This window comes from Herbidospora yilanensis, from assembly GCF_001570565.1.
Taxonomy (GTDB): Bacteria; Actinomycetota; Actinomycetes; order Streptosporangiales; family Streptosporangiaceae; genus Herbidospora; species Herbidospora yilanensis.
The window spans coordinates 6,653-63,868 of sequence record NZ_BBXE01000024.1 but is presented as its reverse complement, the minus strand read 5'-3'; the positions used below and the strand labels follow the sequence as shown (position 1 = coordinate 63,868).

Sequence of the window (57,216 nt, the reverse complement as noted above, 5' to 3'; positions counted from 1 at the left end):
GGCGGCGGTGCCGTCGCCCTCCTCGGCGAGTTGCCCGGAAAGCGCACCGACCAGGACGAAACGCGCCCCCTTCCTGGCCGCGGCGACGGCCGCCCGCAGTTCCTCGCCGCCGACGTTGTCGAAGAACACGTCGACGCCGTCCGGCGCGGCCTTGGCCAGTTGGTCGGCGATGGGGTCCGTCCCGCGGATCAGGACCTCGTCGTAGCCGAGTTCGGCGCGCATCCGCCCGGCCTTCTCCGGCGACCCGGTGCTGCCGATCACTCGGCCGGCGCCGAGCAGCCGGGCGATCTGACCGGCCATCGAACCCACCGAGCCCGCGCCGCCGGAGACGTAGACGGTGTCTCCCGGGCGCACCTCGGCGCCACGTGTCAGCGCTCCGTAGGCGGTCCGGCCCTGGGCTAGGTGCGCGACGGGGTCGGGGAGCACTTGGCCCAGCCGGGAGCACTGGGTGACGGGGACCACGGCGTGCTCACGCCAGCCCAGCCAGTGTGAGACGAGCTCGCCGGGGCGTGGCCCGGTGTCTCCGTCGGCGGTGACGACCTCGCCTATCGCGGCGCCGAACAGGGTGTCGCCTGGGTTGAGGCCGGGGAAGGGCGCTCCCGCGACGCTTCCGCCTATCAGCGTGCGCATGGCGGCGAAGACGTGGAAGAAGCGGTTTCTGACGAGGATCTGGCCGGGGGCTGGGATCGGTACGGGGGTTTCTACTACGGCGAAGTTGTGTGGCTGGGGCAATCCGGAGGGGAGTGTGGCCAAACGGATTTCACGGGATATATCGGGCATGGCAGCTTCCTCGCGTGGGTCGATCGGGGGGATGGCTGCGCGAGGGTAACCCCTGACCTATACGTCAAGGGCAAGAACGATGACGACGCCGCAGAGGCGGTGGGGTACGTGGGCCTGACTGGCATGGAAAGCAATTCAGGCCATGTCGGCTGACCTCCTGATCGGCAGCAGGTGATCGTGGCCGGAACGCCGGAAGGGGTCTACACGATGACGCTGAGGGCCACCAAGAATTCGAGCGGCTCGCGAACAGGGGCCAGGAGATCCAAGGCCGGTTGTGCCCGTCTTTGGCGTGCTGGTCGAGATACTCATGGAGGGTCAGATAAAACATGTCTGCCGCCACTGGCCCGAATAGCTCGATGCCCGCGAATGAGCACACGTCCACTCTTATGGTGACTTGTCGCTGACCAATAAACGGGAGTCTCGCGGCGGTCGCGTTTTGTCGGTGGCAGAGTCCAGACTCACCCTCAAGGGCATCGGTCTGAAGGGGGTTCCGTGGCGAGGCGGAGAAACGGGCGGAAGAAGAAAGGCCGCGGCGAGGAGCTCTGGATTCTGGGCGCGGTGGTCGTCGCGAGCGTCGTGGCCGTGCTCTGGTGGTTCGTCACGACTTATCCGCAGTGGGCCATCGCCATCGGAGTCGCACTGCTGGCGGTGACGGCCGGCGGGCTCTACCTGCGGCATCGCATGATCGAGGCCGACCGGCGGCGATTTCTGGCCGCGAACACGGAACTGGAGCGGGTCGACCGGCTCACCGGTCCGCAGTTCGAGCGCCTGATCGCCGAGCGGCTGCGCACCGACGGGTTCCGTCAGGTCACCCAGCGCGGCGGCACCGGCGACGGCGGAGTGGACATCACCGCGAACGCGTTCGGACATGGCCGGTACGCCGTCCAGTGCAAGCGGTATCGGGGCACTGTGGGTGCACCGGAGGTGCGTAATCTCCTTGGAGCGCTGGCCAACGCTTTCTCCGGGCATACCGGCATCCTGGTCACCTCGGGCACGCTGACCCGCCAGGCGAAGGCGGAGGCGGCGTCGGCCCGGCAGCCGCTGATCATCGTGGAGCGAGACGAACTGGCTGACTGGTTACTGGGTGGCAGGTCGTTGCTTCCCGCTCCGCCACGTCGGCCGTTCAGCGAGGGGGAATTCGCATAGAACGCCGGTCACGAAACCGACATTGAGTGACTGTACGTTTGTCGGCCCAGCGTCCTCGGCTCTTCGCCAGCGGGAAGAGCTCAGGCCCACCCTGTTCGTGTGGACGGCTCCCGCCCGGCCGAGTCCCCGACCCACGACAGGGGAGAACGGCGCAGGCCCACCCTGTTCACGGAGACCGCCACCGCCAGTCGGAAGCTCTCCACTCTCCACACGCGGAAGCGGCTCAAGCGCACCCTGCTCACGTGCGCGACTCTCACCGGGCGGAAGCGGCGGCGAGTCTTCCTGTTCGAGCGGGTAACCCTCCGCGACCCAATGCCTAAAAGCCGACATATTTGGTAGGTTTTACCTAAATAGCCGTTCCGAGGGGATTCCATGACCACGTACTCGCCCGCCTACGCCGGTCCCGTCGACATCGCCACCTTCGGTCCCTACGGTCCGGGCCGGCTCGACCGCGTCACCGACCGGCCCATCTATCCCTTCCAGAACCGGATCACGGCCGATGGGTCCAGCGGTTACCTCGCCGAGCCCGGCCGCTACCACCTCTATCTCGCCTACATCTGCCCGTGGGCTCAGCGGGTCGCGATCATCCGGGACCTGTCCGGGTTGCGGGACGTGGTGTCGCTGTCCTACGTCGACGACGCCCGCGACTCCCGGGGCTGGGCGTTCCGGGAGAACCGCGGGCCCGATCCCGTCAACGGGTTCAGCTTCCTGGCGGAGGCCTACGAGGCGACCGAGGCCGGTTACCCCGGCCACATCTCGGTCCCGACGCTGTGGGACCGGCAGACCGGCACGGTCGTCAGCAACGACTACCCGGAGATCCCCATCGATCTCGGCACCCAGTTCGCCGCGCACGCCGAGGCCGGGCTCGACCTCTACCCCGAGGCGTCGCGGGCCGAGATCATCGCCTTCGACGAGGAGATCGCGCGCGACTTCAGCCTCGCCGCCCACGGGGTGGGGCGGGCCGCGACCCAGGAGGAGTACGAGGAGCGGCGGGCCGGTGTGATCGCGGCGCTCGACCGGTTCGACGCCCGCCTGGCCGATCGGCGTTACCTGTTCGGCGACGACGTCACCGCCTCCGACGTGCAGCTCTTCGTGGCGCTGGTCCGCTTCGACCTGCTGACCAATCCCCGCAACGGCGTCAGCGAGCGCCGTCTGCCCGACTATCCGAACCTGTGGCGTTACGCCCGTGACCTCTACCGGATCCCGGCCTTCCGCGAGACGACCGACTTCGCCGCGTTCCAGCCGGCCGGCCCGATCGAGCACCCGGACGACGGCGTGAACCGCATCGTCGTCGAGCCTCACCTGGCCGACTGGGAGCTCGGCCCGACTCCGGCGGCCGTCGAGTAGACACCGTCACCCTGCGGGCCGCCGCCACGGCGGCTCGCAGGGGCGTCACGACAGAGGTACCCCCCTGACCTGGGCTCTGGCACACAATGGTAGGTTTTCCTGTAATTCCTACATGAAATACCAGTTTGGCCAGGGAGACCCCCGATGAACCCGCTCCGCGCCCTCGCGACGCTCACCACCGCAACCCTCCTCGTCGCCGGGCTGGTCTCCTGCGGGGGTGAGTCCGGCGAGCCGACCGCCTCCTCCTCCGGTTCCTCCGCCGCGCCGCTCCGCAAGATCCAGGTGTCCCTCGACTGGACGCCCAACACCAACCACACCGGCCTCTACGTGGCCAAAGCCAAGGGGTTCTACGCCAGGCACGGGCTCGACGTCGAGATCATCCAGCCGGGCGACGCCGATCCCGCCGCGCTGGTGGCGGCGGACAAGATCCCGTTCGCGATCGGATACCAGGAGGCGCTGACGCAGGCGCGGTCCCAGGGTGCTCCGCTGATCTCGATCGCCGCGATCATCCAGCACAACACCTCCGGGTTCGCCTCGCCCAAGGACCGGCCGCTGAGCCGGCCGGCCGACTACGCGGGGAAGACCTACGGCTCCTTCGGCGGGCCGATCGAGGAGCCGCTGCTCAAGACGATCGTCAAGGCCGACGGAGGCGACCCCGACTCGATCAAGACGGTCAACGTGGGGGACGCCGACTTCTTCGCCGCCACCAAGAAGGGCATCGACCTCGTCTGGATCTTCTACGCCTGGACCGGCATCCAGGCCGAACTGCGCGGCGAGCCGGTCAGCATCCAGTACGTCAAGGACTACGACAAGGCCCTGGACTTCTACACGCCCATTCTGATCAGCAACGAGACCCGGATCGCCAAGGACCCCCAGCTCGTCAGGGACTTCCTGGCCGCCACCTCCGAGGGCTACGACTTCGCCGCCGCCAACGCCGCCGAGTCGGCCGACATCCTGCTGGAGGCCGCCCCCGACCTGGACGCCGAACTGGTGAAGAAGAGCCAGGAATGGCTCAGCCCCCGCTACAAGGACGAGGCGCCCCGGTGGGGCCGGCAGAACCCGCGGATCTGGGCGGACTTCTCGAAGTGGCTGTTCGACCAGAAGGTGCTGACCGTCGAGGTGGACCCGGCGAAGGCGTTCACGAACGACTTCCTGCCCAATGGCTGACCGGGCCCGCCGCTGGGTCCCGCCTCTCGTCGCGGTCGTCCTGGTTCTGGCCGCCTGGCAGGTCTTCACGGTGCTGTCGGGCGTGGACAGGTGGTTGCTGCCCAGCCCGGCCGACATCGTGGCGGCGGGCGTGGCCGACCACGCCTCGCTGGCCCGGCACACCGTGGCGACCGTGCGGCTCACGCTGATCGGGTTCACGGCGGGCGTGGGCACCGGGCTGCTGGTGGCGGTGGTGCTGCACGTCGTGCCGGTGCTGCGGGCGGCGGTCTATCCGCTGCTCGTGGTCAGCCAGAACATCCCGACGATCGCACTGGCGCCGCTGCTGGTGGTCTGGCTCGGCTTCGGGATTCTGCCGAAGATCATCGTCATCGTGCTGGTGTGTTTCTTCCCCGTCGCGGTGGCCACTCTGGACGGGCTGTCCAGGACCGATCCGGTGACCACGAACTACCTGCGGATGAGCGGGGCGGACCGGCGGCAGCTCTTCACCAAACTGGAGTTCCCCAACGCCCTTCCCTCGGTGTTCTCCGGGCTCAAGATCGCGGCGACGTACAGCGTGTTCGGCGCGATCATCTCCGAGTGGCTCGGCAGCGACCAGGGGATCGGCCGCTACATGATCATCCAGAAGTCGGCCTTCCGGGCCGACCGGATGTTCGTCTCGATCGCGATCGTCGTGCTGATCAGCCTGCTGGTCTTCGGCGCGGTGGCGCTGCTGGAAAGGATCCTGGTCCGTGGCCGACCCAAGCGCACTTGAGATCGGCGGGGTGGCCAAGTCGTTCGGGTCGCTGCACGTCGTCGAGGACGTCTCCCTCCGGGTGGGGAAGGGGGAGTTCGTGTCGATCGTCGGCCCGTCCGGCGGCGGCAAGAGCACCCTGTTCCACATCGTCGGCGGCCTGCTGACGCCCGACCGGGGCACCGTCACCATCGACGGCCACGACGCCGTCGGGCGGCGCGGCCTGATCGGCTACATGCCGCAGCAGCCCGCGCTGCTGCCCTGGCGGACCGTCGAGGACAACATCGTGCTGGCCCGGGAGATCGCCGGGGAACCCCGCCGGGCCTCGCGCGAACTGGCCAGGCGCTGGCTGGCCAGGGCCGGGCTCGACGGCTTCGCCGACGCCTACCCGCACACCCTCTCCGGCGGCATGCAGCAACGAGCCTCGTTCCTGCGCGCGCTGCTCAGCGACCACGAGGTGCTGCTGCTGGACGAGCCGTTCAGCGCGCTGGACGCGATCCTGCGCACCGACATGCACCGCTGGCTGCTGGACATCTGGGAGGAGAACCGGCGCTCCATCCTGTTCATCACGCACAACGTCGAGGAGGCGCTGCTGTTGTCCTCGACCGTGTACGTGCTCACCGCCCGCCCCGCCCGGGTGCTGGAGCGGGTCGAGGTGCCCTTCCCCCGGCCCCGTCCCGACGAGCTGGTCGACGAACCCGAGTTCGTCAGGCTCCGGCGACGGCTGACCCATCTGCTCAAAAACGACGCAAGGCATGCGATATGACCCATCTACGGGTGATGCTGGAGTACTTCCACCCCTGGACCAACGCCGCCGGTTTCTACGTCGCCAGCCACGCCGGCTGGTACCGCGAGGCCGGGTTCGACGTCGAGATCGCCGTACACGACCCGCTGCGCGGCGACACCCTCGCCCACCTGCGGCGTGGCGAGGCGCAGTTCGGCGTCTTCCCCACCAACCGCCTCCTGGTCCGGCACGCCGCCGGAGAGGAGCTCCAGGCCGTCGCCGCGATCAACCACCGCGCCATGGAGACCATCCAGACCGTCACCGGCCTGGGCATCGAGCGCCCCCGCGACCTGGCGGGCCGGCGGCTGGCGCTCAACCCGACCCCGCGCGGCGTGGCCATGGTGCGCCATCTCGTGGCCGCCGACGGCGGCGACCCCGACACGCTGGTCCTCGTGGACAGCGGCTCCCGCGAGCTGAGCGTCGACGACATCGCCGCCGGGCAGGCCGACGCGACCTTCGGCGGCTACTGGGCGTGGGACGCGCTGATGGGCGACCTGCCCCCGGAGCGCCGGGTGATGTGGCCGGTGGACGAGATCGGCGCCCCGCCCTACCACAGCTACCTCCTGGGTGTGGAGCCGACGTTGCGCGACGAACCCGACCTGATCATGGACTTCCTGGACGTGACCGAGCGCGGCTACCGCGCCGCCGCCGACGACCCGGCCGCCACGCTGGCGGTGCTGGACCGGGTGATCCCCTACTTCCCGACGCGGCTGCTGGCCCGGTCGCTGGAGCTCATCGCCCCCACCTGGACGCATCAGGGCCGGTGGGGCGAGATCCGCACCGACCTCATGGCGCCCTACGCGGCCTGGCTGGCGGACAACGGCATCCTCGCCTCGGCCGACGGCTGGACGGGGGCCGTACGGACGGATCTCCTCGGAGTCGCGCCGTGAGCGGGCCGCTCGTCGACGCGGCCTGGCTGGCCGCACGGCCGGAGGCGGTCGTGCTCGACGCCACCGTGGTGCTGCCCGCGCCCCGGCACGACGGGGACCACCGCTCCTCCTCCGGCCGGTACGGCTGGGCGCGCGAGCACATCCCCGGCTCGGTGCACGCCGACCTGCTGGACGACCTCAGCGATCCGGCGCCACCCCAGCACTTCACCCGCCCGGAGCCCGGCGTGCTGGCCGGGCGGCTCGGGCGGCTCGGCGTCGTCGACGGCGCCACCGTCGTGGTCTACGACCGGGCGGGCGGCCTGTGGGCGGCACGGTTGTGGTGGCTGCTGCGCTGGATCGGCGTCGAGGCGTACGTCCTGGACGGCGGGCTCGCGGCCTGGGCCGCGGCCGGGCTGCCCACCGAGTCGGGCCCGGTGACCACCGTCCCCGGCACGCTGACCCCCCGCCCCCGGGACGGCCTCTGGGTCGGCAGGGACGACCTGGTCTCCTGGTTGGACGGTGCGGCGGAAGCCACGGTGGTGTGCGCGCTGGCCCCGGAGGTGTTCCGGGGCGAGACCCCGACCCGGTATGCCCGGCGTGGCCACATCCCCGGCAGCGTCAACGTGCCCGCCCGCGCCCTGACCGACCACGACGGCCGCTACCTCGACGTGGGCGAGCTGCGTGCCGCGACCTCGGGGCTGGCCGACGGCCCGGTGTGGATCTACTGCGGCGGGGGCGTCTCCGCCGCCGCGCTCGCGCTCGTCCTGATCCGCCAGGGCCGTGACGACGTCGCGATCTACGACGGCTCCCTGGAGGAGTGGGCCGCCGATCCGGCGCTGCCCCTGGCGATCGGAGCCGCCCGATGACCACGCTGCCCGACGAGGTGCGCGCCCTCCTCGACACCCCCGAGTTCGCCGTGCTGGCCACCGCCGAGCCGGACGGCCGGGCCCAGCTGTCGGTCATGTGGGTCGGCCGCGACGGCGACGACCTGGTGATGGCGACCAAGCGGGGCCGCCGCAAGGTCCGCAACCTGGAGCGCGACCCGAACGCCACCGTCCTGGTGTACGACCGGGCCAGGCCGACCAGGTATGTGGAGATCCGCGGCACCGCGAAGATCACCGATGAGGACGCCCGCGCCCTCATCGACCGCCTGGCCAGGAGTTACACCGGCCGCGACCATTCTGTCGGCGACCCGGCCGAGGAACGCGACCGCGTCGTCGTCCGCATCACCCCCGACCGGGTTCGTTTCCAGGCATGACGAATCCCGCCGAGATCACCACCTGGCTGCGGGGGCGTCCCGCCCGAGCCGGGCGCACCCGCGTGCTGGCCGTGGAGGGACGCTCCGGCTCCGGCAAGTCCACCCTCGCCGCCGCGCTGGGCCCGCCGGTGATCCGGATGGACGACCTCTACCCCGGCTGGGACGGTCTGACGGCCGGCATCGAGGCGCTGGTCACGTGGGTGCTGCGCCCGCTGGCCGAGGGCTCGGCCGCCCGCTGGCGGCGCTGGGACTGGCACCGGGGCGAGTACGCCGAATGGCGCGACGTGCCCGGAACCGGCGAACTCGTGGTCGAGGGCGTCGGCGCGGGGGCCCGGGCGGCGCAGCCGTACCTGAGCGGCTTGGTCTGGATGGAGGCACCCGACGAAACCCGCAGGTCACGCGCCTTGGCCAGGGACGGCGACACCTACATCCCCCACTGGGAACGCTGGGCCGACCAGGAGGAGCGCTACTACGCGCTCGACGACGTCCGCGCCCGCGCGGACCTGACGATCAGCACGGATTGAGGACCCATGGCGAAGCGGATCAGACTTCACGGCCTGCGTCAGTCGACGGTCGGCCACACGGCGATGGGCCTCTGGCGGCACCCCGACAGCCAGGCCCACCGCTACCGCGACCTGGACCACTGGCTGGAGACCGCGCGCATCCTGGAGCGCGGCACCTTCGACGCCCTGTTCGTCGCCGACGCCCTCGGCCCGCTCGACGTCTATCAGGGCAGTGTCGACGCGGCGCTCCGGGACGGCATCCAGACCCCGACGAACGACCCGCTGCTGAGCATCAGCGCGATGGCCGCCGTCACGCGCCACCTCGGCTTCGCGGTGACGGTGTCCACGACGTACGAGCAGCCATATCAGTTCGCCAGGAAGATGGCCACGCTCGACCACCTGACCGGCGGGCGCGTCGGCTGGAACATCGTGACCTCCGCCCTCGACAGCCCCGCCCGCAACCTCGGCCGCGACTCCCAGCTCCCCCACGACGAGCGGTACGCCGTCGCCGAGGAGTTCATGGAGGTCGTCTACAAGCTGTGGGAGGGGAGCTGGGAGGACGGCGCGGTGATCCGCGACGCCGGGGCCGGCGTGTTCGCCGACCCGTCGAAGGTCCATCCGGTACGCCACCGCGGAAAGCACTACCAGGTGCCCGACATCGCCCTGTTCGAGCCGTCGATCCAGCGGACCCCGGTGCTCTACCAGGCCGGCACCTCCCCGGCCGGCCGGGCCTTCGCCGCCCGGCACGCCGAGGGCGTCTTCCTCAGCACCTACCGCCCCGACATGGCGCGCACGCTCGTGGACGACATCCGCGCCCGCGCCGCGGAGAACGGGCGCGACCCCGAGTCGGTGAAGTTCTTCGCCATCGCCACCGTGATCGTCGCGGACACCGACGAGGAGGCGGCGGCGAAGCTGCGCGACTACCAGAGCTACACGAGCGTCGAGGGCAGCCTGGCCCGCTGGAGTGCTCTCATGCACATCGACCTGTCCGGACTGGACCCCGACACCCCGCTGGAGTACGTCGACACCGACGGCATCCGGGGCATGGTCGAGTTGTTCACCACGCTCGACCCCACCACCCGCTGGACCCCGCGCGCCATCGCCGAGTTCGTCGGCGTGGGCGGCGGCGGCCCGGTGATCGCGGGTTCGCCCGCGACGGTCGCCGACGAACTGGAACGCTGGATCGAAGAGGGCGACCTGGACGGCTTCAACATCGCCGACCCGGTGCCGCCGGTGACCTTCCGCGACTTCGTCGACCTGGCCGTGCCGGAGCTGCGCCGGCGGGGGCGCGTCTGGGACTCCTATCCCGGGACGACCCTGCGCGAGACCTTCTACGGGCCGGGTGTGACCCGGGTCAGCGCGGACCATCCCGCCTCGGGGTACCGGGCCGGGTGAGCCGGGCCCCTCACTGACCTGCGGTGATGAAAAACCCTTGAAACCTACCAAACTAGTATGGAAGTATGGTTTCCGTGATCGTACGAGACCATGTGGACAACGCGTCATGGCCCTTGTCGTAGCGATGATCGGGGGCCCGGTGCCGGGCCCCACCGCCTCGGTGGTGGAGTACGTCGCCGAGCGGCTGGAACTCAAGGGGCACACCACGGTGCGGATCAGTCCGGCCGAGTTGCCGCCCGCCGCGCTGCTCGCCGGTGACTCCGGCGAGCCGCACATCCGTGGTTCGATCGACATCCTGGACCAGGCCGACGGGGTCGTGGTGGCCACCCCGATCTTCCAGTCGTCCTTCTCGGGGCTGCTGAAGGCCTTTCTCGACGTGCTGCCTCCGGGCGCGCTGGCCGGGAAGGTCGCGCTGCCGCTGGCCAACGGCGGGAGCCGGGGGCACCTGCTCGCCGTCGACTACGCGCTGCGGCCGGTGCTGACCGCGCTCGGCTGCGGTCAGGTCGGGCAGGGCGCGTTCGTCCTCGACTCCGAGATCGTCCCCCACCCCTGCGGGGTGGGCCTGAAAGGCGAGAGCGAAGCCCGGGTGACGCAGGTCTGCCGCCGGTTCGCCGACACGCTCGCCGACGCCGAGCGGCGCGACGCCCTCTCCCGCTGACCTCCCCCACAAAAGCTAGAAGGTACGAGATGTCCCCTCGCCATGCCCTTTTGCCGATCCTCGGAGTGACCACCGCGCTACTGACCGCCTGCGCGGGAGCGCGTGAGCCGTCCGCCCCCGCCGCGGGCGGCGGTTCCGGCGGCCTCACCATCGCCGTGTCCAGCTTCCAGGCCTGCCTGGACGTCGCCCTCTCCGGCGGCCGCAACAGCACGGTCACCCACCAGATCCTCGACACGCTGACCGACCAGGACCCGAAGACCGGCGAGATCGTGCCCCGGCTGGCCGAGAAGTGGGAGGTCAACGACGAGTTCACCGAGTTCACCTTCCACCTGCGCAAGGGCGTCACCTTCAGCGACGGCACCCCTCTCGACGCCCAGGTGGTGGCCGACAACTTCACCAAGCTGGCCGAGCTGATCACGCTGGCGAAGTCGGACACCCTCGTGCTGAACGCCCTCAACAGCTTCCAGTCGGCCGAGGCGGTCGACCCGTCGACCGTCCGGCTGACGTTCAAACTCCCCGAGCTGGGGTTCCTGCGCAACGCCAGCGACCCCTACCTGGCGATCCTGTCCCAAGCGACGCTCGCCAAGACGCCCGAGCAGCGGTGCGCGGGCGAGCTGGTCGGGACCGGGCCGTTCGTGTTCGACAAGATCGTCAAGGACAAGTCGATCGTCCTGAAGCGGCGCGACGACTACAACTGGAGCGCCGCCGGGGTGGCCGGGCACCAGGGGGCCGCCTACCTGCCGTCCGTCACCTTCGAGGCGGTGCCCGAGTCGAGCGTCCGGGTGGGCGGGCTGACCAGCGGCCAGTTCGACATCAGCGACGACATCCCGGTCACCGACCTGGCGCAGCTACGCGACGCCGGGCAGACCATCGTGTCCAAGGTGGTGCCGAACCTGGTGCCGGGGATGCGGCCCAATCCGTACAGCCCGCTCGGTTCCGACGACGCCGTGCGGCGGGCGGTGCAGAAGGGCATCGACCGGGCCGAGATCACCGGCACCCTCTACCCGGAGATCTACCAGACCCCCAGCAGCATCGTGTCGTCGACGACGGCGGGCTGGAAGGACTTCGGCACCGACCTGGCCTACGACCCCGAGGGCGCCAAGAAGCTGCTCGACGAGGCGGGCTGGGTGGCCGGCGCCGACGGAGTCCGGGCGAAGGACGGGGTGCGGCTCGCCCCGAAGATCACCTACATCGTGGGCAACTTCTTCGGCGCCACCCAGCAGGAGCTGGAGCTGGTCCAGCAGCAGCTCGGCCGCATCGGGATCGCGGTGGAGATCAAGGCCAACACCCCGGCCGACAACGCGGCCATGCTGAAGGACATCTCCAAGGCCGACTACGACTTCCTCACCGGCTCGGGCGCGAGCAAGGACATCGACTTCCTGGCCGGGCTGTTCAAGAAGTCGAACGCGGCCCTGCTCAACGCCGAGCAGCCCGAGCTGGAGGCGAAGGCGGACGCGCTGAACGAGGCCGCCACCCCGGAGGCCCGCACCGCCGCCGCGCAGGAGCTCCAGCACTACACGATCGAGCACGGCCACTGGATCCCGCTGCGCGAGCAGACCAAGGTCGTCGCGGTCTCCCCCGCCGTCAGCGGCTACCTCCTCGACACCTACGCCGCCCACTTCCTCTACGACACGAAACTGGCCGGCTGACGGTGGCCCGCTACCTGGCCCGCAGGGTCGCGCAGGGCGTGTTCGTCCTGTGGGCGGCCTTCACCGCGAGCTTCGTCATCCTGTACCTGCTGCCCAGCGACCCGGTGGAGATCATGCTGGCCTCCACCGGGTCGATGGGGGAACTCGATCCCGCGGCGGTGGCCGCGCTGCGCGCCGAATACCACCTGGACGACCCGTTCTACGTCCAGTACGGCATCGCCCTGGGCCGGTTCGCGCGCGGCGACTTCGGCACCTCGATCCCGCAGCGGGTACCGGTGACCCAGCTCATCGGTGAGGCGTTCCCCGAGACGCTGCGGCTGGCGGCGGCGGCGTTCGCGCTGGCCCTGCTGCTCGGCGGCGGGACCGCCCTGCTGGCCGGGCTGCTGCGCGGCGGATGGGCGCGGCGGCTGCTGCTGTCGCTGCCCCCGCTGCTGGTGTCGGTGCCGTCGTTCTGGGCCGGGCTGATCCTCTTGCAGATCTTCTCCTTCCGGCTGGGCTGGTTCCCGGCCATCGGCAACCAGGGCGCCGGTTCCGTGGTGCTGCCCGCGGTGACGCTGGCGCTGCCGACCGCGGCGGTGATCGCGCAGGTGCTGGCCAAGAGCCTGCTGTCGACCTGGCGGGAGCCGTTCGTGGTGACCGCGCGGGCCAAGGGCGGCTCCCGGCCGGGCATCCTGTTCCGCGACGTGCTCCGGCACGCCTCGCTGCCCGGTTTCACCCTCGTCGGGATGACCGTCGGCAACCTGCTCGCCGGGGCGATCGTGGTGGAGACCGTGTTCTCCCGGCTCGGCGTCGGGCGGCTCGTCGAGGAGGCCGTCTCGGCCCAGGACATCCCGATGATCCAGGGCCTGGTGGTGCTGTCGGCGCTGGTGTTCGTCGTCGTCAACCTGGCCGTCGACCTGGTCTATCCGCTGCTCGATCCGCGGATCAGGCCGTCGCGGGCGGTGCGGGCGTGAGGCGGCCGGGGCTGTGGGCGGCCGTCGTGTTCCTGGCGGTGGTGCTGGCGTGGGCGGTCGTGCCCGAGTGGTTCGCGCCGCACGACCCGCTGGCCGGGGTGCCGAAGGAGAAACTGCTGCCGCCGAGCGCCGCGCACTGGTTCGGCACCGACCAGCTCGGCCGCGACCTGTTCTCGCGGGTGGTGCACGGCGCCTCGTTGTCGCTCAGCGCCACCGCGCTGGCCGTCGCGGTCGGCTTCGTCGCCGGCACCGCGCTCGGTCTCCTCTCCGGCTACGCCGGGGGCCGGCTCGACGAGATCGTGATGCGTTGCGTGGACGTCATGCTCTCCATCCCCGGCCTGCTGCTGTCGCTGGCGGTGGTGACCGTGCTGGGGTTCGGGACCGTCAACGTGGCGATCTCGGTGGGTATCGCGGCGGTGGCCGGGTTCGCCCGGGTGATGCGGTCGGACGTGCTGCGGGCCGGGACCCAGGTGTTCGTCGAGGCGGCCGGGGCCCTCGGCGTCGGCCGGGTGCGGATCCTGTTCCGGCACGTGCTGCCGCACGCGATCGGCTCGGTGCTGGTGCTGGCGGCCCTGGAGTTCGGCACCGCGATCCTGGCGGTGTCCTCGCTCAGTTTCCTCGGGTTCGGCGCGGCGCCGCCCGCGCCCGAATGGGGGTCGCTGGTCTCCGAGGGCCGCAACCACCTGGCCAACGCCTGGTGGCTGACCACCCTGCCGGGGGCGGTCATCGTGGCGACGATGCTGGCGGCCAACCGGGTCTCGCGGGCACTGGAGGACCGATGACCCTGCTGAAGATCTCCGACCTGCGCATCTCGTACGGCACGACCGAAGCGGTCCGCGGGATCGGCCTGGAGGTGGCGGCCGGTGAGGTGGTGGCGCTGGTCGGCGAGTCGGGGTCGGGCAAGTCGACGACCGCGCACGCCGTCACCGGCCTGCTGCCCTCCGCCGCCCGCGTCACCGGGGGCACGATCGAGTTCGCCGGGCAGGACGTCACCCACTGGCCCGAGCGGGCCTGGCGGCACCTGCGCGGCGCCGACCTCGGCTTCGTGCCGCAGGATCCGGCGGTCGCGCTCAACCCGGTGCGCCGCGTCGGCGCCCAGGTCGCCGACGTGCTGCTCCTGCACCGGCGCGCCACCCGCCGCACCGTGAAGGAACGGGTGGCGGCGATCCTGGAACAGGCCGGGCTGCCGGGCCAGGCCGGCCGCTACCCGCACGAACTGTCCGGCGGGATGCGCCAGCGGGTGCTCATCGGCATCGCCCTGGCCTGCGCTCCGAAACTGGTGGTCGCCGACGAGCCGACCAGCGCCCTGGACGTCACCGTCCAGCGCCGCATCCTCGACCACCTGGCCACGCTCACCGCCGCCGAGGGCACCGCGGTCCTGCTGATCACCCACGACCTGGGGGTGGCGGCCGACCGCGCCGACCGGATCGTGGTGATGCGCGACGGCGAGATCGTGGAGACGGGGCCCTCGCGCGACGTGCTGGCTCGGCCCGCCCAGCCGTACACGGTGCGGCTGCTGGAGGCGGTGCCGTCGCTGAGCGCTCCGGCCAGAACCGCGGCGCCGGGCGCGCCGCCGCTGCTGGAACTGCGCGGCGTGCGCAAGGAGTTCCGCCATCCGGGCGGCACGACCGTCGCCGTCCGCGACGTCGACCTCGTGGTGCCCAAGGGTCGCACGGTCGGCCTGGTCGGCGAGTCGGGGTCGGGCAAGTCGACCACCGCCCGCATCGCGCTGCGGCTGGCCGCCCCCACGAGCGGCCGGGTGGTCTTCGACGGCACCGACGTCACCGAGTCGTCCCGGCGGGCGCTGCGCCCGCTGCGGCGCCGGTTCCAGCCCGTCTACCAGAACCCGTTCTCCTCCCTCGACCCCCGGCTGACCATCGGCGCGATCATCGACGAGCCGCTCCAGGCCTTCCGCGAGGGCGACCGGGCGGCCCGGCGGCGGCGCGCGGCCGAACTGCTCGACAAGGTCGCGCTCCCGGCCGCGACCATCGACCGGCGGGCCACGGAGCTGTCCGGCGGGCAGCGCCAGCGGGTCGCCATCGCCCGAGCGCTCGCGCTGCACCCCGATCTCATCGTGCTGGACGAACCCGTCTCCGCCCTGGACGTGTCCGTGCAGGACCAGATCCTGCGGCTGCTGGTCAGGCTCCAGGACGAGCTCGGCCTGAGCTACCTGTTCATCTCCCACGACCTGGCAGTGGTGCGGCAGATCTCCCACGAGGTCACCATCCTGCGCGAGGGCGCCGTGGTGGAGGCCGGGCCGGTCGCCGACGTCTTCGACAGTCCCCAACATCCGTACACGAAGGAACTTCTCATGGCGGTACCCGGACAGACCGTACGATCGGGCACCGACCGGTGACCCCCCTGACCGAAGAGGAGGCGCTGGCCGCGCTGGCCGGGATCGCGCCCGGCATCGCCGCGCGGGCGGCGGCCGAGGAGCTGTCGGCCCAGACGTTCGCGGAGATCAGAGCGGCCGGGCTGCCGTCGTTCGTCATCCCGCGCGAGTACGGCGGCGGCGGCGCCACCCTGCCCGCCGCCTCGGCGGTGATCCGCGCCCTCGCATCGGCGGACGCCTCGGCCGCGCTGATCCTGACCATGCACTACATCCACGCCACCCGGCTGCTCACCCCGCCCGATCCGCCGGAGGCGACCAGGGACCTCGCCCGGTGGCTGGCCGTGAACGAGGGCCTGGTCAACTTCGCCAGCAGCGAGGGGTTCAGCGGCGCGCCCAGCCGGGGCGGCCCGATCCGCACCGTCGCCGTCGAAGGGCCCGACGGGTCGTGGACGCTGACCGGCCACAAGCGCTACGTGACCGGCAGCCTGGTCCTCGACCGGCTGTTCGTCTCGGCGACGGCCGGCGAGGTCGTGCGGACCTTCGACGTGCCCGCCGATGCGCCCGGCGTCCGGATCGAGCCCACCTGGGACACCTTCGGGCTGCGCGGCACGGCCTCCCACGACGTGTTCCTGACCGAGGTGACCGTCCCGGCCGGAGCCGTCGCGGCGGCGTACGACCCGGACCCGCCGCCCGAGCTGATCCACACGTTCGGCGTCTGGTGGTCGCTGCTGCTGGCCTCCATCCACCTCGGGATCGCCGAGGCGGCCCGGCGGGTCGCGCTCGACTTCGCCGCCGGGCCGCGCTCCGACGGCAGGCCGGGCACCCGGGCCGAGCAGCCCCGCACCCAGGAGCACGCCGCCCGCGTCGAACTCGCCCTCCTCCAGGCCCGGGTCCTGCTGGCCGACACCCTGCGCCGGCCCGACCCGCCCCTCGCCATGGCCACCAAGCTGCTCGTGCACGGGCACGCCTCCGACGCGGTCGACCACGCCACCCGCCTGGTCGGCGGCGCGTCGGTCTGGAACGACAACCCGCTCGCCCGGCACCACCGCGACCTGCGCGTCGCCCTCTTCAACCCGCCCAACGAGGACGTCGTGATCGCCACGATCGCGCAGTCGGTGCTGGGCCTCGACCAGAAAGGTCCGTGGGCGTGACCACCCGACCCCGGCAGTTGTCACTGAACTTCAACATCAGCGGCGTCGGCCACCACACGTTCGCCTGGCGTCACCCCGCCAGCCGGACCGACCGGGCCCTCGATCTCGACTACTACGTGGAACTCGCCCGCGTCGCCGAGGCCGGGAAGTTCGACTCGATCTTCATCGCCGACACCCCGGCGCTGCGCCCCGACCCCAACGACGCGCTGGCCAACACCCCGTTCGAGCCGATCACCCTGCTCGCCGCCATCGCCGCCTCCACCACCAGGATCGGCCTCATCCCGACGATCTCCACCAGCTACGGCGACCCGTTCACGGTGGCCCGCCAGATCGCCTCGCTCGACCTGCTCAGCAAGGGCCGCGCGGGCGTCAACCTGGTCACCTCCGCCGGTGACGCCGTCGCCCGCAACCACGGCCGGACCCGGCACATCGAGCACGCCGACCGCTATGCCCGGGCCCGCGAGTTCGCCGAGATCCTCCAGAGGCTGTGGACGAGCTGGACCCCCGACGCGGTCGTGGCCGACCGTGAGGGCGGCGTGATGATCCGCCCCGGCGGCATCACCCCGATCGGCTACCGAGGCGACCACTTCCAGGTCGCCGGGCCGCTGAACGTGCCCCGCTCACCGCAGGGCCGCCCGGTGATCGTCCAGGCCGGGGCCTCCCCGGCGGGCATCGACCTGGCCGCGGCCTACGCCGACGCCGTCTACGCCCGCTCGATGACGATCGAGGAGACCAGGGGCACCTACCGCGCGTTGAAGCAGGGCGCGGCGGCCAGGGGCCGCGACGTCAAGGTGCTGCCCGGCGTGGTCCCCTACGTCGCCGCCACCGAGAAGGAGGCCCGTGAGCTGGTCAGGGAGATCGAGGAACGGCGCATCCCGAACCCGGCCGCGCTGACCGCGCTCGGCGGCCTGCTCGGCGTCGACCTGACCGGCTACGACGCCGACGACAAGGTGCCCCTGCACCTGCTGCCCAGGCCCGAGGACTTCAACGGCTCGGTGACCGGCTTCGTCGAGCTGCGCACCCTGGCCGCCGAGGGCGACCTCACCCTGGGCGAGCTGGCCGGGCACCTGACCGGACTGGCCCCGCTGGGGATGTGGGCGCTGGTCGGCGACCCGGTGCGGGTCGCCGACCAGCTCCAGTACTGGTTCGAGCACGAGGCCGCCGACGGCTTCAACCTGATGATGCCGATCGCCCCCGGCGGCATCGAGGCGTTCGTCGCGCTGGTCGTGCCGATCCTGCAGGAACGCGGCCTGGTACGCGCCGACTACGAGGGCGCCACCCTGCGCTCTCACCTGGATATCGAGGAAGGAACAGCATGAGCGAGCTCAGCGACCACAACCTGATCGACCCCGCCGAGGCGGCCCGCAGACACGCCGAGGGGGCGCTCTTCGTGGACGTCCGCCGCCCGGAGGCCCGGGTGGAGAACGGCGTGCTGCCGGCCGCGCTGGCGGTGGCGAAGATCGAGGTGTCCCGGCGATTCGGCACGGAATCCGACATCGACCACGATCGGGATATCGTGGTCTTCTGCTCTTCGGAACGCGGATCGGGTCCTGTGGTCGACACCCTGGCCGAGCTGGGCTACACCCGGGTCAGCCACATCCACGGCGGATTCGGCGCATGGAAGGAACAGGGCTTTGAGACCACTCCGCACGACGCGTAACCGTCACCGGGCCGGCTGAGGTGCGGATCTCGGCCAAGACCGACTACGCCCTGCGCGCCCTGGCCCAGCTCGCCGCGCACGCCGACCGCCCGGTCAGCTCCGAGGAACTGGCGCAGAGCCAGGAGATCCCCCACAAGTTCCTCGAAGCGATCATGGCGGAGCTGCGGCGCACCGGCCTGGTCGTCAGCCAGCGCGGCACCGGCGGGGGCCACCGGCTCAGCCGCCCCGCCGACCGCATCGTCGTGGCCGACGTCATCAGGGCGCTCAACGGCCCGCTGACCGTCATCCGGGGCGAGTGCCCGCAGGACGTCGACTACGGCCCGCCGTCGGAGAGCCTCCAGGTGGTCTGGGTGTCGGTGCGCGCGGCGCTGCGGTCGATCCTCGAATCGGTCACCCTCGCCGACGTGGTCGCCGGGACCCTCCCCGAGCACATTCGCGAACTGGCCGCCTCCCCCGACGCGTGGGTCACCCACTGGTACGCCAACCCGATGCACACGTCGGGAACCTGACGCGCGACGACGGCCCCGGGGCATCCCCCGGGGCCGTCCCGTACGTCTACTTCCGGCTGAACACCGTCTCCGGGCGGTCCTCCTTCACACCGTCCACGATGATGTCGACGAACTCGTTGTAGAACGCCACGTGGTCCTTGATGCCCGCCGCCGCCGGGATCGGGTCGTGATAGGCCCACGCGATGTCGGCGGGCACGCCCTCGACCGGTTCGCGCAGCGACCAGTAGGAGGCCTCGCCCTTGTAGGGGCAGCGGGTGCTGCTGTCGGTCGGCTCCAGCAGGGCGAAGTCGACGTCGCCCGGGGGCACGTAGTAGCGGGTGGGCAGGCCCGTTTCATACAGGAGGACGGGGTTCCTGGTGTCGGCGACCACACGGCCGCCGATCTCGACGCGGACGTGGCGCGAGCTCGGGATCGGGTCGACCCGCTTGTAGGGGTCGCGGGGGTGCACGAAGATCTCCTCCTCTTCCTCGTACCAGTGGTCGAGAACGGTGCCCTCGTGCCGGAACCAGGCGATCGACACGTGATCGGGCAGTTCGGGGTAGGTGGTCACGACACCCGTGAGGATCTCGCCGTCGACGTCCAGGTTCCCGTCAGAGGTCAGGCCGCGCACGTCGGCGGCCGGGAAGGCGTAGGCGGGCACCGGGTGGTCGGAGCCCCAGACCAGGATCGGGGCCTTGCTGTCGACGACCGTGACACCGCCTCGCACGCCGCGCACCCAGCGGCCGCTCGGCTCCCAGTTGAAGGTGCCGTCGTAGAGCATCAGACCTCCGCCAGTTCCGCGACGTACGGGCGGCCCGCGCGCCAGGCGGCGACCTGGTCGGGGCGGCCGAAGACCTGAAGGTAGTCCTCCACCTGGTTCTTCGCCCGGTCCCACAGCAGCGAGGGCTCGTAGTCGGTGCCGTCCGCGTCGACGAAGGGCGCGAGCGGCTCGATGACCGTGTCAAGCGACGGATGCCAGAACACACCGGTCGATCGCCGCGTCACCGTACCGCCGGCGACGACGCGGTGGCGGCCGGCCCGCAGCCGGTCGTTGGTCCACTTGGCCAGGATGTGGCCCGAGAAGACCTGGAGCGCGCCGGGCACGATCGGGATGGGGATCCAGCTTCCGTCCGGGGCCTGGCCCTGGAGCCCGGCGTAGTCGCCGCGCTGGTGCAGGACCGTCAGGGCCGAGCCGTCGGCGTGCTCCAGGAGGAGCAGCTTGTCGTCGTCCTCCTGGTCGACGGGCCAGGTCGGGTAGTCGTTGACGACGAAGCTCGTGTAGTAGGGGCGGCCGTTCACCGGGAAGGTCTCCACCGGCACGCCGAGGACCTTGGCGTACAGGGCCAGGACCTTCTCGGCGACGCCGACCGAGGCGTCGTGGTAGGCGCGGGCGACCTCGCGCAGGCCTTCGGGCCAGACGTTGGGGTGCTTGTAGAGCTGGGCGTACTCCTCGGACAGGCCCGCCGCGACGGCCTCCTCCACCGAGTCGAACTGGCCGATGTTGAAGCGCTCCAGCTCCAGGCGGCCGAGGTCGTCGGGCCACTGACGCCAGCCCCGGTAGGGGTGGCCGGTGGGGCTGGCCAGCTTGGCCTTCTCCGCGCGCGGCAGTTCGAGGACGGCGCCGATCCGGTCGTGGAAGTCGTCGATCAGTTCCTGGTCGACGCCGTGGTTGACGACCTGGAGGATGCCGATCCGGGTCGCGGCCTCGTGGACGGAGTCGAGCAGGTCCTGCGGGGCGTCGTCGCTGAGGGCGAGCTGAAGGTCGATGACGGTCATGGGGTTCCTCCGAGGGTGGTGTGCGGGTCGGTGGTCACGTGGGCGTTGGGCAGCTCTGCGCGGAACCGTTCGACGGCGGCGTCGTCGAGCCGGCGGCCGCGGACGAGCACGACGGGCGCCTGCACGGAGGCCAGCGGCCCCCACAGGGTCTCGTCGTCGAGGTCGGGCGAGACCGGGAGGTGGTGCCGCCACACCCAGTGGCCGTCGGCCTCGCGGAGCAGTTCGGTGCGGACGTCGTCGTCGGTGCCGGGCCGGTGCTCCTCCAGCCAGGCGCGGGCCTCCTCCGGTGAGGAGTGCGTCCGGTACGCGGGCAGCGTGTCCAGCGTCCCGGGCAGCGTGTCGAGGAGGACCAGCCGCCCGATCAGGTCGGGATGGCGGATCGACAGGGCGATGGCGGTCAGCGCGCCGAGCCCGGCCCCCGCGACGACCTTGCGGCCGGGCGCGAAGGAGCGGATGGCCTCGGCGACCGGGCCGGCCAGGCGGCGCGGCGCGTAGACGCCGTTGTCGCGCCGGTCGGAGCGGCCGTGGCCCGGCAGGTCGACGGCCAGCGCCGGCCGGTCGAGCTCCAGCAGCAGCCGGTCCCACTGGCGTGCGCTGCGTCCGGCCTCATGGAGCAGCACCAGGTCGTATGACGGCTTTCCCCAGGTCAGGCCGCTCACGTGGCCGCCCGTGACGATGCTCACCCAGCGACGCTGGATGTGGCGCGGCCCCGGCGGCCGGATGCCGAGTTGCTGCGCGATTCCGGCGAGCGAGGTGAACTCCCGCTCGGCTACTTCAGTGGACATGACGCCTCCGTTGAGAGGGCTCGTGACCGGCCGCCCGCAGGAGGCCGATCGTGTACGGGTGGCGGGGCTCGCGCAGGATTCGTTCGGCGGGCCCTTCTTCGACGATCCGGCCCCCGCTCATGACCGCGACGCGGTCGGCGAGCTGGCAGACCACGGCCAGGTCGTGGGAGATGAACAGGTAGGACACCCCGGTGAGGGCCTGCTGGTCGGCCAGGGTGCGCAGCACCCCGGCCTGCACGCTCACGTCGAGCGCCGACACCGGCTCGTCGCAGACGATCAGGTCGGGCCGGCCGGCGAAGGCGCGGGCGATGGCGACACGCTGCTTCTGCCCGCCCGACAATCGGTGGGGGCGCACGTCGAGCAGGTGGGGCTCGAGCGCCGCGAGCGCGGCGAGCTCCTCGACCCTTTCCGGCCCGCCGAGGGCGCGGGCCAGGATCGTGCGGACCGTGTGCGACGGGTTGAGCGAGGCGTCGGAGTCCTGGAACACCATCGAAACGCGCCGCCGGGTGGCGGGGTCGCGGCGGCCGACCTCGACGGGCAGCTCGGCGCCGTCGAGGGTGATGACTCCCCCGCCTCGACGGCCGAGGCCCGCGACGGCACGGGCGAGGGTGGTCTTGCCGCTGCCCGACTCCCCCACCAGGCCGACGATCTCGTTGCGCCCGATGCTCAGCGAGACGTCGTCGAGGACCCGGGTCCTCCCGTACGCCCGTGTCAGGTTCCGCACCTCGATGAGAGGTGTGACCTCCTGCCTGCGGTGCGGCAGCGCCGGGACCGGCACCACCGCCCGCGCGCCCGGGTGGTGGCAACGCGCGCCGTCGGCCAGGCCGGGCGGCACGGTCCGGCAGCGGTCGTCGGCGGCGGCGCAGCGGGGCGCGAACGCGCAGCCCGGCGGCGCTTCCCCGGGCGCGGGCGGCTGCCCGGGGATGGCGGCCGGGACGCTGTCCGCGCCGATCCGGGGCGCGCTGTCGATCAGGGCCTTGGTGTACGGGTGCCGCGGCGCCGACAGCACCCGCGCTGCCGGCCCCTCCTCGACGAGGCGGCCCGCGTAGAGCACGCCGACGTCGTCGCAGAGGCGGCCGACCAAGGCGAGGTCGTGGCTGATCAGCACGACGGCCGCGCCGATGTCGGCGCGCAGCGCCCAGATGAGGTCGAGGATCTCGTGTTCGACGGTGGCGTCCAGGCCGGTCGTGGGCTCGTCCAGGACCAGCAGTCTGGGGCGCCCGGCCAGCGCGGCAGCGATGACGACTCGCTGCCGCTGGCCACCCGAGAGCTGGTGGGGATAGCGGCGGGCCGCCTCACCCGGCAGCCGGACCTTTTCCAGCAGGTCGGCCACGTCGCCGCGCGGGCGGCCCTGGACACGGAGCGCCCCGGCGAGCTGCGCGCCGACGCGCATCGTCGGATCGAGCGCCGCCCCCGCCTCCTGGTGGACGACCGCCAGCGACGACGCCCGCCAGGCCCGCAGTTCCCTCGGTGAGAGGGCCAGCACGTCGGTACCGTCCACGCTGATCCGCCCGGCGGTGATGTCGCCACCGGTCCGGCCGAGGGCCCGGCCCAGCGTGGTCTTGCCGCTGCCTGACTCCCCCACCAGCCCGTACGTGCGTCCCGGGGCGACCGTGAACGACACCTCGCGGACGATCTCCACGCCCTGGTAGGCGACCGACAACCCGTCGACGGCGATCATGACCGCTCCCGCCGTCCGCGCAGGGAGTCGGCGGTCAGTGCGATGCCGATCACGAGGGAGGCGATGGCCAGGGCGGGCGCGAGCACCGTCCAGGGGGCGTTGGTCAGCCAGAGCCGGTTGTCCGACACCGAGGCGCCCCAGTCGGGGGAGCCCGGCGGCTGGCCGAGGCCGAGGAAGGACAGGGTGGCCGCCGCGAAGATGGCGTCGCCGAACCGGGAGGTGGCCTCCACCAGGACGGTCGGGCCGATGTTGGGCAGGATCTCCCGGATCGTGGAGCCGCCTCTGAGCCGGGCCGCCTCCACGTAGGCCTTCTCACGTTCGACCAGTGTGGCCGCCCGTACGCTGCGGGCCACGATCGGCGTGAACGCGCCCGCGATGACCAGCACCATCACCGTGACCGACCGGCCCGCCAGCGCCACGAACAACACGGTCGCGATGATGGCCGGGAAGATGGCGACGGCGTCCAGGACGCGCATGACGATCTCGTCGATGATCCCGCCCAGCGTCCCGGCCACCAGCCCGATCGCCGTGCCGAGCAGCACGCCGAGCGCGGTCGCGAACGGCGCCACCTGGAGGACCGGGCGCGCCCCCGCGAGCATCCGGGACAACACGTCGCGCCCGAATTGGTCGGTGCCCAGCAGGTGGGCGCCGCCCGGGGCGAGGAAACGCGACAGCGGGTCCTGCGCCTCCGGGTCGAACGGCGCCAGCACCGGCCAGCACACCGCGACGACGGTCCAGGCCGCGATGAGCGCGACCCCGGCGCCCAGCGCGACCCGGAACCGCCTGCGGGGCCGGGTGACCACCCGGGTGGCGGTGACGCCCGCCGCGCTCACGAGGCCACCGCCCCGAGCCGGACCCGCGGATCGAGCAGCCGGTACGCCACGTCGGCGCCCAGCACGATCACCATGTAGAGCAGCCCGAGCACCATCGCCGCCGACTGCAGCACCGGCAGGTCCTTGTCGACCGCCGACTGCAGCAGCAGCGCTCCGATGCCGGGGTAGCCGAACAGCAGCTCCACCGACACCAGCCCGCCGAGCAGGAACTGGAGCTGCACGCCCAGCGCGCTCGCCGCCGGGACGGTCGAGTTGCGCAGCACGTGCCGCCGCACCACCTGGCCGCGTGTCAGCCCACGCAGCTCGGCGGCGCGCGCGTAGGCGCTCTCCACCGAGACGGCGGTTCCGGCGCGGACGTGCCGGGCGACGTACCCGGTGCACAGCAGCACCAGCGACAAGGCGGGCAGGGCCAGGTGCCACAGGACGGTCAGCGGCCCCGACCCCTCGGGCGCCTGGGCGCCGGAGGGGAACCAGCGCAGGTTCACCGCGAACACCACCAGGAGGACGACCCCGGTGACGAACTCGGGCACCGCGCCGAAGGCCAGCCCACCGACGCTGATCACCCGGTCGGCGGCCCGGTCGTGCCGTACCCCGGCCCACAGTCCCAGGCCCACCGCTACCGGCGCGAGCACCGTGAACGCGACTCCGGCCAGCAGCAGCGACTGGCCCAGACGGCTGACCACCAGGTCCTGGACGGGCACGCCGAGCGTGTACGACGTCCCCCAGTCGCCGGTGAGGAAGCCGCCCAGCCAGTCGGCGTAGCGCTGAAACCAGGGCCGGTCGAGGCCGAGTTCGTCCCGCAACGCCTGGACCGACGCCTGGCTCGCCTCGCGCCCCAGGATGATGCGCGCCACGTCGCCGGGCACCAGCTCCGTGGCGGCGAACACCAGGAGCGACACCCCGAGCAGCGTGAGCGGCACGGTCGCGGCGCGGCGCAGCAGGAAGCCCCTCACAGGACCGTGACCTCGCTGAAGTCGACGTAGCTCGACGGGTGGGCCGCGACACCGGCGACCTTCGCGCCGTTGTAGGCCCGGACGGTGCCCGACCAGACGGAGATGATCACCGGCACGTCCTCGTGCAGCGCCCCGGCGATGATGGCCGCCTGGGCCCGCCGCTCCTCGTCGGTCGTGGCCGCGTCGTAGGCGCGGGCCGCCTCATCGAGGGCCGGGTTGGCGTACTTGGAGCCGTTCCAGACGCCGTCGCTGATGACCATCGGGACGATGAACTGGCTCGGCACCGCGCGGCCCGCCCAGCCGACCAGGTTGGCCGAGGTGAACAACCACGGGGTGTCCTTCTCCTGGTCGCCGCCGTAGAAGTCGGCGGAGGTGCGCTGGTCGAGCTCGACCTCGATGCCCACCTCCTTGAGCTGGGCCTGGATGGTGAGCGCGAGGTCCTTGCCGGGCGGGTCGAAGGTCAGCGCGAAGCTGAGCTTCCGCCCACCGAGCAGTTCGGCGACCTTGGCCGGGTCCTTGGCCCGCTGCGGGAGGTCGGCCGGCGCGGCCGGGAACAGCGCGGCGAACAGGTGGTCGTTGCCGAGCGCGCCGACGCCGTCGTAGATCGTGGTGTTCACGCCGGGGCGGTCGAGGGCGTACGCGACGGCCTGGCGGTTCTCCTTGCGGTCGAACGGCGGCTGGTCGACGCGGAGCGTGAAGGCGGTCAGGCCGGTGCCGGGCACCTGGTCGACCACGATGTCACCGGCGCCCTTGAGCGGGCCGACGAGCTGCGGGCGGCTGAGGATCTGGGCGTCGATCTCGCCGCTTTGCAGGGCGAGCAGGTCGGCCTGGTCGTCGGCGTAGAAGCGGATCTCGACGCCGTCGAGGTAGGGCCGATCCTGCTGCCAGTACTTCGGGTTGCGGGTGAGGGTGGCGCCGGTCGACGCGTCGTATGTGGTGAGGGTGAAGGGGCCGGTGCCGATGATGTCGCCACCGCTCGCGTAGTCCTTCTTCAGGATGAGCGCGTTGTAGTTGCCGGCCGAGACAAGGTAGGGGAAGTCGGAGAAGGCCCGCTCCAGCGTGAACGTGACGGTGCCCGCGTCGGTGGCGGCGACGCCGCCCTCCTTGAGCACGCCGTCAAAGGCCGACAGGGCGGCCGACTTGGAGTCGGGGTCGAGCAGGCGGTCGAACGAGACCTTGACGGTCTCGGCGTCCAGCGGGGTGCCGTCGGAGAAGACGACACCCTGCCGGATCGTGAACACCCAGGTCCTGCCGCCGTCGGAGCTCTCCCACTTCTCGGCCAGGCGCGGCACGAGCGTGAAGTCCTTCTCGAGCCAGATGAGGTAGTCGGCCACCAGTTGCGTGATGGCGATCGCCGTGCCGTCGTACATGGTGACGGGGTCGACCTTGGTCGGCGGCGGCGGCGACCCCGCCTTGAGGATCCCGCCGCGCCTGGGCACCTGGGAGGGCTGGGCGGTGGGCTGGGTCTGGGCGGGACTTTGAGTGGTGGTCGTCCCGGTACCGCAGGCGGCCAGGAGGGCGGTCAGGGCCGTCCCTCCGATGAAGACACGTCGGGACAGGCCGGGAAGGCGGTCGAGGGTGGCGTTACCGGGGAGATCCATGATGCCTACTATTCAAGTAGGTATTAGGGGTTGTCAATCCCCTTATTCTCTATAGGTAGTGCATGAAATATCGGCCCGCCTCTCCGGCACGGGCACCACCACGGTGACCACCACCGGGCTGCCGGTCACCGTCGACGCCACGGCGGTCGCCTCCACCCACTTCGGCGTGGCCGGGCGGGCCGGCGGGAGACCCGGACGCCCCACACTCTGCGGCTGTCCCCCGGCGGCTACTCGTACCTCGCCTTCGGCGGGTCGCCCACAGCCCCGTTCAGGGTGGACGAGTCGGGTTCGGTCGGTTACGAGTCGCAGTACGACACCATGTTCGGCGGCCGGGGCACCGGCACGCCGCGGGCACTCGGGCCGGCCTGGTACCCGGGCCCGAGCGGAGAGACACAGGAGACCACCATGGCCAGCACGACCGCGTCCGCCGACCTCGCCGCCTCCCCCGACCGCGTCTGGGGGCTCATCGGCGGCTTCGGCTCCTTACCCGACTGGCTGCCCTCCATCACGGGCGGCGAACTCCTCGAAGGGGGCCGCGTGCGCCGGGTCACCACCAAGGACGGCGTCGTCATCGTCGAGCGCCTCCAGCACTTCGACGAGCGGGGCCGCACCTATGGCTACTCCGCTCCCGAGCCGCCCCTGCCGGTGCGGGACTACCGCGCCACCATCGCCGTCCACGAGGTTCCCGGCGAACCGGAGAGGTCCCGCGTGGAGTGGACGGGTTGTTTCACCCCGGAGGGGGTCACCGAGGAGGAGGCGGTCGCCGTCGTCCACCGGGTGCTGAGCGGGGGCCTCGACGCGCTGCGGCGGACGCTCGGCGCCTGACGGCGAGGGCCTCCCGGCGTCGCCGGGAGGCCCTCTCACGTCACTGCGGCGCCCAGGGGGCCGCCAGGTTCCACGTGCTGTCGGCCGTCAGGGTCTGGGGGCGGTTCCAGGTGCCGCCCGTGCCGTTCGCCGACCACACCTGGGCGTCGAAGTGGCGCAGGTAGGAGCCCGGATAGTTGATCGACTCCAGGGTCACTCCGCCGCCCTGCAGGCCGGGCCGCGCGCACCACGTCGCGTCCTGGGCGAACAGGCCGCTGCCGTCGTCGGCGTCCATCCGCGCCCGGGAGGCGGCGTGCCGCAGGTACCGTCCCGGGAAGTTCACCGACTCCAGCGAGTAGCAACTGGTGTCGGCCAGGCCGCGCCGGATCGTCCACGTCGCGTCGTTCTTGAGCAGGGTGCCGCTCCCGGCGTCGACGACCTCCGTGAAGCCGAGGCTGTCGGCGTGCCGCAGGTAGCGGTTGGTGAAGCCCCAGGTCTGGACCTGGAGTGAGCGGCGCACGTCCACGGGGAGGATCGTGCCGCTGCGCCACAGGGCGGGGGCCGACACGTCCCAGGTCGCGTCGGCGGTGAAGGCGGCGCCGCCGTCGAAGGGGTTGGGGCCGCTCGCGCGGGCCAGGTAGACGTTGTCGGCGTGGTGGCGCAGGTAGGCGCCGGGGAAGTTGGCCGACTCGAACGAGGTGCCGCCGCCGGACAGGCCGGGGCGGGAGCACCAGGTCGCGTCGGCGGCGAAGGGGCCGCCGGTGTCGGGGTCGAGGCGGACGATCGAGTTGGCGTGCCGGAGGTAACGGCCGGGGAGGTTGACCGACTCGAAGGAGTAGCAGCGCGGGTCGGACAGGCCGGGGACGGTGCGGAAGGAGGCGTCCTGGCGGGGGCCGTCCCCGCTTCCGGTCGTCAGCACGTCGGTGCGGGCCAGGGAGTTCGTGTGGCGGAGGTAGCGGTCGGTGTGGCCGGTCGTCGTGACGCGGAACGAGCGGACGTGGCCGATCTTCAGGTTGGGGGCCGCGTTCTGGTTCCCGGCCAGCGCCAGCAGCGACTGGTGGGCGGCGCGGACCTGGGCGGTGTCGACCTTCTGGACGCGGCGGTCGTAGGTCAGCAGGCCGTTGTACTCGCCCTCCAGGTCGGTGATCTCGGTGTAGACCGAACCGCTGAGGCCCTTCTTCACGACGAGTTCGCGCAGGTCGCGGACCATCCCGGTGTAGCGGTCGTTGAGCTGGGCGGCGCTGGACTGCTGTTCGTACGCGAAGAAGCCGCCGTGCGGGCTGTACTCGTGGCCGGGGGTGCGCAGGCCCAGGCCGCCGAACTCGCCGAGGATGGAGATCCGGGTCGCGGACGGGTCAGGCGCGTCCGGGCCCGTGTAGGCGTGCCAGTCGATCATGTCGCCGTTGCCGGGGTCGCCGAGGCTGGCGCAGCAGTTGAAGCCGCTGTGGCCGTTGACCAGGCGGGTGGGGTCCTGATTCTTGAGGTTCTGGATGATGCGGCGCGTGTCGGCCAGGTTCCACTCGCCCCAGCCCTCGTTGAACGGCACGTACGTGACGACCGCCGGTGAGCTGCGGTGTTCGTCGACGATCTCGCGGGCCTCGGCCTCGAACTGGGCGGCGGCCGAGGCCGAGACGTCCTTGTTGGCGGCCGTCATCGACGGGATGTCCTGCCAGACCAGCAGGCCCAGGCGGTCGGCGTGGTAGAACCAGCGCTGGGGTTCGACCTTGATGTGCTTGCGGACCATGTTGAAGCCGAGGTCCTTGTGCTTCTGCAGGTCGAAGGCGAGGGCGGCGTCGGTGGGGGCGGTGTAGAGGCCGTCGGGCCAGTAGCCCTGGTCGAGGGTGCCGAGGTGGTAGACGAACTCGCCGTTGAGGGTCGGCCGCAGCACGCCGTTGACCAGGCGGGTGCCGACCTCGCGCATGCCGAAGTAGTGGGTCGTCCGGTCGACGGTCTGGCCCGCCGCGTTCCGGAGGGTCAGGCGCAGGTTGTAGAGGAAGGGGTCGTCGGGGGTCCAGCGGCGGGCGTTCGGGACCGGGACGCTGAACTCGGCGAAACCGCCGGTGGCGGTGCCGACCACGGTCGTGCCGTTCAGGGCCTCGGCCAGCACCGTGTGGCCGTTCACGTTCCCCCTGGTGGAGACGCGGACTCGCAGGGAGTTGGCGGCCAGGTTCGCGGACAGGTCGGCGCCGGAGATCGAGGCCGCGGGGGTCGGTTCGAGCCAGACGGTCTGCCAGATGCCGGAGACCGGGGTGTAGAAGATGTTCGACGGGGTGCGGGTCTGCTTGCCGATCAGCGGGTGGCTGCCGTTGTGGGCCGAGTCGGTCGGGTCGTACACCTTGACGACGAGTTCGTTGACGCCGCCGTTGAGCGCGTCGGTGACGTCGAACTCGAAGCGGTCGTAGCCGCCCCGGTGGGTGCCCATCGAACGGCCGTTGACCCAGACGCTCGCCTGCCAGTCGACCGCGCCGAAGTGCAGTTGCACCCGCCGGCCCGTCCAGGACGGCGGGACGGTGAAGGTACGCCGGTAGAAGAGGTGGTAGCGGTTGTCGTTCGCCGGGCGCATGACGCCCGACAGGGCCGACTCGACGGCGAACGGGACATTGACGCGTTCGGGCAGCGTGACGCCGAACTGCGGGGCGTCGTCGGTGGCCGACTGGCGGAGCTGCCACTCCCCGTTGAGGTTCTGCCAGTCGGGGCGGGTCATCTGCGGGCGGGGGTAGTCGGGCAGGGGTGTGCCGGTGAGGGCCTGGCTCGTCCACGGCGTCGACAACGGCGGGGTCTTCGCCGGGATCGCGTGGGCGGGCTGGGCGGTGAACAGGACCGCGAGCAGAACGGCTAAGAGCACTCCTCGTGTACGCATGGCGCCTCTCCAAAGGTGGGGGCTCGTGAAGCGATCACATTGCACCACGGCACCGCACGGCACGGCACGGCGTGCTCGTGGCGCTGCGGCCGCCGCTCGCCGTCCGCGGGGTCTTCGGGCTGGTCCAGGAGGAGTTCGGCGGCGTGCGCGACTCCGTGTGATCACGTGGACACCATGATCGTTGTGGGGGTCGACGGGCTGCGGCCCGGTGTGCCGGCGATGGAGTGGTCGGTCAGCCAGGCTCTGCCGCACGTCGCCCCCTGCCCCATCGTGGTCGTGCGCGGGCGATGACGGTTCGGTACGATCGGGCGGTCGGGTTCCGACCTTCTTCGATGGCCCGGGCGTGCCGATGAAGCGCCCTTCTCATGGATGAACACACCACCGCGGGAGTGCGCCGCGCGATGTCATGAGCGTCCGCACGCGGACCCCCAAGGATCTCCGCGGGCAACGGCGCCGCCGTCCGCCGCGATGTCTCGGGCATCTGTACGCCGCCCCGCTCTGGCCCCTGCACGGCGTCAACCTGGGAACTCTGCTCCGCACGTGTGACGCGGTGGGCGCCTGCCTGGCCGTGCCCCGGCTGCCGTGGGTGCCCGAGGCGCTGGCCCGGGGGAACACGCTGCGGCAGCCGGCCTGCGTCCACTGGGTGCGGCCGCTCCGGTGGCTCGCGGAGCGGCGGGCGGCCGGGGCGAGCGTGCTCGGGGTCGAGCTGGCCGAGAACGCGATCAGGCTGGCCGACCTGCCGATGGCGCGGCGGCCGACCGTCGCCGTCCTCGGGCACGAACACGACGGGATCCCGCCGGAGGCCCTCGACCTGCTCGACGACGTGGTCGAGATCCCGATGATCGGGACCGGCGCCAGTCTCAACGTCGCGGTCGCGGGGTCGCTGGTGCTCTACAAGCTGGCGGGCATGGCCTGACCCGATCGCGGAATGATGATCGGTACCAGGCCAGGTACCAGGCCATACGAAGGAGCGGACATGCGGATCGGCGTCGTCTTCCCCCAGACCGAGATCGGCCCCGACGTCGGCGCGGTGCGCGCCTACGGGCAGCGGGTGGAGGAACTGGGGTTCCGGCACGTGATGGCGTACGACCACGTGCTGGGCGCCGATCCGGACGTCCACCAGGGGTGGGCGGGCCCCTACGACGTGGACACCGCCTTCCACGAGCCGATGGTGCTGTTCGGCTACCTGGCCGCGCTGACCTCGCTGGAGATGGTGTCCGCGATCATCATCGCGCCGCAGCGGCAGACCGCGCTGCTGGCCAAGCAGGCGGCCGAGGTCGACCTGCTGACCGGCGGCCGGTTGCGGCTCGGGGTGGGGCTCGGCTGGAACCGGGTGGAGTACGAGGCCCTCGGCCAGGACTTCGCCACCCGGGGCCGGCGGATCGAGGAGCAGGTCGCGCTGATGCGGCGGCTCTGGACGGAGCGTTCGCTCAGCTTCGACGGGGAGTTCGACCGGGTGACCGGCGCCGGGCTGGCCCCGCTGCCGGTGCGACGGCCGATCCCGGTCTGGTTCGGCGCGCAGTCCGCCCCGGCGTACCGGAGGGCCGGGCGGCTCGCCGACGGCTGGTTCCCGCAGATGGAGCCGGGCCCCGGCCTGTTGGAGGCGAAGGCGGCGGTCGAGCGGGCCGCCGCCGAGGCGGGCCGCGACCCGGCCGCCATCGGGATGGACGGCCGCCTCCGGTGGACCCCCGACCAGGAGGCGCTCGCCGAGGTGGCCGGGCGGTGGCGGGACCACGGCGCGACCCACGTCAGCGTCAACACGATGAACGCGGGGCTGCGCACCGTCGACGAGCACCTGGCGGCGCTGGAGAGCGCCGCAGCCGCCCTGATCTGATTTCCCGACAAAATACGTAGGTTTTTAGGGTATATACGTAGTTTCGCTGATGTGCGGAGCGGCCCGGCCGAAGAGTGTGGAGGGCATCAGTCCACTGCCGCCAGAGGTGCCGATGCGTTACGAACTGCTTGGGCCGCTCCGTGTGTCCGACGGCCGGGAGTCCCATTTCCTCAGCGCTCCGAAGATGGAGACGACCCTGGCCATCCTGCTCGTCAGGGCGGAGTGGGTCACGACCAAGGAGCAGCTCATCACCGAGTTGTGGGGGGAGTCGCCGCCCCAGCGGGCCTCGGCGGCGCTGCACGTCTACATCTCCCAGTTGCGCAAGTTCCTGGCCGCCGCCGGGCACGGCGACGGGGAGACGATCGTCACCCGGTCGTCCGGCTACGTGCTGCGCCTGCGCGACGCCGAGTACGACGTGACCGACTTCCAGCGGGCCGTCGGCCACGGCAGGCTCTTCCTCCAGGCCGGGCGGTACGAAGAGGCGCTCGCCCAGTTCGAGGAGGCGCTGCGGCTGGTGCGCGGGCCGGTGCTCGACCAGTCGCCCGAGGGGCCCGTGCTCGCCGCGTTCGCCGCGTGGGCGGAGGAGGAACGGCTCGACTGCCTGGAGTTGTCGATCGAGGCGCGCACCGCGCTCGGACGGCACCGCGAGGTGATCGGCCCGCTGAACGGGCTGATCACGCAGCATCCGCTCCGGGAGTCGTTCTACCGTCAGCTCATGCTGGCCCTCTACCGGTCGGAGCGGCAGGCCGACGCGTTGCAGGTCTACCGCACGGCCCAGCAGGTGCTGCAGGCCGAGCTCGGGGTGCAGCCCTGCCCCGCGCTGCGGCGGCTGCACCACGCGATCCTGACCTCCGACGCCCTGCTCGACCTGCGTGCGGCCAGTTGACCACCGCCGGCACCTGGCTGCGCCGCTACCACGCGAGCCCTTCAGCCGAGGCCGAACTGGTCTGCTTCCCGCACGCGGGCGGCGCGGCGGCCTACTGGTATCCGCTGTCGGCGCTGCTGGCGCCCGGCGTCGAGACGCTGGCGGTGCAGTATCCGGGCCGGCAGGACCGCCACCGCGAACCGCCGGTGACCGACCTGCACACGCTGGCCGACCGGCTGGCCGAGGTGCTCGGCGAACCGGCGGCCCGGCCACGTGTGTTCCTCGGGCACAGCATGGGGGCGTCGCTGGCCTACGAGGTGGCCGCCCGGCTGGAGGGGCGCGCCGGCGCGGCTCCCGCCCGGCTGATCCTGTCGGGCCGCCGCGCGCCGTCGCGGTGGCGGCCCTCCCCGGAGCCCTCGGACGACGCCGCGCTCGTGGCGCGGGTGCGGGCGCTGGGCGGCACGGACGCCGGCCGCCTCACCGACCCCGACGTGCTGGAGCTGGTGCTGCCCGCGCTGCGCGCCGACCACGCGGCCCTGGCGGGCTACCGCGACACGCCGGGCGCGGCGGTCTCGTGCCCGGTGACGGCCTTCGCCGGCGACCACGACGAGGAGGCCCCCGTCGCCGACGTGGCGGCCTGGCGGCACCACACGACCGGCGGGTTCGACCTGCGGGTGTTCCCCGGCGGCCACTTCTTCGTCGCCGACGACGCGCCGGGCAAGGCCCGCCTCATCGCGGACCTGGCGCGGGCGGTTCCGACACGCTGAGCAGGCGCACCAGCGCGGCGCGGGAGCCGACGCCGAGCTTGGCGTAGATGCGGTTGAGGTGGACGTCGACCGTGCGGGGGCTGATGCGCAGGCGCTCGGCGATGTCCTTGGTCTTCAGGCCCTCGCCGGCGAGGTCGGCGACCTCGCGTTCGCGTGAGGTCAGCTCGCCCAGGCCGGCCTGCGGGCCGAGGGCCAGGTGGTGGACGGCCGCGCGGGCGAGGTCACGGGCCCGCGCGCCTCCCGGAGGGCCGTCGCCGAGCAGGGCCAGCGCCTCCTCGTAGCAGCGGGCGGCCTGTTCCCACCGGCGGGCCTGCGCGAACACGTGGCCCTTGGCGAGCAGGGCGTGCCCGGCGGCCTCCGGCAGGCCGACGGCGACCGCGGCGTCGGCGGCGGCCTCGGCCCAGCGGGCGACGCGGGCGGGCCGGCCGTCGTCGGCGCGCAGGGCCGCCGCGGCCAGCAGCTCATAGCACCAGGCCGCGTAGACCTGGACCGGCTCGGGCACCTGCTCGGGCAGGTCTCCCGGCTCCGGCTCGTGGGGGAGCAGCAGGGCCAGCGCGCGGCCGGGTTCGCCGCCCGTCAGCGCGGCCTCGGCGAACAGCAGGGCGTTGATCGGGGTCCTGGCCGCCCCGGGGTCGTCGTCGCGGCCGTTCGGCAGGGTGGGGCGGCCGAGCCGGGCCCAGGAGGCGGCGATCAGCGCGTCGGCCAGGCCGACGTGGTCGTCGCGGCCGATGCGGTGGGCGACCGACCGGGCCTCCAGCGAGACGGTGTGCGCGTCGGCGGGCCGGCCCAGGTGGAACAGGACGTAGCCGAGGGTGCCCAGCAGGGGGGCCATCAGGTGCGCCTCGCCGCGTTCGCGGGCCCCCGACAGAGCACGTTCGGCGTGCGCGCGGGCCTGGTCGTACCACCCCATGAGGGCCTCGGCCCAGGCCAGCACGAGCAGGTGGCCGCCCTCCCGGGAACCGGCCGGCGTCTCCGTCCCGCCGAGGAGCCGGGCGGCGGCCCGGAGCGGCCCGGCGGCCCGGGTGGTGTGGCCGCCGATGACCATGCACATGCCGAGCAGGGCCAGCCGGCCCGCCCCGGTGACGCGGTCTTCGTGCGCGGCGTCGCGGGCCAGCGCCTCGACGTCGGCGCGGGCCGGGGTCTGCCCGGCCAGCACCTTGGAGAGCTGCGCCTGCACGTGCAGCAGCGCGCGGGCGGCCGGATCGGCGTCGCCCCGCGCGGTCAGTTCGGCCAGGACGAGCGCCTGCGCCTCGCCCGCGTCGCCGAGCGCGGCCACGACCGACGACAGGAAGGCCACGGAGCGCGCGCCAACCGGGCCGCCGAGCACCTGCCTGGCCAGCTCGCGGACCCCGGCGGCGTCGCCGGTGGCCGCCAGCGCCCGGACGACCGGCCGCCACAACCCGGGGCCGGGTTCGGCGCCGCGGGCGCGGTGCACCCGCAGCGCCGAGCCCGCCCAGTGGGCCGCCTCGGCCGGGCGGCCGTTGCGCAGCGCGTCGTGGACGGCGGCCACCAGCAGCGCGCTGTCGGAGGAGAGGATCCCGGAGCGTTCGGCGTGCCGGGCCACCTCGGCGGGCGGCGAGCCGGTGGCCGACAGGTGCCGGGCGGCCCTGCCGTGCGCCGCCGACCGCCAGCAGGGGTCGACGGCGCCGTACAGGGCGAGCCGGACGAGCGGATGGCGGAAGGTGAGCGTGCCCGGGCTCCCGGGGACGGGCCTGATCAGGTCGCGCCGCCGGAGTTCGGTCAGCACCCGGCAGGCCACGTCGCGGTCGACCCCGGCCACGGCGGCCACCGCGCCGACGTCGACGACGTCGCCGAGCACGGCCGCGGCGTCGAGCACCAGCCGGGCCTCCCCGGGCAGCGGCTCGGTCTCGGCCAGGAGCCGCGTGCCGAGGCTGCCGCGGGTCCAGGGGTCGCCGTCGTCGGCCGGGCGGTCCCGGTGCCGGCCGGCCAGCGCCGTCAGGTAGAGCGGGTTGCCCATCGCGTCGTCGTGCAGGCCCTGGACCATCTCGTGGGCCACGCCGTCGAGCAGCCGGGCCGACTGGCCGTAGGTCAGCGGGCCGAGCGCGACGGAGGCGACGCCGCCGAGATCGAGCACCGAGCGCAGCCGGACCGGCGACTGACGGGGGCGGTGGGCGACGACGGTGGTCAGCGGGCCGTCGACGGGACGCCGGATGAGCATCTCCAGCAGGGCGACGGAGAGCGGGTCGGCCCAGTGGACGTCGTCGAGGAGCAGCAGCACGTCGCCGGGCGCGGCGGCCAGGCAGTCGGCCAGCCCCCGGCGCACGGTGACGAAGAGCTGGTGGCGTCCGGCGAACGTGCCGCTCCCGGACTCTCCCGCCGCGCCGAGCACGTCGATCAGGGTCGCGGCGGCGGGCACGATGCGGCCCTCCGTCCCGCGCCAGGTGGCCAGGGCCTGGAGGAAGGGGTGGAACGGCTGTTCGCCGCCCGCCTCGGAACAGCGGCCGGACAACACCGTGACGCCGTCTCGGCGGGCCTCCCCGGCGAGAGCGCCGAGCAACCACGACTTGCCCGCGCCGGGGTCGCCGGTCAGTTCGGCGACCAGGCCGTGGCGGTCGCGCGCGGCCCGGACGAGACGGGTCAGGCGGTCGAACTCCACGTCTCGGACGAGGGCGGGACGCCGGATCTCCTGAGCACGAACGGTGACCGTCATCTTCGCGGACGCCTCCCCAAGGTTTCTATACAAAACCTACTGGAATTAGGGAATAGCATAACCAACCTTCGCGGCCCGCCCGATTAGCGCGCCATCGGAATACCGGGTTAGCCCCCGTCCGGAATGGCCGCGCCAGGACCCCGGCGGCCGCTGACCGGGCACGAAACATCCCGGCAAATTGCCGCGAACCGGATTCTGGGGGCGTTAAGTCCCGCTTTAGAAACGGGGCCAAAGATGAGGCTCGCCATACCGGCCGATTCGAGGGGTGAGCAGCCTGTGTCCACACTCCGGGACGTCCACGCCCGCCACGCGGTCCGGCGCATCCCCCTCGGCGACGCCGCCGAGGTGCTGGTCGACCTGCGCGACGGCACGCCGGTCGTGCGGTGGCTGGACCTGGTGGTGGCCGGGACCCGCGCCCACCTGCGGCTGGTCAGGGAGTACCGGGGCGGATCGCGGCAGGAGGCCGGGCTCGGGCCGGGCTGGCGGCTCGACCCCGCGCCGGTCCGGGGCCCGGCGGGCGAACCCGTCGTCGTCGACGACCAGGGCCGCGTCGTCACCCTGCACCGCGACACCGGCGGCCTGATCACGAAGATCGTCGACCCGCTGGGCGCGCAGGCCGCCGCGTTCCTGTACGACCTGGCCGGACGCCCCGTCCGGCACACCGACGCCGCAGGCGCGGCGACCGTCTTCCGCTGGGACGACGACGACCGCCTGACGGCCCTGGAGGACCCGGCCGGCGGCACGCTGGCCTTCTCCTACGAGGCGCGGGCGGTGACCACGCTCGACTGGGGCGGCGGCCGGCTCACCTTCGCCTACTCCCCCGGCCGGACGACGGTGACCGACGCCGCCGGGCGGGTGACCGTCCACGACTTCGACGAGAGGGGCCGCCTGGTCGCGCTCGGCGACGGACGCCGCTGGGCCTGGACCGACGGCGACCTCCTCCACGAGGAGACCGACCCCCTCGGCGGCGTCGTCACCCGCGAGTACGACCAGGAGGGCCGGCTGACCACCCTGCGGCTGCCGACCGGCGAGGAGAGCCGCGCGGAACACGGGCCGCGCACCGTCCTGCGCGACCCGGCGGGCCGGGAACTGCGGCTGGACACCGACGACGAGGGCCGCCTGACGCGCGCCCTGGCGCCCGGCCGCGACGAGCCCCTCGACATCCGCACCTACCATCCGATCCACGGCCGTCCCCTGACGTTCACCGACGGCAACGGCCACACCACCTCCTTCGGCTACGACGCCGCCGGGAACCTGACCACCGTCACCCCGCCCACGCCGCTCGGCCCGGTCCGGTACGCCCGCGACGGCCTGTCGCGGGTCACCGCCGTCACGGGCGGCGACGGCCGCACGGTCGGCTACCGGCACGACGCGGCCGGGCGCCTGGCCGAGGTCCTCGACGAGGCGACCGGCACGGTCCTGGCCTCGTTCTCCCACGACGGTCTCGGCCGGGTCGTCCGCCGCTCCGGTCCCGGCTGGTCCTACGCCCGCACGTGGACCCCCACCGGCCGCGGCCCCCGGATCACCCGGTCCGTGCGCACCGCCGGCGGCGAACCGGCCGAGGAGGTGCGCTACGACCATTCCCCCGACGGCGACCTGCTCGCCGTCACCACCCCCGGCGGCACCACGGCCTACGCCTACGACGATTTCGGCCGGCTCGCGACGGTGACGACCCCGGCCGGGCACGTCGCCCGGCTCGCCCATGACGCCGCCGGCCGGCTGGTCCGGGTGGACCTGGGGGCGGCCGTACAGGAGATCGAGCACGACGCCTCGGGCCGCCGCACCGCGCTGACCGTGCGCGGCCCCGACGGCGAACCGCGCCTGACCGCCCGGTACACCTACGAGGGCGGCCTGCTGCGCACCGCCGAGATCGACGGCGCGACCGTCGTGTACGCCTACGACGAGCTCGGCCGCCTGGTGCGCGCGGGCGAGACCGAGTACGCCTACGACCGCGCGCACAACCTGGTCAGGCTGGGCCGGGTCGCCTTCACGCTGAACGCGGCCGGGCAGGTGACCCGCTTCGGCGACACCGAGTTCACCTACGACGGCGCGGGCGACTTCGTCGAGGAGGTCAACCCGACCGGCTCGTTCGCCTACAGCCCCACCCACCAGACCCTCACCGGCGTCTTCGGCGGGGTCCGGGTCGTGGACGTCTCCTACGACGGCCTCGACCAGCGCACGCCGCGCCGGATCACCGAGACCACCGTCGACGGCCGGACCGTCACCCACGTGCTGACCTGGTCGGAGCTCGGACTGCTGCGCGTCGCCGACGACGGCGCGCCCACCGACCTGGTGCGCCTTCCCGACGGGACGCCGATCGCCCTGACGGCCCCCGGCGGAGAGCACCACTGGATCGTGACCGACCACCAGGGCTCGGTGGCGGCCCTGGTCGGCGCCGACGGCGAGATCACCGCCCGCTACCGCTACACCCCCCACGGGGCCGTCACCGCCGAGGGCCCGGCCGCCGCTCTGAACCCGCTGCGTTTCCTGGGCGCCTACCAGCTCCTGCGCAGCGCGCACGTCCTCGACGACCACCTCTACAACGGCCACTGGGGCCGTTTCACCCAGCCCGACCCGCGGCGGCGGGCGTACGCGCCCTACACCTTCCGCGACAACGACCCCGTCAACACCGCGACCCCGACCCGGCACGACTTCTGGGCCGTGCTGAGCGGTCACCCGGTGGAGCGCTTCTTCCCGGGCCCGCCGCCGCCTCCCCTGCCGGAGTGCGCGGGCGACCGCATCCCCCTGATCGCGGGCGAACCACCGGCCCGCTTCCCCCTGGACTGACGAGAGAGGACCTCATCATGGCCGACCAGATCGTGATCCGCGCGCCCAAGGAGATCGTGGTGAAGGTGGTCGACGACGTCACGGTCGCCGACCCGCAGATCGGGCAGACCGGCACGTTCGACGACGAGATCTACGACGAGGACGGCAACCTCCTGGGCACCTCCCACGGCTCGTTCCGGATCGAGTACGTACGCCCCGGCGACGGCGGCCTGATGACCTACTACACCGAGGACATCACGCTGACCGACGGCACCATCCACGCCGAGGGCTGGGCCGACTTCAACGACGTGCGGACCAGCGAGTGGGTCTACTACCCGGCCACCGGCACCGGCGGCAGGTACGAGGGCCTCACCGGGTTCCGCACCTGGCGCATGACCGGCGTGCGGGCCTCGGCAGAGGCGCGCATCCTGCTCGCCGGCTGAGCCGATGCACATCCTCTCGGCCGCCTCGGCGCTGCCCGGCCCCCCCGTGGACAACGCGGCGCTGGCCCGGCGCTTCGGCATGGACGCGCTGTGGGAGCAGTGGGTGGAGGTCTTCATCGGCACCCGTGCCCGCCACCTGGCGCTCGACCTGGAGTCGGGCAAGGTCACCACCACCCTCGCCGACCTGGCCGCCGACGCCGGGGCCCGCGCCCTGGCGGCGGCGGGCGTGACGGCGGGCGAGGTGGACGCCGTCGTCCTGGGCACCGCGACCCCCGACCGGCTGATGCCGGCCACCGTGAACGTCGTGGCCGACCGGCTCGGCATCGACCAGGTGCGCACCTTCCAGTTGCAGTCGGGCTGCTCGGGGGCCGTCCAGGCGCTCGACGTGGCCCGGCAACTGCTGCTGGCCGGGGAGACCGGGACGGTGCTGGTGCTCGGCGGCGACGTGATCGCCCGCTTCTACGACGTGACCCGCGACCTGACCAGGGCGGCCCCGGCCGAGCTGGTCAACTACGTGCTGTTCGGCGACGCGGCGGGCGCGGCCGTGGTGTCGGCCCGGCCCGCGCCCGGCTCGGCGGAGGTGCGGGCCCTGTTCACCCGCCTGGTCGGCCTGGGCCGGGAGCCCGGCGCGGTGCTGGAGTGGTTCGGCCCCGCGGACCGCCACGCCGACCGCGACCACGACCGTCCGGCGGCGACCGAGGACTACAAGGCGATCGAGAGGCACGTGCCCGAGATGACCGAGGAGGTGCTGCTGGAGCTGCTGCGCGCCACCGGCTGGACCGACCGCGACGTCGACCTGGTGCTGCCGCCGCAGCTCTCGGGCCGGATGACCCGGCTGATCACCGACCGGCTGGCGCTGCCCGCCGCCCGGGAGGTCTCCGTCGTCGACCACGCGGGCAACTGCGGCAACGCCATCGTCTTCCTGCAACTGGAGCGGGCGCTGGCCGAGATCTCCCCCGGCGAGCGCGCGGTCGGGGTGTCGATCGAGTCGAGCAAGTGGATCAAGGCCGGGTTCGCGCTGGTAGGCGGCGCGTCGTGATCGGCCTCCCACCCGCCGCGGAGTGGCCGTCGGTGCGGGGGCTGCTGGCGGATCTGCCCGACGAGGCGCTGCCGCGCGCCGGCCGGTTCCTGGCCCGGCTCGACCCCGCCGACGTGCTCGCCGCCCATCCGGCCACGCCCCTCGTCTCCCTGTACGTCACCGGGCACGGCACCCTGGCCGCGCTGCGCCCGGCGCTGGCGGTGGAACTGGCCCGGCACGGCCTGCTGGCCGGGATCACGCTCGCCGACTTCGACGCCTGGGTGCGCGACCTGGCCGACCCCGCGAGCGATCTCTACACGACCCTCGGGAAGGCCGACGGCCCGGCGTTCGCGCTGGCGGTGCTCGACCCCGAGATCGTCGCCGCCGAGTTGCCGCCGCCCTGGCGGGCCGGCGACGCGGCCCGGGTGCTCGACGCGAAGATCGAGCTGGTGGAGCGGCTCGCCGCGACCTTCGCCGCGACCGCGCGCGGGGCGACGCTGGTGCTCAACACCCTCCCGCTGCCCCGGGAGCTGACCGCCCAGCTCCTCGACCGGCGCGAACGGGCCGCCCTCGGCGCGGCCTGGCGGGAGGCCAACGCCCGGCTGCTGCGGCTCGACCACCCCGAGGTCGCCGTCGTCGACCTCGACCCGCTGCTCGCCGAAGGGGTGCGCGCCCGCGACCCGCGCCAGAGCGTCTACGCCAAGGCCCATCTGACCGACGACCTGCTCGCCGCGTACGCCCGCGAGGTCGCCCACCTGGCCCGGCAGGCCGCCGGGCCGGCCAAGAAGGTGCTGGTGCTCGACCTGGACGAGACCGTCTGGGGCGGCGTGCTCGGGGAGGTGGGGCCGGAGGGCGTCGAGGTGGCCGAGGGCTACCGGGGCGAGGCGTTCACCCGGTTCCAGCGGGTGGTGCGGCAGCTCGGCTCGCAGGGCGTGCTGGTGGCGGCGGTGAGCAAGAACGACCCCGAGCCGGTGGCCGCCGTGTTGCGCGACCACCCGGGCATGACGTTGCGGGCGGGCGACTTCGTCCAGGTGCGGGCCAACTGGCGGCCCAAGCACGACAACCTGGCCGAACTCGCGGGCGACCTCGACCTCGCCGCCGACAGTTTCGTGTTCGCCGACGACAGCCCCTTCGAACGCGGCCTGGTGCGCCGCGAACTGCCCGGCGTCGCCGTGGTCGACCTCACCGGCGAACCGGCGCTGCACGTCGCCGCGCTGCTGCGGGACGGCTGGTTCGACGTGCCCCGGCTCACCTCCGACGACCTGGCCCGCCCGGCCCGCTACCGCGAGGAGGACGCCCGGCGCGGCTTCCTGGAGAGTTTCGACTCCCTGGAGGGCTACCTGGCCGAACTCGGCACCGAGGTGCGGCTCGCGCCCGCCGCGCCCGCCCAGCTCGACCGCGTCTCCCAGATCACCCTGCGCACCAACCAGTTCAACCTGACCACCCGGCGGCTCTCCCCTGCCGAGGTGCGCGACCTGGCGGGCGATCCGGACGCCTGGGTGCTCGCCATCTCCTCCGCCGACCGGTTCGGCGACCACGGCCTCGTGGGCGCGGTGCTGTTGCGCCGCGACGGCGCGGTGCTGCGGGTGGAGAACTTCCTGCTGAGCTGCCGGGTGTTCGGGCGCGGCATCGAGCACGCGGTGCTGGGCGCGGTGCTGGAGCACGCCCGCGGCTCCGCCGCCCGGGAGGTGCGGGCCGCCTACCGCCGCACCGCCAGGAACGGCAGGGTGGCCGGCTTCTATCCCGAGGCCGGGTTCGCGACCGTCCACGCCGACGAGGCGGGAGCCGAGTTCCGGCACGACCTGACCCGGCCGCCGGAACCGGTGCCGCACATCCGCCTCAGCGCCGATTTCGGAGGACAACAACCATGATTTCCGTCGAGGAGTACGTCGCGCTGCTGCGCGACGAACTGGCCCTCCCGGTCACCGAGGACGACCTCGGCCGGTCGCTCGACACGGTCGACACCTGGGACTCGGTGCACCTGCTCACGCTCTGCACGCTGCTGGAGCGCCAGACGGGCCGCCCGCTGCCGTTCGCCCGGGTGCTGGAGGCGCCCAGCCTGGCGGCGGTCTACGAACTGGCGACCGCGTCATGACCGGCGTCCCGCCGTATCCGGAGCGGCGGCACACGCTGTTCTTCCTGGAGGTCATCAGGGACTTCTCCCCCGTCTTCCTCGACACCGAGGTCGACATGACCCGGGTGCTGGCGCACCGCGCCACCCACGGCCACGCGATCACCGCCTACGTCCTGCACGCCGCCGGGCGGGTGCTGGCCAAGCACCCCGAGGCCAACGCGGCGATCCAGGGACGGCTCCGCCCCCGGGTGGCCCGTTATCCGTTCGTCAGCGGCAAGGTCACCCTCGACCGCACGCTCAACGGGCGGCGGGTCGTGCTCGGCACGGTCGTGCCGAACCTCCACGAGGCGGCCATCGCCGACATCCACGCCCACCTGACGCGGGTGCGCCACGGCGACCCGGAGAAGCTGAAGGACTTCGAGGGGGTACGCCGGCTGCACCGCGCGCCGTGGGCGCTGGGCCGCCGCAGGTTCCGCAAGGCCGCCCGGTCGCTGAGCCTGCGCCCGCACCTGACCGGCACCTTCGCGGTGACCTCGCTCGGCCACCGGGCCGTCGACTCCTTCCACTCGGTCGGCGGCACCACCACCACGTTCGGCGTCGGCCGGATCACCGACCGGGTCGTGGTGCGGGACGGGGCGCCCGCGGTCGCGCCCGTGATGCGGCTCAGCCTGTCGTTCGACCACCGGGTGATCGACGGCGCGGAGGCCGCCGACGTGCTGACCGAGGTGAAAGAGGCCCTGGAGAACCTATGACCCACCTGGACGAGCTGAAGAACTACGTGATCGCGCACGCCCGATCGCAGGGCATGCCGCCCGAGCACTCGGCCGCGATCCTGGCCCGGATCCACGACGACGACTCGTGGGTGCGCGAGTGGAGCGCCGAGGGCGACCGGCTGGCCGCCGGCGACCAACCGCTGGAGGCCAACGCCCACTACATCATGGCCCGCTTCCCCTACGCCGACGGCCCGGCCCGGCAGGAGGCCGCCGCGCGCAGCCGCGCGGTCTTCGACCGCTGGCGGGCCGGCTTCCCGGCGATCAGGCCGCTGGAGGGCCCCGCCCCCGGCTGGACCGTCGGCCTGGACGACCCCACACCCCGGCCGCTGCTGGTGCTGACCGGCGGCATCATCTCCGTCAAGGAGCAGTGGGCGGCCGTGCTGCCGCAACTCGACGCGCTCGGCTTCGCCGGGATCGTCACCGAGATGCCCCGCGTCGGCGAGAACCCGGTGCCCTACGACGCCGACGCCTGGCGCTTCTTCCCGGCCCTGCTCGACGCGGTCGAGGGCCGCGCCGACACCGGCAGGACCTACCTGCTGGCGCTCAGCTTCAGCGGCCACCTGGCGCTGCGCGCCGCCCTCCACGACGACCGGATCAGGGGCGTCGTGGGCGCGGGCGCGCCGCTGCACCACTTCTTCACCGACGAGAGCTGGCAGGCGAGAGTGCCCGGGATCACCACCGAGACGCTGGCCCACCTCGCCGGGACCGACCCGGGCAAGGTCTACCCGCTGATCCGCGACTGGGCGCTGACCCCGGAGGAGTTGTCGGCGCTGCGTGTCCCGGTCGCCCACGTGACGAGCCTGCGCGACGAGATCATCCCGCCCGCCGACGCCGCCCTGCTGCGCGAGCGGGTGAGCGGGGTGCGGGTGCTGGAGCACGACGACGTGCACGGCGCGCCGTCGTCGTTCGCGCAGACCCGCCTGTGGACGCTGCTGTCGGTGCTGCGCATCCACGGCGGCTACGCGCCCCAGCGGGTGGCCCTCACCAAGGAGTTCTCCAAGCTCCGGTACGCCTCATGACCCGAACGCGCGCAGGAAGGTGTCGACCCCCGCGACGGCCACCTTCTCGGCCTCCCGGGAGTCGAGCGGGCGGGAGCCGAACGTGCTCAGGGTCGGCAGTTCCTCGTAGACCAGGGCGATGAACTGGTTGGCCGCCCTGACCGGGTCTTCGATGCGCAGGTGGCCGGCGTTGGCCAGCCGCGCCAGCCGCCCGGCCAGCGCCTCGATGAACTGGTCGGGACCGCTCGCCCTGACCTGGTCGAACAGGTCGGGGAAGCGGACCGCCTCGGCGTAGAGGAGGCGGCGGACGGCCTGGGACTGCTCGTCGGTGTAGCAGGCCACGAGCTTGCCCGCGACGTCTTCGAGGCCGGGGCGCAGCCCGTCGGCCTCACCGGGAAAGGACTCCAGGACCTCCATCGTCTTGCCGTTGGCCCGCGCCGCGGTCTCGGTCATGACGTGGCGGAACAGGTTCTCCTTGGAGCCGAGGTGGTTGTAGATGGTCGGCTTCGCCACCCCCGCCTCGGCGGCGATCATGTCGAGGCTCGCCTGCGCGTAGCCCACGCGGGCGAACACCCGTAGCGCGGCCTCCACGATGGCCCGGCGTTTGTCCAGCCGCCCTCGGTCGGAGGTCGATTTCTCGGTGTCGCCAACGCTCATTTGGCCATGCTACCGTCCCAGGCAGGCAATTGAACTCATCAGTTCATTTTCACTGTCTCCCCGGTTCAAAGGAGTGGTCATGTCAGGCACGGTCCGGCTCGACCGCGCGCTGCTCACGCTGATAGGCGTGATGGTGCTCGGCGGGATGATGTCCTACCTCGACGCGACGATCGTCAACGTCGGGATCAGCACGCTGACCGCCGAGTTCGAGGCGACGCTGGCCACCATCGAGTGGGTGACCACCGGCTACCTGCTCGCGGTCGCGCTGGCCATCCCGCTGGCCGGGTGGGCGACCGTGCGCTTCGGCGCCAAGCGCATGTGGCTGCTCGGCCTGACCGTGTTCCTGGCCGGGTCGACGCTCTCGGCCTTCGCCTGGAACGCCGAGAGCCTCATCGTGTTCCGGATCCTGCAGGGCTTCGGCGGCGGCATGGTCGACCCGATCATGATGACCGTCGTCGCGGGCGCGGCCGGTCCGGCCCGCATCGCCCGGGTCATGGGGCTCATCTCCATCCCCATCACGCTCGGTCCCGTCGTCGGCCCCATCGTCGGCGGCCTGATCCTCGACAACCTCACCTGGCAGTGGATGTTCCTGGTCAACATCCCCTTCGCGGTCGCCGCGATCGTCCTCGCGATCGTCGTGCTGCCGGCCGACCCGCCCGGCGGCGCCGCGCCGCTCGACTGGATCGGCGTGTTCACCCTGTCGCCCGGGTTCGCCGCGCTCGTCTTCGCGTTGTCGCGGGCCGGGGCCGAGGGCTTCGGCAGCACGTCGGTGCTGATCGGCCTGGTGGTCGGCCTGGCGCTGTTCGCCGCCTACGTCGTCCACGCGCTGCGCACCACCGGCACGCCGCTGCTCGACCTGCGGCTGTTCCGCAGCAAGGGGTTCAGCGCCAGCGTGACCACCATGTTCCTCATCGGCGGCGGCCTGTTCTCGCTGCTGTTCCTGCTGCCGCTCTACTACCAGGAGGTGCGCGGCGAGTCGGTGCTGGCCTCGGGCCTGCTGCTGGCCCCGCTCGGGCTGGGCACACTCGTCGGCATGCCGGTCGCGGGCAACCTGGCCGACAAGCTCGGCGCGCGGCGGCTGGTGCCGGTCGGGGCGCTGCTCATCGGCCTGGGCGCGCTGGTGTTCACCGCGTCCGACGCGGGCACCTCGCAGGTGCTCCTGACCGGCGCGCAGCTCGCCGCCGGGTTCGGCCTCGGCCTGGTCGGCGCGCCGACCATGGGCTCGGTCTACCGCACGGTGCCCGGCGACGCGGTGGCCGGCGCGACCGGCGCGGTCTTCATCCTCAACCAGATCGGCGCCTCGCTCGGCATCGCCGTCGTCGCGCTCATCCTCCAGGGCGGCGGCGCGCACACCGCGCCCACCCCCGCCACGTTCGGCGACGCCTTCTGGTGGCCCGTGGCCGCCGCGGCCGTGGTCTTCGCCGCCGGGCTGCTGCTGCCCGGCCGTCCCGAGGCGGCCCCCGCCGAGCCCGTGTCCGAACCGGCGTCCTCCGAAGGAGCCCTGTCATGACCCTGCCCTTATCGGTTCTCGACGTCGTCCCGGTCTTCGAGGGCGGCTCGGCCACCCAGGCGTTGTCCGACACCGTCGCCTTCGCCCCGAAGGCCGAGGAGCTGGGCTACCTGCGCTACTGGGTGGCCGAGCACCACAACACCACGAGCCTGGCCACCTCCGCCCCGGCCGTGCTGGCCGGGCGGCTGGCGGCGGCCACCACGACGCTGCGGGTGGGGTCGGGCGGGGTGCTGCTGCCCAACCACGCCCCGCTCGTCGTGGCCGAGCAGTTCGGCACGCTGGAGGCGCTCCATCCGGGCCGGATCGACCTGGGGCTCGGGCGGGCCCCCGGCACCGATCCGCGCACCGCCAGGGCGCTGCGCCGCTCCCCCGAGGGCGCGGCCGACTTCGCCGGGGAGATCGGCGAACTGCGCGGCTACTTCGCGCCGGCCGACCGGTCGACCGGCATCGTCGCCGTCCCGGCCGCCGACGCGCGGCCCGACGTGTGGGTGCTCGGATCGAGCCCCGGCAGCGGCGCGCTCGCCGGGTCGCTGGGGCTGCCGTACGCGTACGCGCACCAGATCAACCCGCGCGACACGGCGCAGGCGCTGGCCGCCTACCGGAACGCGTTCCGGCCCTCGGCCGACCTCGACCGGCCGCGCACCCTCATCGCGGCGCTGGTCACCGTGGCCCCCACCGACGAGGAGGCCCTCACCACGGCCTCCTCCTACCTGCTCGGCAAGGTCCTGATGCGCACCTCGCCGGACTTCGACGTGTTCCCGGCCGCGGCGAGGGCGGCCGCGCACCGCTGGTCGGCGGCCGAGCGGGAGTTCGTCCGGGCCATCGTCGAGCCGCAGCTCATCGGCGGCGTCGAGACGGTGGCGGGCAAGCTCGACCGGCTGATCGGGGAGACCGGCGCCGACGAGCTGATGGCGCTGACGGTGGTGCCGTCGCAGGACGAGCGGCTGCGGTCGTTCCGGCTCCTGGCCGAGGCCGCGCGGATCGTGGTTTCAGCCCCGCTTTAGCGGCACTCCCGATAGTTCGGACGATCGCACTTCGAACGTACCTGGAGTTCCCATGCCTCCATCACGTGCCGTACTGGCGGCCGCCGTCCTTATCGCCCTCGCCGCGTGCGGCACGCAGAACACCGGCGGGGGTGGCGGCGGCCAGGCGGCCAAGCCCGCCACCTCCGGCACCCTCACCCACGCCGTCAACGAGGAGCCCGACTGCTGGGACCCCCACGTCAGCGCGCAGGACGTCACCTCGTTCCTGCAGCGCCCGGTGTACGACTCGCTGGTCTACCAGACGCCCGACGGCGCGCTGGAGCCGTGGCTGGCCACCAAGTGGGAGATCAGCCCCGACAGCAAGGCCTACACGTTCACGCTGCGCGAGGACGTCGTCTTCCACGACGGCGCCAAGCTCGACGCCGAGGCGGTCAAGGCCAACTTCGACCACATCACCGCCAAGGAGACCAACTCCCAGTACGCGGCCGGGCTGCTCGGGCCGTACAAGGGCGTCTCGGTCGTCGGCCCCTACCAGGTGAAGATCGAGTTCGACCGGCCCTACGTGCCGTTCCTCCAGGCCGCCAGCACCACGGCGCTGGGCATCGCCTCCCCCGCCACACTGAAGGCCGGGCCGGACAAGCTGTGCGCCGCCGGTGACGGCTCGGTCGGCTCCGGCCCCTTCAAGTCGGGCGCCTACGTGCGCGGCCAGGAGCGGACGTACACGAAGAACGCCGCCTACGACTGGGCGCCCAAGAGCGCCGGGCACACCGGGCCGGCCCGCCTCGACACGCTGAAGGTCCGGTTCATCGGCGAGGAGGCCACCCGGGTCGGGGCGCTGACCTCCGGCCAGGTCGACACCGCGAGCGCGATCCCGGCCAACCAGCTCGGGCTGCTCAAGGCCGATCCGAACCTCCAGGTGCTCGACAAGCAGGTGCCCGGGGCGGTCAACGCCTTCTACCTGAACACGAAGGGCGCGCTGTTCTCCGACGTCCGGGTGCGGCAGGCCTTCCAGCGGGCCATCGACATCGACACGCTCGTGAAGTCGGTCTTCCAGGGCCTCTACCAGCGGGCCTGGAGCCCGCTGTCGCCGACCACCCCGGCCAGCTACGACGCCTCGCTGGAGAACACCTGGCCGCCCGACCCGGCGCTGGCGGCCAAGCTGCTCGACGAGGCCGGCTGGACCGGCCGCGACGCCGAGGGCTACCGCACCAAGGACGGCAAGCGGCTCACCGTGGTCGCCCCGATCTACGGCGAGGCGAGCACGTTCTCGCAGGCGGTGCAGGGCGACCTGAAGAAGTCGGGCATCTACCTGGAGCTGCTCGCCTCGACCGACGCGATCGAGATCGGCGGCCGCCTCGACGAGGGCCGCTACGACGTGGTCGAACTGTCGTGGGCGCGCGGCGACGGCGACATCCTGAGCCACTTCTTCTTCTCCGACCAGACGTCCAAGAACAGCGGCCACAACTTCGCCCAGGTCACCGACCCCCAAGTCGACGCGTGGCTGACGGCGGCGCAGACCGCCCAGGAGCCGGCCCGGCGCGCCGCCGAATACGCCAAGGTGCAGAAGTGGGCGATCGAGAACGCGGTGGTGGTGCCGACCTACGTCGACACGCAGAACCTCGGCGCCAGCAAGAAGGTGCGCGACCTGCGGCTGGGCATCTCGGCGCACCCCGAGTTCTACGGCGCCTGGGTCGAGGCCCCGTGAGGGGTGTGCTGACCCGGCTGGTGAGCGCGGCCCTCGTCGTGTGGGCCGCGGCCACCTGCGCCTTCCTGGTGCTCCAGCTCATCCCGGGCGACCCGGTCTACGCCGTCGTCGGCTCCGACGCGCTGGTCTCCGAGGAGCAGCACGAGCGGATCCGCGCGGAGTACGGCCTCGACCAGCCGCTCGTGGTGCAGTACCTGAACTACGTGGCCCGGCTGGCGACGTTCCGGTTCGGCGACTCCTACCAGCTCCAGCAGCCGGTGGCGACGGTGCTGGCCGACCAGCTCTGGCCGACCGTGCAGCTCGCGCTGGCGGCCACCGTGCTGGCCCCGCTCCTGGCGGTGGGGGTGACGGTGGCCACCTCGGGGCGGCGGAACTGGCCGCGCCGGTTGTCGGCGGCGGTGGAGCTGGTGGTGGTGTCGACGCCGTCGTTCTGGCTCGGCATCATGCTGCTGACGATCTTCTCGTTCCGGCTGGGCTGGCTGCCGGTGTCGGAGACCGGCGGCGTGGCCTCGCTGGTGCTGCCGACGATCACCCTGGCGCTGCCGATCGCGGCCGTGCTGACCCAGGTGATGCGCGAGGGCCTGCTCGCCGCGCTCGACCAGCCGTTCGCGGTGACCGCGCGGGCGCGCGGCGTGCCGGAGACGGCGGTGCGCTACCGGCACGCGCTGCGCCATTCCGCGCTGCCGGCGCTGACCATGGCGGGCTGGTTCACCGGCACCCTGCTGGGCGGCGCGGTGATCGTGGAGAACGTGTTCGCCCGGCCCGGCATCGGCCGGATCACCCTCCAGGCGGTCGGCGACCGCGACCTGCCGGTCGTGCAGGGGGTGGTGGCGCTGTCGGCGGTGGTGTTCGTCGCGGTGAGCGTGCTGGTCGACGTCCTGTACGCCGTCGTCGACCCCCGCCTGCGCAGGAAGACGGGGGTGCAGGCGATATGAGACACGTGGGTGTCGTGACCGCGGCGGCGTTCCTGCTGCTGCTCGTCGTGGCCGCGCTCTTTCCCCGGCTGCTCGCGGCGGGCGACCCGACCGCGACCGATCCGCTCGCGACCTTCCTGCCGCCCGACTCCGCCCACCTGTTCGGCACCGACCAGCTCGGGCGCGACGTCTTCACCCGTGTCGTGCACGGCGCCCGCCACTCGCTGGCCATCGGCGCGGCGGCCACCGTGGGCGGGCTGCTCATCGCCGTGGTGTGGGGCCTGCTGGCGGCGTTGTCGGGCCGGTTCGGCGACGCGGTGCTGATGCGGGTCGCCGACGCGCTGCTGGCGCTGCCGGGCCTGCTGCTGGCCCTGCTCGTGGTGCTGATCACCGGCAAGGGCGTGGTCGGCGCGACCCTCGCGGTGGCCGTGGGCATCGCGCCCGGCTTCGCCCGGGTGGTGCGCGCCCAGGCGCTCGTGGTGCGCCGGTCGGGCTACGTCGAGGCGGCCATCGGGCTGGGCGTGCCCCGGCCGCTGGTGGTGCTGCGGCACGTGCTGCCCAACACGTTCGGGCCGCTGCTGGTGCTGGCCACCGTCACGCTCGGCGTGTCCATCTCGACGGGCGCGGCGCTGAGCTACCTCGGCCTCGGCGCGCAGCCGCCGACGCCCGAGTGGGGGGCGATGCTCACCGAGAGCCAGGGATTCCTCCACCTGGCGTGGTGGGCGGCGCTGTTCCCCGGCCTGATGCTCGTCCTGACCGTCATCGCGGTGACCGTCGCCGGTCGCCACGCCCAGAACCGATCCGAGGGACGGTACGCCTCATGAGTCTCGTCGAGGTGGCAGACCTCAACGTCCGGTTCGCCGCCGGCCGCGTGCACGCCGTGCGCGACGCGTCGCTCCGGCTGGAGCCGGGCCGCTGCCTGGCCCTGGTCGGCGAGTCGGGGTCGGGCAAGTCGGCGCTGGCCCGATCGCTCCTCGGGCTGGCCGGGCCGACCGCCACGGTCACCGCCGGGGAGCTACGCGTCGCCGGGCAGGACGCCCGGGACTTCGGCCCGCGCGAATGGCGCAGGGTGCGCGGCCGGCACATCGGGCTCGTCTCCCAGGACGCGCTGGTCGCCCTCGACCCGCTGCGCCCGATCGGCGCCGAGATCACCGAATCGCTGCTGGCGCACCGCACCGTGCCCCGGAGCGGGGCCCGCGAGCGGGTGGTCGGCCTGCTCACCCGGGTCGGCGTGCCCGATCCGGAGGAACGTGCCCGCCAGTACGTCCACCAGCTCTCGGGCGGGCTGCGCCAGCGTGCCCTCATCGCCTCGGCCATCGCGGCCGGACCGGGCATCCTGATCGCCGACGAACCGACCACCGCGCTCGACGCCGCCGTGCAGGCCCGGGTGCTGGCCCTGCTGGACGAGCTGAAGCAGCAGGGCACCGGGCTGCTGCTCATCTCCCACGACCTCGCGGTGGTGGAGGCGCTGGCCGACGAGGTGGCGGTGATGCGGCACGGCGTGATCGTCGAGACCGGCCCGGCCGGCCGGGTGCTCGACGACCCTCGGCACGCGTACACGAAGGAGCTGCTCGCCGCCGTGCCGGGCGGCCGGCCCCGCGCCAGCCGTGGACGGCCGCCGGAGGGCGAGCCGCTGCTCGACGTCACCGGAGTGGTCAAACGCTTCGCCGGGCGCACGGCGGTGGCGGGCGTCGACTTCACGCTGCGGCCGGGCGAGACGCTCGGCCTGGTCGGCGAGTCGGGCTCGGGCAAGACGACGCTGGCCCGGGTCGTGCTGGGGATGGCCCGGCCCGACGAGGGGAGCGTGCTGCTCGGCGGCGAACCCTGGAGCGGCGTGCCAGAACGGGCCCGCCGGGCGCGGCGGCACACCATCCAGCTCGTCCCGCAGGACCCGCTCAGCGCCGTCGACCCGCGCTGGCCGGTGTCGCGGATCGTCGGCGAGGCGCTGGCCGCGACCGGGGTGCCGCGCGCCGAGCGCGCCGCCCGCACGGAGGTCCTCCTGGAGCGGGTCGGCCTGACCGCCGACCTGCTCGACCGGCGGCCCGCCGCGTTGTCCGGCGGCCAGCGCCAGCGGGTGGCCATCGCGCGCGCCCTGGCGCCCGAGCCCCGGCTGCTGGTGTGCGATGAGCCGGTGTCGGCGCTCGACGTGTCGGTGCAGGCCCAGGTGCTCGACCTGCTGCGCCGCCTCCAGGAGGAGCTGGGGCTGGCCACCCTGTTCATCTCCCACGACCTGGCCGTGGTCCGCGAGGTCTGCGACCGGGTGATGGTGATGAAGGACGGCGTCGTCGTCGAGTCGGGGCCGGTCGAGGACGTGTTCGCGGGGCCCGTCCACCCGTACACGAAGTCGCTGCTGGACGCGGTGCCGCGACGGGCCCGCACCGCTCGGGAACCCGCACAAGAACGGCTTTAGACCCGCCCAATAACGTGCTGCCAGCCTCACTCTCATGACCAGCTCACCTGAACAGACCCGCGGCGCGCGGCTCCCGTCGCTGACCGGGTTGCGCTTCCTCGCGGCGCTGCTCGTGTTCGCCTTCCACACCACCTGGCAGACCAAGTTCGTCGACACCCCGGTCTTCGAGAGCGCCGGCTTCTACGGCGTCACCTTCTTCTTCGTGCTCAGCGGGTTCGTGCTGACCTGGTCGGCACGGCCCGGCGACACCCCGCCGAAGGTGTGGCGGCGGCGGCTGGTGAAGATCTTCCCCAACCACCTCGTCACCTTCGTCGTGGCCGGCGTGCTGATGCTGCTGACCGCGCAGGCGTTCACCACCACCGGGACCGTGGCCAACCTGTTCCTGCTCCAGGCGTGGATCCCCGACCTCACCGTGCCGAACACGATGAACTCGGTGAGCTGGTCGTTGTCGTGCGAGTTGTTCTTCTACCTGACCTTCCCGTGGATCCTGCGGCTGCTGAACCGCTTCTCGATCCGGGCGCTGTGGGTCACGGCGGGCGCGCTGGTGGCGGTGACGCTGCTGGTGCCGCTGGTGTCGGTGTACCTGATCGGCGGGCAGCCGCTGCCGTTCATCTCCGACGGCACGTTGTCGTTCGAGCAGATCTGGTTCGTGTACTTCTTCCCGCCGGTCCGGGCGGCCGAGTTCGTGCTGGGCGTGGTGGCCGCGCGGCTGACCCTGGAGGGGGCGTGGCCCCGGCTCGGGCCGGCGCCCGCGCTGCTCATCGCCGTCGGCGGCTACGTGGTGCAGGCGAACGTGCCCTACCTGTGGGGCATCGCGGGCACCGCGGCGATCTGGCTGACGCCGCTGGTCGTGGCCGCCGCGCGGGCCGACCTCCAGCTCACCCGGTCGCCGTTCCGGGGACGGGCGCTGGTACGGCTCGGGGAGTGGTCGTTCGCGTTCTACATGGTCCACGGGCTGACGGTCACCTACCTGCACCGATACCTGGTCGACGGGCGTGATCTGACGCCCATCGTGGGGGCGGGGCTGCTGGTGCTGGCGCTGGCGGTCGCGCTGGTGCTGGCCTGGGCCCTGTTCACGTTCGTGGAGACCCCGGCGGTACGGCGGTTCAGCGTGTCCCGCCACGACAGGGCGCCGCGACCGCCCGCCCCTGCGCCGAAGCCCCTTCAGGAGGCGGCCGAATGACTCTCCTGCCCGAATACCCGCAGGCCCGGGGCTGCCCCTTCCAGCCCGCCTCCGGATACGCCGACTACGCCCCCGTGTCGAAGGTCCGCCTCTACAACGGGCGGGAGGTGTGGGCGGTGACCGGGCACGCCGAGGCGCGGCAGGTGCTGCTCGACCCGGCCACCTACTCCTCCGACCGGGTCCACCCGCACTATCCGGCGCTGGCGCCCCGGTTCGAGTCGGCCCGGAAGGTGCGCAACTTCATCGGCATGGACCCGCCGGAGCACACCGTGCAACGGCGCATGCTGCTGTCGAGCTTCACCGTGAAGAAGACCAACGCGTTGCGGCCCCGCATCCAGACGTTGGTCGACGGGCTCATCGACGAGATCGAGGCCAAGGGCCCGGTCGCCGATCTGGTGCCCGACTTCGCGCTGCCGGTGCCGTCGATCGTCATCTGCGAACTGCTCGGGGTGCCGTACACCGACCACGCCTTCTTCGAGCACCAGTCGCGGCGCGTGGTGACCGGCAGCACCACCCTGGAAGACAGCGCCGACGCGTTCGCGCAGCTCAAGGCCTATCTGGACGATCTGATCCAGCGCAAGCGGCGGGAGCCGGGCGACGGGCTGCTCGACACGCTGATCGCCGAGCAGGTCGAGACCGGCGCGCTGACCCGCGCCGAACTGGTCGACATCGCGCTGCTGCTGCTCGTGGCCGGTCACGAGACCACCGCGAGCGCCATCGCGCTCGGCGTCGTCACCCTGCTGGAGCACCCCGGCCAGCTCGCCGCGCTGCGGTCGGACCCCCGGCTGCTGCCGACGGCGGTCGAGGAGCTGCTGCGCTACATGGCCATCGCCGACGGCATCGCCCGGTTCGCCACCGTCGACGCCGACCTGGCCGGACATCGGGTGCGGGCCGGCGACGGGATCGTGATCGTCATCGCCACCGCCAACCGCGACGGGGAGGCGTTCCCTTCCCCCGCCGCGTTCGCGGTCGACCGCGGCGCGCGGCACCACGTGTCGTTCGGGCACGGCGTGCACCAGTGCATCGGCCAGAACCTGGCGCGCGCCGAGATGGAGATCGCCCTCGGCACGCTCTTCCGCAGGCTGCCCGGCCTGCGGCTGGCCAGGGACCTCGCCGACCTGCCGATCAAGGAGGCGGGCGGCGTCCAGGGTGTCTGGGAACTGCCCGTCACCTGGTGAACAGGAGTCTCTTATGCGTATCAGCGCCGACCAAGGACGCTGCCTGGGCGCGGGACAGTGCGTGTTGTCCGCGCCCGACCGCTTCGACCAGTCCGAGCTCGGGCTGGTCGAAGTGCTCGATCCGGAGGTGCCGGAAGGGGACGAGAAGCGCTTCCGGGACATCCTCGACCTCTGCCCGTCACAGGCCCTGTCACTGGAGGCGTGACCATGCCGATCAGCGGAACCCTCACCGACGCCGTCGCCGACCGCGCCGGAACCCGTCCACAACCGCTGGCCGCGCTGCCGCGGTTCGACTCCGTGGACGTGACCGAGCCCGCCGCGCCGGTGCACGTGCGGGTCTACCGCCCGCGCGGCCTGACCGGGCCGCTGCCCGCCACGTTGTGGCTGCACGGCGGCGGGTTCGTGCTCGGGAACGTCGACCACGTGCACCAGGCGGCGGCGCAGGCGGCGGCCTACGCCTCCGCCGTCGTGGTCGCCGTCGGCTACCGGCTCGCGCCGGAGCACCCCTACCCGGCCGGGCTGGAGGACTCGTACGCGGCGCTCGAATGGCTCGCGGCCGAGGCCGACGCTCTGGGGGTGGACGGCGGGCGGCTCGGCGTGGCCGGGGCGAGCTCCGGCGCGGCGCTGGCGACGGGGGTGGCGCTGCTGGCCCGCGACCGGGGCGGGCCGCCGCTGGTGTTCCAGCACCTGGCGACCCCGGCGCTCGACGACCGTCTCGACACCTCGTCCATGCTCACCCTGACCGACGCGCCGATCTGGAACCGGGGTCTGGCGGTGGAGAGCTGGCGTCTCTACCTGGGGGGCGAGGCGGCGTCGGGGTACTCCGCGCCCGCACGGGCGACGGACCTGTCGGGGCTGCCACCCGCCTACATCTCCACGGCGGGCCTCGACCCCCTCCGGGACGAAGGGATCCTCTACGGGCTGCGGCTGGCGCAGGCCGGGGTGCCCGTCGAACTGCACAACTTCCCGGGGTTCTACCACGCCTTCGGCGGGCCCGACCTTCCGTCGGAGCAACAGCGGATCGCCGTCGAGCACCTGGCGGCGCTCAAGCGCGGGTTGTGGCCCTGAGCTGTGGCCGTGGCGGCGGGGAGTGCGAGCGGCGGTCGCCGCCGCTCGCCGGCCGACGCGGCGAGGGCGGGCGGTGCCGGCCGGGCGGAGCCGTAACGGAGAAAAACGGCTTTAGATCGCCTCAAGGCCTTCCTTAGCGGTTCAGGCCAAGCTGCGTTGTATGTCCGACTCCCACACCAGCACCCCCATCGCCGTCATCGGCCTGGCCTGCCGGCTGCCGGGCGCGGCGGACCCCGACTCCTTCTGGCGGCTGCTGACCGAAGGGCGCGACGCGGTCGGCACCGCCCCCGCCGGGCGCGGCCTCGGCGAGGCGCGCGGGGCCTACCTCGACGAGGTCGACCGCTTCGACGCCGCCTTCTTCGGCATCTCGCCGAAGGAGGCGGCGGCGATGGACCCGCAGCAGCGGCTCCTGCTCGAACTGGGCTGGGAGGCCCTGGAGGAGGCCGGCATCGTGCCCGCCTCGCTCGCCGGGAGCCGGACCGCCGTCTTCGCCGCCGCCCTCTGGGACGACTACGCCACCCTCCACCACCTGCGCGGCGTCCAGCCCGGCCGGCACGCGATGACCGGCCTCAACCGCGGCGTCCTCGCCAACCGGCTCTCCTACGTGCTCGGCCTGACCGGGCCGAGCCTGACCGTCGACGCGGCGCAGTCGTCGTCGCTGGTGGCGGTGCACCTGGCGAGCGAGAGCCTGCGCCGGGGCGAGTCGGATCTGGCCCTGGTCGGCGGGGTGAACCTGATCCTGTCCCCCGACAGCGGGGCACGCAGCGCCGGGTTCGGCGCGTTGTCCCCCGACGGCCGCTGCTTCACCTTCGACGCCCGTGCCAACGGGTATGTGCGCGGCGAGGGCGGGGTGGCCGTCCTGCTCAAGCCGCTCGACCGCGCGCTGGCCGACGGCGACCGCGTGCACGCGGTGCTGCTCGGCGGCGCGGTCAACAACGACGGCGCCTCAGACGGCCTGACCGTGCCCGGCCGGGCCGCCCAGGAGGCGGTGATCCGGGCCGCGCACGCCCGCGCCGGGACCACGCCGGAAGACGTCGGCTACGTGGAACTGCACGGCACCGGCACCCCGGTGGGCGACCCGGTCGAGGCGGCGGCGCTGGGAGCCGCCCTCGGCTCGGCCCGCCCGCTGCTCGTGGGGTCGGTGAAGACGAACGTGGGACACCTGGAGGGCGCGGCCGGCCTGACCGGGCTGTTGAAGACGGTGCTGGCCGTCCGGCACCGGCGGGTGCCGCGAGG

General features: G+C 72.8%; 53 protein-coding genes (1 of these 53 running past the window's edge). 42 read left to right on the top strand and 11 right to left on the bottom strand.

The annotated features are described in order from the left end of the window. Positions 1-780, bottom strand: the 5' portion of a protein-coding gene (locus tag AW273_RS18740; RefSeq protein WP_062349627.1) for an MDR family NADP-dependent oxidoreductase. The gene continues 234 nt to the left of window position 1, outside the view; 780 of the gene's 1,014 nt are visible here — the first part of the coding sequence; the start codon lies at positions 778-780; its stop codon lies off the left edge, out of view. A 492-nt stretch (positions 781-1,272) separates the two neighbouring features. Here AW273_RS18740 and AW273_RS18735 point away from each other — a divergent pair, with 492 nt between their 5' ends. From AW273_RS18735 to AW273_RS18645, 19 genes are all read left to right on the top strand, one after another. Beyond that, on the top strand, positions 1,273-1,926 hold the full coding sequence (locus tag AW273_RS18735; RefSeq protein WP_062349626.1) for a restriction endonuclease: 654 nt from the start codon (positions 1,273-1,275) through the stop codon (positions 1,924-1,926). Positions 1,927-2,298: 372 nt separating this feature from the next. Beyond that, positions 2,299-3,273: a glutathione S-transferase C-terminal domain-containing protein gene (locus tag AW273_RS18730; RefSeq protein WP_062349625.1), complete on the top strand. Its 975-nt coding sequence runs from the start codon at positions 2,299-2,301 to the stop codon at positions 3,271-3,273. Positions 3,274-3,417: 144 nt separating this feature from the next. Beyond that, on the top strand, positions 3,418-4,440 hold the full coding sequence (locus tag AW273_RS18725) for an ABC transporter substrate-binding protein (RefSeq protein ID WP_062349624.1): 1,023 nt from the start codon (positions 3,418-3,420) through the stop codon (positions 4,438-4,440). Then, a complete protein-coding gene (locus tag AW273_RS18720) occupies positions 4,433-5,191 on the top strand; it encodes an ABC transporter permease (protein ID WP_062349623.1) in 759 nt (252 codons plus the stop codon). Before AW273_RS18725 ends, AW273_RS18720 begins: the two co-directional genes overlap by 8 nt. Beyond that, positions 5,169-5,936 carry an ABC transporter ATP-binding protein gene (locus tag AW273_RS18715; protein ID WP_062349622.1) on the top strand — a complete coding sequence of 256 codons (768 nt, stop codon included), beginning with the start codon at positions 5,169-5,171 and terminating at the stop codon, positions 5,934-5,936. Before AW273_RS18720 ends, AW273_RS18715 begins: the two co-directional genes overlap by 23 nt. Then, positions 5,933-6,844 (top strand): ABC transporter substrate-binding protein, encoded by a 912-nt coding sequence (locus tag AW273_RS18710; RefSeq protein WP_062349621.1) that lies wholly within the window; start codon positions 5,933-5,935, stop codon positions 6,842-6,844. The genes AW273_RS18715 and AW273_RS18710 overlap by 4 nt, the downstream gene beginning before the upstream one ends. Then, positions 6,841-7,689, top strand: a complete 849-nt coding sequence (locus tag AW273_RS18705) for a sulfurtransferase (RefSeq protein WP_062349620.1) — start codon at positions 6,841-6,843, stop codon at positions 7,687-7,689. Before AW273_RS18710 ends, AW273_RS18705 begins: the two co-directional genes overlap by 4 nt. Beyond that, positions 7,686-8,081 (top strand): PPOX class F420-dependent oxidoreductase, encoded by a 396-nt coding sequence (locus AW273_RS18700; RefSeq protein ID WP_062349619.1) that lies wholly within the window; start codon positions 7,686-7,688, stop codon positions 8,079-8,081. The genes AW273_RS18705 and AW273_RS18700 overlap by 4 nt, the downstream gene beginning before the upstream one ends. Next, entirely contained in the window at positions 8,078-8,605 is a 528-nt protein-coding gene (locus tag AW273_RS18695) for a nucleoside/nucleotide kinase family protein (protein WP_062349618.1), read from the top strand. Before AW273_RS18700 ends, AW273_RS18695 begins: the two co-directional genes overlap by 4 nt. A 6-nt stretch (positions 8,606-8,611) precedes the next feature. Next, a complete protein-coding gene (locus AW273_RS18690) occupies positions 8,612-9,979 on the top strand; it encodes an LLM class flavin-dependent oxidoreductase (protein WP_062349617.1) in 1,368 nt (455 codons plus the stop codon). A 106-nt stretch (positions 9,980-10,085) separates the two neighbouring features. Beyond that, a complete protein-coding gene (locus AW273_RS18685; RefSeq protein ID WP_063910014.1) occupies positions 10,086-10,637 on the top strand; it encodes an NAD(P)H-dependent oxidoreductase in 552 nt (183 codons plus the stop codon). Positions 10,638-10,702: 65 nt separating this feature from the next. Continuing rightward, entirely contained in the window at positions 10,703-12,286 is a 1,584-nt protein-coding gene (locus AW273_RS18680) for an ABC transporter substrate-binding protein (RefSeq protein WP_198168225.1), read from the top strand. Positions 12,287-12,288: 2 nt separating this feature from the next. Next, complete coding sequence (locus AW273_RS18675) at positions 12,289-13,239, top strand: ABC transporter permease (RefSeq protein WP_062349614.1); 951 nt, start codon at positions 12,289-12,291, stop codon at positions 13,237-13,239. Continuing rightward, positions 13,236-14,021: an ABC transporter permease gene (locus tag AW273_RS18670; RefSeq protein WP_062349613.1), complete on the top strand. Its 786-nt coding sequence runs from the start codon at positions 13,236-13,238 to the stop codon at positions 14,019-14,021. The genes AW273_RS18675 and AW273_RS18670 overlap by 4 nt, the downstream gene beginning before the upstream one ends. Continuing rightward, complete coding sequence (locus AW273_RS18665) at positions 14,018-15,595, top strand: dipeptide ABC transporter ATP-binding protein (protein WP_062349612.1); 1,578 nt, start codon at positions 14,018-14,020, stop codon at positions 15,593-15,595. The genes AW273_RS18670 and AW273_RS18665 overlap by 4 nt, the downstream gene beginning before the upstream one ends. After that, the gene (locus AW273_RS18660; RefSeq protein WP_062349611.1) at positions 15,592-16,722 is read left to right on the top strand and encodes an acyl-CoA dehydrogenase family protein; all 1,131 of its coding nucleotides are present in this window, start codon (positions 15,592-15,594) and stop codon (positions 16,720-16,722) included. The genes AW273_RS18665 and AW273_RS18660 overlap by 4 nt, the downstream gene beginning before the upstream one ends. Beyond that, positions 16,719-18,041, top strand: coding sequence for an NtaA/DmoA family FMN-dependent monooxygenase (locus AW273_RS18655; RefSeq protein WP_062349781.1), 1,323 nt, complete (start codon positions 16,719-16,721; stop codon positions 18,039-18,041). Before AW273_RS18660 ends, AW273_RS18655 begins: the two co-directional genes overlap by 4 nt. Next, positions 18,038-18,382 carry a rhodanese-like domain-containing protein gene (locus AW273_RS18650; protein WP_062349610.1) on the top strand — a complete coding sequence of 115 codons (345 nt, stop codon included), beginning with the start codon at positions 18,038-18,040 and terminating at the stop codon, positions 18,380-18,382. Before AW273_RS18655 ends, AW273_RS18650 begins: the two co-directional genes overlap by 4 nt. 20 nt (positions 18,383-18,402) lie before the next feature. Next, entirely contained in the window at positions 18,403-18,891 is a 489-nt protein-coding gene (locus tag AW273_RS18645; RefSeq protein WP_062349609.1) for an RrF2 family transcriptional regulator, read from the top strand. Between the two features lie 46 nt (positions 18,892-18,937). Here the strand turns inward: AW273_RS18645 and AW273_RS18640 are convergent, their stop codons facing one another. Genes AW273_RS18640 through AW273_RS18610 form a run of 7 tightly spaced genes read right to left on the bottom strand, consistent with a single transcriptional unit; the run spans position 18,938 to position 26,499 of the window. Further along, positions 18,938-19,651: a DUF427 domain-containing protein gene (locus AW273_RS18640; RefSeq protein ID WP_062349608.1), complete on the bottom strand. Its 714-nt coding sequence runs from the start codon at positions 19,649-19,651 to the stop codon at positions 18,938-18,940. Further along, entirely contained in the window at positions 19,651-20,646 is a 996-nt protein-coding gene (locus tag AW273_RS18635; protein ID WP_062349607.1) for a 2-oxoglutarate and iron-dependent oxygenase domain-containing protein, read from the bottom strand. Before AW273_RS18635 ends, AW273_RS18640 begins: the two co-directional genes overlap by 1 nt. After that, positions 20,643-21,431 carry an alpha/beta fold hydrolase gene (locus AW273_RS18630; RefSeq protein ID WP_062349606.1) on the bottom strand — a complete coding sequence of 263 codons (789 nt, stop codon included), beginning with the start codon at positions 21,429-21,431 and terminating at the stop codon, positions 20,643-20,645. The genes AW273_RS18635 and AW273_RS18630 overlap by 4 nt, the downstream gene beginning before the upstream one ends. Next, complete coding sequence (locus AW273_RS18625) at positions 21,421-23,112, bottom strand: dipeptide ABC transporter ATP-binding protein (protein WP_062349605.1); 1,692 nt, start codon at positions 23,110-23,112, stop codon at positions 21,421-21,423. Before AW273_RS18625 ends, AW273_RS18630 begins: the two co-directional genes overlap by 11 nt. After that, the gene (locus tag AW273_RS18620; RefSeq protein WP_063910013.1) at positions 23,109-23,945 is read right to left on the bottom strand and encodes an ABC transporter permease; all 837 of its coding nucleotides are present in this window, start codon (positions 23,943-23,945) and stop codon (positions 23,109-23,111) included. Before AW273_RS18620 ends, AW273_RS18625 begins: the two co-directional genes overlap by 4 nt. Then, complete coding sequence (locus AW273_RS18615; protein WP_062349604.1) at positions 23,942-24,898, bottom strand: ABC transporter permease; 957 nt, start codon at positions 24,896-24,898, stop codon at positions 23,942-23,944. The genes AW273_RS18620 and AW273_RS18615 overlap by 4 nt, the downstream gene beginning before the upstream one ends. Beyond that, positions 24,895-26,499 (bottom strand): ABC transporter substrate-binding protein, encoded by a 1,605-nt coding sequence (locus AW273_RS18610; protein WP_062349603.1) that lies wholly within the window; start codon positions 26,497-26,499, stop codon positions 24,895-24,897. The genes AW273_RS18615 and AW273_RS18610 overlap by 4 nt, the downstream gene beginning before the upstream one ends. A 273-nt stretch (positions 26,500-26,772) precedes the next feature. Here AW273_RS18610 and AW273_RS18605 point away from each other — a divergent pair, with 273 nt between their 5' ends. Continuing rightward, positions 26,773-27,324, top strand: a complete 552-nt coding sequence (locus AW273_RS18605) for an SRPBCC family protein (protein WP_198168224.1) — start codon at positions 26,773-26,775, stop codon at positions 27,322-27,324. 40 nt (positions 27,325-27,364) lie between these two features. Here AW273_RS18605 and AW273_RS18600 read toward each other — a convergent pair whose 3' ends face one another. Further along, positions 27,365-30,163 (bottom strand): AbfB domain-containing protein, encoded by a 2,799-nt coding sequence (locus tag AW273_RS18600; protein WP_062349602.1) that lies wholly within the window; start codon positions 30,161-30,163, stop codon positions 27,365-27,367. A 406-nt stretch (positions 30,164-30,569) separates the two neighbouring features. On the opposite strand from AW273_RS18600, the gene AW273_RS18595 reads away from it, so the two are divergent. From AW273_RS18595 to AW273_RS18580, 4 genes are all read left to right on the top strand, one after another. After that, entirely contained in the window at positions 30,570-31,079 is a 510-nt protein-coding gene (locus tag AW273_RS18595) for a TrmH family RNA methyltransferase (RefSeq protein WP_062349601.1), read from the top strand. Positions 31,080-31,139: 60 nt separating this feature from the next. After that, positions 31,140-31,997 (top strand): LLM class F420-dependent oxidoreductase, encoded by an 858-nt coding sequence (locus tag AW273_RS18590; RefSeq protein ID WP_062349600.1) that lies wholly within the window; start codon positions 31,140-31,142, stop codon positions 31,995-31,997. Between the two features lie 112 nt (positions 31,998-32,109). Then, a complete protein-coding gene (locus AW273_RS18585; RefSeq protein ID WP_062349599.1) occupies positions 32,110-32,883 on the top strand; it encodes an AfsR/SARP family transcriptional regulator in 774 nt (257 codons plus the stop codon). Next, a complete protein-coding gene (locus AW273_RS18580) occupies positions 32,880-33,629 on the top strand; it encodes a thioesterase II family protein (RefSeq protein WP_083949863.1) in 750 nt (249 codons plus the stop codon). Before AW273_RS18585 ends, AW273_RS18580 begins: the two co-directional genes overlap by 4 nt. On the opposite strand, the gene AW273_RS18575 is transcribed toward AW273_RS18580, so the two are convergent. Further along, positions 33,592-36,300 (bottom strand): ATP-binding protein, encoded by a 2,709-nt coding sequence (locus tag AW273_RS18575; RefSeq protein ID WP_062349598.1) that lies wholly within the window; start codon positions 36,298-36,300, stop codon positions 33,592-33,594. The two genes, AW273_RS18580 and AW273_RS18575, sit on opposite strands and share 38 nt — an antisense overlap. Positions 36,301-36,576: 276 nt before the next feature. Here AW273_RS18575 and AW273_RS18570 point away from each other — a divergent pair, with 276 nt between their 5' ends. Genes AW273_RS18570 through AW273_RS18540 form a run of 7 tightly spaced genes read left to right on the top strand, consistent with a single transcriptional unit; the run spans position 36,577 to position 44,393 of the window. Next, positions 36,577-39,087 (top strand): RHS repeat domain-containing protein, encoded by a 2,511-nt coding sequence (locus AW273_RS18570; RefSeq protein WP_062349597.1) that lies wholly within the window; start codon positions 36,577-36,579, stop codon positions 39,085-39,087. Between the two features lie 17 nt (positions 39,088-39,104). Beyond that, the gene (locus AW273_RS18565) at positions 39,105-39,509 is read left to right on the top strand and encodes an allene oxide cyclase barrel-like domain-containing protein (protein WP_030454064.1); all 405 of its coding nucleotides are present in this window, start codon (positions 39,105-39,107) and stop codon (positions 39,507-39,509) included. A gap of 4 nt (positions 39,510-39,513) precedes the next feature. Further along, positions 39,514-40,548, top strand: a complete 1,035-nt coding sequence (locus AW273_RS18560) for a 3-oxoacyl-ACP synthase III family protein (RefSeq protein ID WP_062349596.1) — start codon at positions 39,514-39,516, stop codon at positions 40,546-40,548. Continuing rightward, on the top strand, positions 40,545-42,398 hold the full coding sequence (locus tag AW273_RS18555) for an HAD-IIIC family phosphatase (protein ID WP_062349595.1): 1,854 nt from the start codon (positions 40,545-40,547) through the stop codon (positions 42,396-42,398). The genes AW273_RS18560 and AW273_RS18555 overlap by 4 nt, the downstream gene beginning before the upstream one ends. Continuing rightward, entirely contained in the window at positions 42,395-42,622 is a 228-nt protein-coding gene (locus tag AW273_RS18550) for a hypothetical protein (RefSeq protein ID WP_062349594.1), read from the top strand. Before AW273_RS18555 ends, AW273_RS18550 begins: the two co-directional genes overlap by 4 nt. After that, complete coding sequence (locus AW273_RS18545) at positions 42,619-43,353, top strand: 2-oxo acid dehydrogenase subunit E2 (protein WP_062349593.1); 735 nt, start codon at positions 42,619-42,621, stop codon at positions 43,351-43,353. The genes AW273_RS18550 and AW273_RS18545 overlap by 4 nt, the downstream gene beginning before the upstream one ends. After that, the gene (locus AW273_RS18540; RefSeq protein WP_062349592.1) at positions 43,350-44,393 is read left to right on the top strand and encodes an alpha/beta fold hydrolase; all 1,044 of its coding nucleotides are present in this window, start codon (positions 43,350-43,352) and stop codon (positions 44,391-44,393) included. The genes AW273_RS18545 and AW273_RS18540 overlap by 4 nt, the downstream gene beginning before the upstream one ends. Here AW273_RS18540 and AW273_RS18535 read toward each other — a convergent pair. Continuing rightward, positions 44,388-45,029 (bottom strand): TetR/AcrR family transcriptional regulator, encoded by a 642-nt coding sequence (locus AW273_RS18535; protein ID WP_062349591.1) that lies wholly within the window; start codon positions 45,027-45,029, stop codon positions 44,388-44,390. The genes AW273_RS18540 and AW273_RS18535 overlap by 6 nt on opposite strands. 79 nt (positions 45,030-45,108) lie before the next feature. Between AW273_RS18535 and AW273_RS18530 the strand changes: the two genes are divergently transcribed. The 11 genes from AW273_RS18530 to AW273_RS18480 form a co-directional block, all read left to right on the top strand. Continuing rightward, a complete protein-coding gene (locus AW273_RS18530) occupies positions 45,109-46,539 on the top strand; it encodes a DHA2 family efflux MFS transporter permease subunit (RefSeq protein ID WP_062349590.1) in 1,431 nt (476 codons plus the stop codon). After that, positions 46,536-47,543 (top strand): LLM class flavin-dependent oxidoreductase, encoded by a 1,008-nt coding sequence (locus AW273_RS18525; protein ID WP_062349589.1) that lies wholly within the window; start codon positions 46,536-46,538, stop codon positions 47,541-47,543. Before AW273_RS18530 ends, AW273_RS18525 begins: the two co-directional genes overlap by 4 nt. Before the next feature lie 52 nt (positions 47,544-47,595). Next, complete coding sequence (locus AW273_RS18520; protein ID WP_062349588.1) at positions 47,596-49,227, top strand: ABC transporter substrate-binding protein; 1,632 nt, start codon at positions 47,596-47,598, stop codon at positions 49,225-49,227. Beyond that, a complete protein-coding gene (locus AW273_RS18515) occupies positions 49,224-50,162 on the top strand; it encodes an ABC transporter permease (RefSeq protein ID WP_232327490.1) in 939 nt (312 codons plus the stop codon). Before AW273_RS18520 ends, AW273_RS18515 begins: the two co-directional genes overlap by 4 nt. Next, positions 50,159-50,965, top strand: coding sequence for an ABC transporter permease (locus tag AW273_RS18510; RefSeq protein WP_062349587.1), 807 nt, complete (start codon positions 50,159-50,161; stop codon positions 50,963-50,965). The genes AW273_RS18515 and AW273_RS18510 overlap by 4 nt, the downstream gene beginning before the upstream one ends. Beyond that, positions 50,962-52,551: a dipeptide ABC transporter ATP-binding protein gene (locus AW273_RS18505; protein ID WP_062349586.1), complete on the top strand. Its 1,590-nt coding sequence runs from the start codon at positions 50,962-50,964 to the stop codon at positions 52,549-52,551. The genes AW273_RS18510 and AW273_RS18505 overlap by 4 nt, the downstream gene beginning before the upstream one ends. A gap of 34 nt (positions 52,552-52,585) precedes the next feature. Next, positions 52,586-53,734, top strand: coding sequence for an acyltransferase family protein (locus AW273_RS18500; RefSeq protein WP_062349585.1), 1,149 nt, complete (start codon positions 52,586-52,588; stop codon positions 53,732-53,734). After that, positions 53,731-54,912, top strand: a complete 1,182-nt coding sequence (locus AW273_RS18495; RefSeq protein ID WP_062349584.1) for a cytochrome P450 — start codon at positions 53,731-53,733, stop codon at positions 54,910-54,912. Before AW273_RS18500 ends, AW273_RS18495 begins: the two co-directional genes overlap by 4 nt. A gap of 13 nt (positions 54,913-54,925) precedes the next feature. After that, complete coding sequence (locus AW273_RS18490) at positions 54,926-55,117, top strand: ferredoxin (protein WP_062349583.1); 192 nt, start codon at positions 54,926-54,928, stop codon at positions 55,115-55,117. Positions 55,118-55,119: 2 nt separating this feature from the next. Further along, positions 55,120-55,980: an alpha/beta hydrolase fold domain-containing protein gene (locus AW273_RS18485; protein ID WP_062349582.1), complete on the top strand. Its 861-nt coding sequence runs from the start codon at positions 55,120-55,122 to the stop codon at positions 55,978-55,980. Between the two features lie 160 nt (positions 55,981-56,140). After that, positions 56,141-57,216: beta-ketoacyl [acyl carrier protein] synthase domain-containing protein (locus tag AW273_RS18480; protein ID WP_198168223.1), on the top strand; the 1,076-nt coding region annotated here is incomplete at its 3' end.

Coding starts and splice junctions, on each gene's coding strand:
- AW273_RS18665 (WP_062349612.1), top strand. CDS start 14,018: ATGACCCTGCTGAAGATCTCCGACCTGCGCATCTCGTACGGCACGACC.
- AW273_RS18560 (WP_062349596.1), top strand. CDS start 39,514: ATGCACATCCTCTCGGCCGCCTCGGCGCTGCCCGGCCCCCCCGTGGAC.
- AW273_RS18700 (WP_062349619.1), top strand. CDS start 7,686: ATGACCACGCTGCCCGACGAGGTGCGCGCCCTCCTCGACACCCCCGAG.
- AW273_RS18725 (WP_062349624.1), top strand. CDS start 3,418: ATGAACCCGCTCCGCGCCCTCGCGACGCTCACCACCGCAACCCTCCTC.
- AW273_RS18585 (WP_062349599.1), top strand. CDS start 32,110: ATGCGTTACGAACTGCTTGGGCCGCTCCGTGTGTCCGACGGCCGGGAG.
- AW273_RS18520 (WP_062349588.1), top strand. CDS start 47,596: ATGCCTCCATCACGTGCCGTACTGGCGGCCGCCGTCCTTATCGCCCTC.
- AW273_RS18630 (WP_062349606.1), bottom strand. CDS start 21,431: ATGTCCACTGAAGTAGCCGAGCGGGAGTTCACCTCGCTCGCCGGAATC.
- AW273_RS18500 (WP_062349585.1), top strand. CDS start 52,586: ATGACCAGCTCACCTGAACAGACCCGCGGCGCGCGGCTCCCGTCGCTG.
- AW273_RS18600 (WP_062349602.1), bottom strand. CDS start 30,163: ATGCGTACACGAGGAGTGCTCTTAGCCGTTCTGCTCGCGGTCCTGTTC.
- AW273_RS18720 (WP_062349623.1), top strand. CDS start 4,433: ATGGCTGACCGGGCCCGCCGCTGGGTCCCGCCTCTCGTCGCGGTCGTC.
- AW273_RS18510 (WP_062349587.1), top strand. CDS start 50,159: ATGAGACACGTGGGTGTCGTGACCGCGGCGGCGTTCCTGCTGCTGCTC.
- AW273_RS18595 (WP_062349601.1), top strand. CDS start 30,570: ATGAGCGTCCGCACGCGGACCCCCAAGGATCTCCGCGGGCAACGGCGC.
- AW273_RS18590 (WP_062349600.1), top strand. CDS start 31,140: ATGCGGATCGGCGTCGTCTTCCCCCAGACCGAGATCGGCCCCGACGTC.
- AW273_RS18505 (WP_062349586.1), top strand. CDS start 50,962: ATGAGTCTCGTCGAGGTGGCAGACCTCAACGTCCGGTTCGCCGCCGGC.
- AW273_RS18690 (WP_062349617.1), top strand. CDS start 8,612: ATGGCGAAGCGGATCAGACTTCACGGCCTGCGTCAGTCGACGGTCGGC.
- AW273_RS18695 (WP_062349618.1), top strand. CDS start 8,078: ATGACGAATCCCGCCGAGATCACCACCTGGCTGCGGGGGCGTCCCGCC.
- AW273_RS18530 (WP_062349590.1), top strand. CDS start 45,109: ATGTCAGGCACGGTCCGGCTCGACCGCGCGCTGCTCACGCTGATAGGC.
- AW273_RS18550 (WP_062349594.1), top strand. CDS start 42,395: ATGATTTCCGTCGAGGAGTACGTCGCGCTGCTGCGCGACGAACTGGCC.
- AW273_RS18485 (WP_062349582.1), top strand. CDS start 55,120: ATGCCGATCAGCGGAACCCTCACCGACGCCGTCGCCGACCGCGCCGGA.
- AW273_RS18730 (WP_062349625.1), top strand. CDS start 2,299: ATGACCACGTACTCGCCCGCCTACGCCGGTCCCGTCGACATCGCCACC.
- AW273_RS18540 (WP_062349592.1), top strand. CDS start 43,350: ATGACCCACCTGGACGAGCTGAAGAACTACGTGATCGCGCACGCCCGA.
- AW273_RS18545 (WP_062349593.1), top strand. CDS start 42,619: ATGACCGGCGTCCCGCCGTATCCGGAGCGGCGGCACACGCTGTTCTTC.
- AW273_RS18525 (WP_062349589.1), top strand. CDS start 46,536: ATGACCCTGCCCTTATCGGTTCTCGACGTCGTCCCGGTCTTCGAGGGC.
- AW273_RS18635 (WP_062349607.1), bottom strand. CDS start 20,646: ATGACCGTCATCGACCTTCAGCTCGCCCTCAGCGACGACGCCCCGCAG.
- AW273_RS18565 (WP_030454064.1), top strand. CDS start 39,105: ATGGCCGACCAGATCGTGATCCGCGCGCCCAAGGAGATCGTGGTGAAG.
- AW273_RS18495 (WP_062349584.1), top strand. CDS start 53,731: ATGACTCTCCTGCCCGAATACCCGCAGGCCCGGGGCTGCCCCTTCCAG.
- AW273_RS18575 (WP_062349598.1), bottom strand. CDS start 36,300: ATGACGGTCACCGTTCGTGCTCAGGAGATCCGGCGTCCCGCCCTCGTC.
- AW273_RS18490 (WP_062349583.1), top strand. CDS start 54,926: ATGCGTATCAGCGCCGACCAAGGACGCTGCCTGGGCGCGGGACAGTGC.
- AW273_RS18610 (WP_062349603.1), bottom strand. CDS start 26,499: ATGGATCTCCCCGGTAACGCCACCCTCGACCGCCTTCCCGGCCTGTCC.
- AW273_RS18685 (WP_063910014.1), top strand. CDS start 10,086: ATGGCCCTTGTCGTAGCGATGATCGGGGGCCCGGTGCCGGGCCCCACC.
- AW273_RS18535 (WP_062349591.1), bottom strand. CDS start 45,029: ATGAGCGTTGGCGACACCGAGAAATCGACCTCCGACCGAGGGCGGCTG.
- AW273_RS18650 (WP_062349610.1), top strand. CDS start 18,038: ATGAGCGAGCTCAGCGACCACAACCTGATCGACCCCGCCGAGGCGGCC.
- AW273_RS18640 (WP_062349608.1), bottom strand. CDS start 19,651: ATGCTCTACGACGGCACCTTCAACTGGGAGCCGAGCGGCCGCTGGGTG.
- AW273_RS18710 (WP_062349621.1), top strand. CDS start 5,933: ATGACCCATCTACGGGTGATGCTGGAGTACTTCCACCCCTGGACCAAC.
- AW273_RS18625 (WP_062349605.1), bottom strand. CDS start 23,112: ATGATCGCCGTCGACGGGTTGTCGGTCGCCTACCAGGGCGTGGAGATC.